General features: G+C 72.3%; 44 protein-coding genes (1 of these 44 running past the window's edge). 28 read left to right on the top strand and 16 right to left on the bottom strand.

All coding sequences use genetic code 11. The annotated features are described in order from the left end of the window. Positions 1-639, top strand: partial view of a LysR family transcriptional regulator gene (locus ACFV9H_RS25620; RefSeq protein ID WP_385402288.1) — the 3' portion only. Its footprint begins 261 nt before the window's first position; only the last 639 of its 900 coding nucleotides appear in the window; its start codon lies off the left edge, out of view; its stop codon occupies positions 637-639. Between the two features lie 164 nt (positions 640-803). Here the strand turns inward: ACFV9H_RS25620 and ACFV9H_RS25615 are convergent, their stop codons facing one another. Continuing rightward, entirely contained in the window at positions 804-1130 is a 327-nt protein-coding gene (locus ACFV9H_RS25615; protein ID WP_030027725.1) for a WhiB family transcriptional regulator, read from the bottom strand. A 379-nt stretch (positions 1131-1509) separates the two neighbouring features. On the opposite strand from ACFV9H_RS25615, the gene ACFV9H_RS25610 reads away from it, so the two are divergent. The 4 genes from ACFV9H_RS25610 (at position 1510) to ACFV9H_RS25595 (ending at position 6012) form a co-directional block, all read left to right on the top strand. Further along, positions 1510-2121: a response regulator transcription factor gene (locus ACFV9H_RS25610; protein ID WP_003948568.1), complete on the top strand. Its 612-nt coding sequence runs from the start codon at positions 1510-1512 to the stop codon at positions 2119-2121. A gap of 273 nt (positions 2122-2394) precedes the next feature. Continuing rightward, on the top strand, positions 2395-3024 hold the full coding sequence (locus ACFV9H_RS25605; protein WP_385402286.1) for a sigma-70 family RNA polymerase sigma factor: 630 nt from the start codon (positions 2395-2397) through the stop codon (positions 3022-3024). A 139-nt stretch (positions 3025-3163) separates the two neighbouring features. Then, on the top strand, positions 3164-4663 hold the full coding sequence (guaB, locus tag ACFV9H_RS25600; RefSeq protein ID WP_385402283.1) for an IMP dehydrogenase: 1500 nt from the start codon (positions 3164-3166) through the stop codon (positions 4661-4663). A 224-nt stretch (positions 4664-4887) separates the two neighbouring features. Continuing rightward, the gene (locus tag ACFV9H_RS25595; RefSeq protein ID WP_385402281.1) at positions 4888-6012 is read left to right on the top strand and encodes a GuaB3 family IMP dehydrogenase-related protein; all 1125 of its coding nucleotides are present in this window, start codon (positions 4888-4890) and stop codon (positions 6010-6012) included. A 78-nt stretch (positions 6013-6090) separates the two neighbouring features. Here ACFV9H_RS25595 and ACFV9H_RS25590 read toward each other — a convergent pair whose 3' ends face one another. Next, complete coding sequence (locus ACFV9H_RS25590) at positions 6091-6564, bottom strand: hypothetical protein (protein WP_385402278.1); 474 nt, start codon at positions 6562-6564, stop codon at positions 6091-6093. A gap of 122 nt (positions 6565-6686) precedes the next feature. After that, a complete protein-coding gene (locus ACFV9H_RS25585; protein WP_385402276.1) occupies positions 6687-7916 on the bottom strand; it encodes a nucleotide sugar dehydrogenase in 1230 nt (409 codons plus the stop codon). 237 nt (positions 7917-8153) lie between these two features. On the opposite strand from ACFV9H_RS25585, the gene ACFV9H_RS25580 reads away from it, so the two are divergent. Further along, positions 8154-9860, top strand: a complete 1707-nt coding sequence (locus tag ACFV9H_RS25580) for a glycerol-3-phosphate dehydrogenase/oxidase (RefSeq protein ID WP_385402273.1) — start codon at positions 8154-8156, stop codon at positions 9858-9860. Between the two features lie 78 nt (positions 9861-9938). Here the strand turns inward: ACFV9H_RS25580 and ACFV9H_RS25575 are convergent, their stop codons facing one another. Further along, positions 9939-10682: an RNA-guided endonuclease InsQ/TnpB family protein gene (locus ACFV9H_RS25575; RefSeq protein WP_385402270.1), complete on the bottom strand. Its 744-nt coding sequence runs from the start codon at positions 10680-10682 to the stop codon at positions 9939-9941. 695 nt (positions 10683-11377) lie between these two features. Here ACFV9H_RS25575 and ACFV9H_RS25570 point away from each other — a divergent pair. From ACFV9H_RS25570 to ACFV9H_RS25545, 6 genes are all read left to right on the top strand, one after another. Continuing rightward, positions 11378-13645 carry a protein kinase gene (locus ACFV9H_RS25570; RefSeq protein ID WP_385402267.1) on the top strand — a complete coding sequence of 756 codons (2268 nt, stop codon included), beginning with the start codon at positions 11378-11380 and terminating at the stop codon, positions 13643-13645. 78 nt (positions 13646-13723) lie between these two features. Further along, positions 13724-16594 carry a serine/threonine protein kinase gene (locus ACFV9H_RS25565; RefSeq protein ID WP_385402264.1) on the top strand — a complete coding sequence of 957 codons (2871 nt, stop codon included), beginning with the start codon at positions 13724-13726 and terminating at the stop codon, positions 16592-16594. A 128-nt stretch (positions 16595-16722) separates the two neighbouring features. Beyond that, positions 16723-18357, top strand: coding sequence for a serine/threonine-protein kinase (locus ACFV9H_RS25560; RefSeq protein WP_385402262.1), 1635 nt, complete (start codon positions 16723-16725; stop codon positions 18355-18357). A 104-nt stretch (positions 18358-18461) separates the two neighbouring features. Next, complete coding sequence (locus tag ACFV9H_RS25555) at positions 18462-20093, top strand: succinic semialdehyde dehydrogenase (protein ID WP_385402260.1); 1632 nt, start codon at positions 18462-18464, stop codon at positions 20091-20093. A gap of 28 nt (positions 20094-20121) precedes the next feature. After that, a complete protein-coding gene (locus tag ACFV9H_RS25550; protein ID WP_385402257.1) occupies positions 20122-21900 on the top strand; it encodes a GMC oxidoreductase in 1779 nt (592 codons plus the stop codon). Between the two features lie 198 nt (positions 21901-22098). Next, positions 22099-23739, top strand: a complete 1641-nt coding sequence (locus ACFV9H_RS25545) for an LPXTG cell wall anchor domain-containing protein (RefSeq protein ID WP_385402254.1) — start codon at positions 22099-22101, stop codon at positions 23737-23739. 290 nt (positions 23740-24029) lie between these two features. Here ACFV9H_RS25545 and ACFV9H_RS25540 read toward each other — a convergent pair whose 3' ends face one another. After that, the gene (locus tag ACFV9H_RS25540; RefSeq protein ID WP_385402251.1) at positions 24030-24293 is read right to left on the bottom strand and encodes a chorismate mutase; all 264 of its coding nucleotides are present in this window, start codon (positions 24291-24293) and stop codon (positions 24030-24032) included. A 297-nt stretch (positions 24294-24590) separates the two neighbouring features. On the opposite strand from ACFV9H_RS25540, the gene guaA reads away from it, so the two are divergent. The 4 genes from guaA to ACFV9H_RS25520 all read left to right on the top strand — a co-directional run bounded on the left by guaA (position 24591) and on the right by ACFV9H_RS25520 (position 28937). Continuing rightward, a complete protein-coding gene (gene guaA / locus ACFV9H_RS25535) occupies positions 24591-26177 on the top strand; it encodes a glutamine-hydrolyzing GMP synthase (protein ID WP_385402248.1) in 1587 nt (528 codons plus the stop codon). A 114-nt stretch (positions 26178-26291) separates the two neighbouring features. Beyond that, positions 26292-27053 (top strand): class II aldolase/adducin family protein, encoded by a 762-nt coding sequence (locus ACFV9H_RS25530; protein WP_385402246.1) that lies wholly within the window; start codon positions 26292-26294, stop codon positions 27051-27053. A 102-nt stretch (positions 27054-27155) separates the two neighbouring features. After that, positions 27156-28412 (top strand): hypothetical protein, encoded by a 1257-nt coding sequence (locus ACFV9H_RS25525; RefSeq protein WP_385402243.1) that lies wholly within the window; start codon positions 27156-27158, stop codon positions 28410-28412. Between the two features lie 18 nt (positions 28413-28430). Next, positions 28431-28937, top strand: coding sequence for a DoxX family protein (locus ACFV9H_RS25520; protein WP_385402240.1), 507 nt, complete (start codon positions 28431-28433; stop codon positions 28935-28937). Here ACFV9H_RS25520 and ACFV9H_RS25515 read toward each other — a convergent pair. After that, positions 28883-29107 carry a hypothetical protein gene (locus ACFV9H_RS25515; protein ID WP_385402237.1) on the bottom strand — a complete coding sequence of 75 codons (225 nt, stop codon included), beginning with the start codon at positions 29105-29107 and terminating at the stop codon, positions 28883-28885. The two genes, ACFV9H_RS25520 and ACFV9H_RS25515, sit on opposite strands and share 55 nt — an antisense overlap. Beyond that, on the bottom strand, positions 29094-30395 hold the full coding sequence (locus ACFV9H_RS25510; RefSeq protein WP_385402234.1) for a PspC domain-containing protein: 1302 nt from the start codon (positions 30393-30395) through the stop codon (positions 29094-29096). The genes ACFV9H_RS25515 and ACFV9H_RS25510 overlap by 14 nt, the downstream gene beginning before the upstream one ends. 131 nt (positions 30396-30526) lie before the next feature. Here ACFV9H_RS25510 and ACFV9H_RS25505 point away from each other — a divergent pair, with 131 nt between their 5' ends. From ACFV9H_RS25505 to ACFV9H_RS25495, 3 genes are all read left to right on the top strand, one after another. Then, a complete protein-coding gene (locus ACFV9H_RS25505; RefSeq protein WP_385402231.1) occupies positions 30527-31816 on the top strand; it encodes a PspC domain-containing protein in 1290 nt (429 codons plus the stop codon). Then, a complete protein-coding gene (locus ACFV9H_RS25500; RefSeq protein ID WP_365172463.1) occupies positions 31813-32502 on the top strand; it encodes a response regulator transcription factor in 690 nt (229 codons plus the stop codon). Before ACFV9H_RS25505 ends, ACFV9H_RS25500 begins: the two co-directional genes overlap by 4 nt. A gap of 105 nt (positions 32503-32607) precedes the next feature. Continuing rightward, a complete protein-coding gene (locus ACFV9H_RS25495; protein WP_385402228.1) occupies positions 32608-33720 on the top strand; it encodes an alpha/beta hydrolase in 1113 nt (370 codons plus the stop codon). Between the two features lie 16 nt (positions 33721-33736). Here ACFV9H_RS25495 and ACFV9H_RS25490 read toward each other — a convergent pair whose 3' ends face one another. The 3 genes from ACFV9H_RS25490 to ACFV9H_RS25480 form a co-directional block, all read right to left on the bottom strand. Then, positions 33737-34789, bottom strand: coding sequence for an NlpC/P60 family protein (locus ACFV9H_RS25490; protein ID WP_385402226.1), 1053 nt, complete (start codon positions 34787-34789; stop codon positions 33737-33739). Positions 34790-34905: 116 nt separating this feature from the next. Further along, positions 34906-35259, bottom strand: a complete 354-nt coding sequence (locus ACFV9H_RS25485) for a hypothetical protein (RefSeq protein ID WP_385402224.1) — start codon at positions 35257-35259, stop codon at positions 34906-34908. Between the two features lie 110 nt (positions 35260-35369). Further along, on the bottom strand, positions 35370-36269 hold the full coding sequence (locus tag ACFV9H_RS25480) for an alpha/beta fold hydrolase (RefSeq protein WP_385402222.1): 900 nt from the start codon (positions 36267-36269) through the stop codon (positions 35370-35372). Between the two features lie 122 nt (positions 36270-36391). On the opposite strand from ACFV9H_RS25480, the gene ACFV9H_RS25475 reads away from it, so the two are divergent. Both ACFV9H_RS25475 and pcrA read left to right on the top strand, forming a co-directional pair. After that, positions 36392-36739: an ArsR/SmtB family transcription factor gene (locus ACFV9H_RS25475; protein WP_385402220.1), complete on the top strand. Its 348-nt coding sequence runs from the start codon at positions 36392-36394 to the stop codon at positions 36737-36739. Further along, on the top strand, positions 36723-39224 hold the full coding sequence (pcrA, locus tag ACFV9H_RS25470; RefSeq protein WP_385402217.1) for a DNA helicase PcrA: 2502 nt from the start codon (positions 36723-36725) through the stop codon (positions 39222-39224). The genes ACFV9H_RS25475 and pcrA overlap by 17 nt, the downstream gene beginning before the upstream one ends. 87 nt (positions 39225-39311) lie before the next feature. Here pcrA and ACFV9H_RS25465 read toward each other — a convergent pair whose 3' ends face one another. Together ACFV9H_RS25465 and ACFV9H_RS25460 are read right to left on the bottom strand one after the other, a co-directional pair. Then, positions 39312-40925, bottom strand: coding sequence for a M23 family metallopeptidase (locus ACFV9H_RS25465; protein ID WP_385402215.1), 1614 nt, complete (start codon positions 40923-40925; stop codon positions 39312-39314). A 164-nt stretch (positions 40926-41089) separates the two neighbouring features. Further along, a complete protein-coding gene (locus ACFV9H_RS25460; RefSeq protein ID WP_385402213.1) occupies positions 41090-41878 on the bottom strand; it encodes an esterase/lipase family protein in 789 nt (262 codons plus the stop codon). A gap of 182 nt (positions 41879-42060) precedes the next feature. On the opposite strand from ACFV9H_RS25460, the gene ACFV9H_RS25455 reads away from it, so the two are divergent. Further along, positions 42061-42462 carry a cobalamin B12-binding domain-containing protein gene (locus ACFV9H_RS25455; RefSeq protein WP_385402210.1) on the top strand — a complete coding sequence of 134 codons (402 nt, stop codon included), beginning with the start codon at positions 42061-42063 and terminating at the stop codon, positions 42460-42462. Positions 42463-42691: 229 nt separating this feature from the next. Here the strand turns inward: ACFV9H_RS25455 and ACFV9H_RS25450 are convergent, their stop codons facing one another. Beyond that, complete coding sequence (locus ACFV9H_RS25450; protein WP_385402207.1) at positions 42692-44278, bottom strand: DUF5691 domain-containing protein; 1587 nt, start codon at positions 44276-44278, stop codon at positions 42692-42694. Positions 44279-44536: 258 nt separating this feature from the next. Then, positions 44537-45880: an SWIM zinc finger family protein gene (locus ACFV9H_RS25445; RefSeq protein ID WP_385402205.1), complete on the bottom strand. Its 1344-nt coding sequence runs from the start codon at positions 45878-45880 to the stop codon at positions 44537-44539. Positions 45881-46014: 134 nt separating this feature from the next. On the opposite strand from ACFV9H_RS25445, the gene ACFV9H_RS25440 reads away from it, so the two are divergent. The 5 genes from ACFV9H_RS25440 (at position 46015) to sucD (ending at position 53376) form a co-directional block, all read left to right on the top strand. Further along, the gene (locus ACFV9H_RS25440) at positions 46015-47121 is read left to right on the top strand and encodes an AAA family ATPase (protein WP_385402202.1); all 1107 of its coding nucleotides are present in this window, start codon (positions 46015-46017) and stop codon (positions 47119-47121) included. After that, positions 47118-49403 carry a DUF5682 family protein gene (locus ACFV9H_RS25435; RefSeq protein WP_385402200.1) on the top strand — a complete coding sequence of 762 codons (2286 nt, stop codon included), beginning with the start codon at positions 47118-47120 and terminating at the stop codon, positions 49401-49403. Before ACFV9H_RS25440 ends, ACFV9H_RS25435 begins: the two co-directional genes overlap by 4 nt. A 491-nt stretch (positions 49404-49894) precedes the next feature. Continuing rightward, complete coding sequence (locus tag ACFV9H_RS25430; RefSeq protein ID WP_385402308.1) at positions 49895-51007, top strand: vWA domain-containing protein; 1113 nt, start codon at positions 49895-49897, stop codon at positions 51005-51007. A gap of 278 nt (positions 51008-51285) precedes the next feature. Next, positions 51286-52464 (top strand): ADP-forming succinate--CoA ligase subunit beta, encoded by a 1179-nt coding sequence (gene sucC / locus ACFV9H_RS25425; RefSeq protein WP_385402198.1) that lies wholly within the window; start codon positions 51286-51288, stop codon positions 52462-52464. A gap of 21 nt (positions 52465-52485) precedes the next feature. After that, a complete protein-coding gene (gene sucD, locus ACFV9H_RS25420) occupies positions 52486-53376 on the top strand; it encodes a succinate--CoA ligase subunit alpha (protein ID WP_030710487.1) in 891 nt (296 codons plus the stop codon). 84 nt (positions 53377-53460) lie between these two features. Here sucD and ACFV9H_RS25415 read toward each other — a convergent pair whose 3' ends face one another. Next, entirely contained in the window at positions 53461-55188 is a 1728-nt protein-coding gene (locus ACFV9H_RS25415) for a helix-turn-helix domain-containing protein (protein ID WP_385402196.1), read from the bottom strand. A 119-nt stretch (positions 55189-55307) separates the two neighbouring features. Here ACFV9H_RS25415 and ACFV9H_RS25410 point away from each other — a divergent pair, with 119 nt between their 5' ends. Beyond that, positions 55308-56840, top strand: a complete 1533-nt coding sequence (locus tag ACFV9H_RS25410) for a DUF6350 family protein (RefSeq protein ID WP_385402194.1) — start codon at positions 55308-55310, stop codon at positions 56838-56840. Positions 56841-56994: 154 nt separating this feature from the next. Here the strand turns inward: ACFV9H_RS25410 and ACFV9H_RS25405 are convergent, their stop codons facing one another. Beyond that, the gene (locus ACFV9H_RS25405) at positions 56995-57612 is read right to left on the bottom strand and encodes a hypothetical protein (RefSeq protein ID WP_385402191.1); all 618 of its coding nucleotides are present in this window, start codon (positions 57610-57612) and stop codon (positions 56995-56997) included. Positions 57613-57671 lie beyond the last annotated feature (59 nt).

The following is a 57671-nucleotide window of genomic DNA, read 5'->3' as shown; positions in this document are numbered from 1 at the left end:
GGGCTGCGCGCGGGCCGGGTCCGCCTCGTCTCCTTCCCCAGCGGCAGCTCCACGCTGGTGCCGACCGCGCTCGCGGCGATGCGCGCCGAGCATCCGGGCACCCGGATCTCCCTGGTCGAGGCCGAGCCCCCGCGCTCGGTGGAGATGCTGCGCGAGGGCGACTGCGACCTGGCGCTGGCCTTCCGGTACGGCGGGTCGACCGGGTCGGCCGCCGAGTGGGAGGACCTCGTGGTGCGGCCGCTGCTCACCGACCGGCTCGTCGGGCTGGTTCCCGAGGGGCACCGGCTGGCCGGAGCGGAGCGGGTGGGCATGGCGGAGCTGGCGGACGAGCCCTGGATCGCGGGCTGCCCGCGCTGCCGCCGTCATCTGGTGGAGGTGTGCGAGGGCGCGGGCTTCACCCCGCGCATCGACTTCGCCACCGACGACTACCCGGCGGTGGTCGGCCTCGTCGGCGCGGGGCTGGGCGTCGCGGTGCTGCCGGAGCTCGCGGTGGAGTCCGTACGGGCCAAGGGCGTGAGCACCCTGGCCGTGGAGCCGGCCGTCGAGCGGGAGGTCGTGGCGCTGACCCTGCCCGACCTGGCCAGGGTGCCGGCCGTGGCCGCGACCCTGGCCGAGCTGGAGCGGGCCGCCACGCGCTGACCGTACGCACGGGGGTGCGGTGCGTACGGCCCAACGCGTGAGGTGCGGGCCCGGAGCGACGACACGCCCGGGCATGATCAGTCGTTCGGAGGGATTCGGAGGATCCGGGCGGGCCCGGGGGATTTCGAAGAAACGTTCCTTCGGACGCTTCGTCTCGTGTGCCGTCAGTGCGGCGCGATCGGTCCGATCGCACTCGACGCGGGGATCAGGCGATGCCGGGCGCGGCCCATCAGTTCCTCGCGCTCGTCCTCGGTGAGGCCGCCCCACACCCCGTAGGGCTCTCGGACGGCGAGTGCGTGCGCGGCGCATTCCGAACGCACCGGGCATCTCATGCAGACCTCTTTAGCCGAGGCCTCGCGCGCGCTCCTGGCCGCGCCCCGCTCACCTTCCGGGTGGAAGAAGAGGGAGCTGTCGACTCCGCGGCAGGCAGCGAGCAGCTGCCAGTCCCAGAGGTCGGCGTTCGGTCCGGGGAGGCGGGAGAAATCTGCCATTGGGAGTCCTCTTGGTGCCGGTACTGAGGCGGATACGGTCCATGTCTCCACACCTACTGTCTTAGTAGATGTAAATATGACTCATTGGGAATCTAGCCTCAGACATGCGCCAAAGGGAAGGAAAGCCGCCAAATAGGGCATAGCTCCAGATGGAGGACAGATGGCTGGTGGCGCCCGTGTCGTGATCGGTTCCTCACGTAGAGTGCCGAAGGTGTCCGTCCGACCCGTAACTCTTTCGAGTGACCATCGTTGAGAGTGCGAAGGCGGTTGAACCAAGAAGTTCCCGGACAGGTGTCCGAGGACATCGACCGCACAGGTGACGATACGTACCAGCCTGGAGGCTCAAGGTGACGCGCATCAGCAGCTGCGGAGGGCGGTCATGACTTCCGTCCTCGTCTGCGACGACTCCCCGCTTGCCCGAGAGGCGCTCCGTCGCGCGGTTGCCACCGTGCCCGGCGTCGAGCGTGTGACGACGGCTGCCAACGGCGAGGAAGTCCTCCGCCGCTGGGGTGCCGACCGCTCCGACCTGATTCTGATGGATGTCCGGATGCCCGGGCTCGGCGGTGTGGAGACGGTCCGCCGTCTGCTCTCGGCCGACCCCGGGGCCCGCATCATCATGCTGACGGTCGCCGAGGACCTGGACGGCGTGGCCCTCGCGGTCGCCGCCGGCGCCCGGGGCTATCTGCACAAGGACGCCTCGCGCGCCGAACTGCGGGCCACGGTCACCCAGGCACTCGCCGACCCGACCTGGCGACTGGCCCCGCGCCGGCTCCGCTCGGCCGAGATGGGCGCCGCGCCCACGCTCACCGCGCGCGAGATCCAGGTGCTGGAGGGCATGAGTCACGGCCGGTCCAACGCGGAGATCGGGCGCGAGCTCTTCCTCTCCGAGGACACGGTCAAGACGCACGCCCGCCGGCTGTTCAAGAAGCTCGGCGCCTCGGACCGCGCGCACGCCGTGGCGCTCGGCTTCCGCTGGGGCCTGGTGCGCTGACTCCGCCCGACGATCGTGAGCCCCGCCGTACCCGGTGCGCACCCGGGGGTTGGCGGGGCACAATCCGGGGGACGTGTCGCTTCGTGCGCGATGCCGCATCCTTGAGGGTGTGCCGCATTCTTGGAAATGTGGGGTCCCCGTCCTCGGGGACCATTCGGCCGAGCGGGAGGGGAGGGCGCAAGCATGAGTTCAGGCGCACCCGCTCATAACGCTTCGACGCACGAAACGGGCCGCGGGGCCACGGATGCCCCGGCGCCAAGGCACCATGGATTGATGCGCGACGACGAGGCCCAGGGGTCACCCGCGGCCACAGGCACCACCGGTGCCGCCAAAGGCGGCAGTGCCGGGGCCGTCAGCGCGCTCGTACGCCGGGCCGTGGAGGGCGACGAGCAGGCCACGCACGACCTGCTCGCCTTCGTGCACCCGCTCGCGATCCGCTACTGCCGCACCCGACTCTCACGTCTTCCCGGTGACGCTCGTCACTTCGTCGAGGACCTGGCGCAGGAGGTATGCGTCGCCGTCCTGATGGCGCTGCCGCGCTACCGGGACACCGGGCGGCCCTTCGAGGCCTTCGTCTTCGCCATCGCCGCGCACAAGGTCGCCGACCTCCAGCGGGCCGCCATGCGGCATCCGGGCAGCACGGCCGTGCCGTCCGACGAGATGCCGGAGCGGCCGGACGACTCGCTGGGGCCGGAGGAGCGGGCACTGCTGAGCAGTGACGCCGCGTGGGCCAAGAAGCTGCTGGCGAACCTGCCGGAGAACCAGCGGGAGCTCCTCGTGCTGCGCGTGGCCGTCGGGCTGACCGCGGAGGAGACCGGGCAGATGCTCGGCATGTCCCCCGGGGCGGTGCGAGTGGCCCAGCACCGGGCGCTCAGCCGGCTCCGCGCGCTCGCCGAGCAGTAGGCCCCGCAGGCCCCCGTGGTCCGCCGTTTCATCGTAGGAAACTATGAAAATCCTGGTTGACCTTGGTCGTGGAATGAGACGCCTCGCGATCCCGTTAGCATGGACATCCGCGCAGAGCAAGACCATTTGGGAAGGTGTCATGACCGCCGACGGAGTGCCCGACAAATTCGCCACGCTCGGACTGACCTACGACGACGTGCTGCTGCTGCCGGGCGCGTCGGACATGTCGCCTGATGCGATCGACACCTCTTCCCTCATCTCGCGCAACGTTCGCGTGAACGTTCCGCTGCTCTCCGCCGCCATGGACAAGGTCACCGAGGCCCGCATGGCCATCGCGATGGCCCGCCAGGGCGGCGTCGGCGTCCTGCACCGCAACCTCTCCATCGTCGACCAGGCCAACCAGGTCGACCTGGTCAAGCGCTCCGAGTCGGGCATGGTCACCGACCCGATCACGGTGCACCCGGACGCGACCCTGCGTGAGGCCGACCAGCTCTGCGCGAAGTTCCGCATCTCCGGCGTCCCGGTCACCGACCCGGCCGGCAAGCTGCTGGGCATCGTCACCAACCGCGACATGGCCTTCGAGTCGGACCGCAGCCGCCAGGTGCGCGAGGTCATGACCCCGATGCCGCTGGTCACGGGCAAGGTCGGCATCTCCGGCGTGGACGCCATGGAGCTGCTGCGCCGCCACAAGATCGAGAAGCTCCCGCTGGTCGACGAGGCGGGCATCCTCAAGGGCCTCATCACGGTCAAGGACTTCGTCAAGGCCGAGAAGTACCCGAACGCCGCCAAGGACAAGGACGGCCGGCTGCTCGTCGGCGCCGCCGTCGGCGTCGCCGGTGACGCGTACGAGCGCGCCCAGGCCCTGATCGAGGCGGGCGCCGACTTCATCGTCGTCGACACCGCCCACGGCCACTCCCGCCTGGTCGGCGACATGGTCGCCAAGATCAAGTCGAACTCCACGGTGGACGTCATCGGCGGCAACGTCGCCACCCGCGACGGCGCCCAGGCGCTGATCGACGCCGGCTGCGACGGCATCAAGGTCGGTGTCGGCCCCGGCTCCATCTGCACCACCCGCGTCGTCGCCGGCATCGGCGTCCCGCAGGTCACCGCGATCTACGAGGCCTCGCTCGCCGCCAAGGCGGCCGGCGTCCCGGTCATCGGCGACGGCGGCCTGCAGTACTCCGGCGACATCGCGAAGGCCCTGGTCGCGGGCGCCGACACGGTGATGCTCGGCTCGCTGCTCGCGGGCTGCGAGGAGTCCCCGGGCGAGCTGCTCTTCATCAACGGCAAGCAGTTCAAGTCGTACCGCGGCATGGGCTCGCTCGGCGCGATGCAGTCCCGCGGCGAGCAGAAGTCCTTCTCCAAGGACCGCTACTTCCAGGAGGGCGTGGGCGGCGACGACAAGCTCATCCCCGAGGGCATCGAGGGTCAGGTGCCGTACCGCGGCCCGCTCTCGGCGGTCGTGCACCAGCTGGTCGGCGGCCTGCGCCAGTCGATGTTCTACGTCGGCGGCCGCACGGTCCCCGAGCTGCAGGAGCGTGGCCGCTTCGTCCGGATCACCTCGGCGGGCCTCAAGGAGAGCCACCCGCACGACATCCAGATGACGGTGGAAGCGCCGAACTACTCCCGTAAGGGGTAGCAGGGTTGGTGCCGAGGGGCGGGCCGGGATGACCGGGCCCGCCCTTCGGCCGTTCCGGCGTCCGTGGGTGACCGGCGCTGCGCGCCGAGCCGGGGCTCCGCCCCAGACCCCGCGCCTCAAACGCCGGCGGGGCTGGCTCGGTGTCCGTACGGCGGTCATCGGAACGCGGGGCCCCGGGGTTCGGGGATACTGGACGGGCAGACCCAGAGGAAAGGCCACCACACGTGACTGAGATCGAGATCGGGCGCGGCAAGCGCGGCCGCAGGGCGTACGCGTTCGACGACATCGCCATCGTCCCGAGCCGGCGTACCCGGGACCCGAAGGAGGTCTCGATCGCCTGGCAGATCGACGCGTACCGCTTCGAGCTCCCCTTCCTGGCCGCCCCCATGGACTCGGTCGTCTCCCCGCAGACCGCGATCCGCATCGGCGAGCTCGGCGGTCTCGGCGTGCTGAACCTCGAAGGCCTGTGGACCCGGTACGAGGACCCGCAGCCGCTGCTCGACGAGATCGCGGAGCTGGACGAGGAGACCGCCACGCGCCGTCTCCAGGAGATCTACTCCGCCCCGATCCAGGCGGACCTGATCCGGCAGCGCATCAAGGAGGTGCGCGACTCTGGCGTCGTGACCGCCGCCGCGCTCTCCCCGCAGCGCACCGCCGAGTTCTCCAAGGCCGTCGTCGACGCCGGCGTGGACATCTTCGTGATCCGCGGCACCACGGTCTCCGCCGAGCACGTCTCGGGCGCCGCCGAGCCGCTGAACCTCAAGCAGTTCATCTACGAGCTCGACGTCCCGGTCATCGTGGGCGGCTGCGCCACCTACACCGCGGCCCTGCACCTGATGCGCACCGGCGCCGCGGGCGTGCTGGTCGGCTTCGGCGGCGGCGCCGCGCACACCACGCGCAACGTGCTCGGCATCCAGGTCCCGATGGCCACCGCCGTCGCGGACGTGGCCGCGGCCCGCCGCGACTACATGGACGAGTCCGGCGGCCGCTACGTGCACGTCATCGCCGACGGCGGCGTGGGCTGGTCGGGCGACATCCCGAAGGCCGTCGCCTGCGGCGCCGACGCCGTGATGATGGGCTCCCCGCTGGCCCGCGCCACCGACGCGCCCGGCAAGGGCAACCACTGGGGCATGGAGGCCGTCCACGAGGACGTGCCGCGCGGCAAGAAGGTCAACCTCGGCACGGTCGGCACCACCGAGGAGATCCTCACCGGCCCGTCGCACTCCCCGGACGGCTCGATGAACATCTTCGGCGCGCTGCGCCGCTCGATGGCCACGACCGGCTACAGCGAGCTCAAGGAGTTCCAGCGGGTCGAGGTCACGGTCGCGGACTCGCAGCACAGCCGCTGATCGTTCTTCCGTACGTACGCCGGAGGGCCGGCACCCCAGGCGGGGTGCCGGCCCTCCGGCGTACGGGGTGGTGCAGGGTCAGTCGCTGACCTTCTTGGCCGCACCGAACGCGACGAAGCCGCCGATGGCGAGGAAGAGGAAGGACATCGCGTCCACGCTCTCCTTCCAGATGTCGTTCAGCCCGCCGACGCCGGCCTTGCTGAGGACCTCGCCCACGCCGACGTTGCCGAAATCGGCGAGCGCGAGGGCGATGAAGGTGAGCTGGCCGAGGTAGACGGCACCGAGCGACAGCGCGGCGGCGATCAGGGGCAGGATCGGGTTGCGGCCGCCGACCTTGCCGGCGGCGAGGCCGACGAGCAGGCCGACGCCGGCCGCGGCGTAGCCGATCTCGCGGTCGATGGCGTTCATGATGTAGCCGTACGCGCCGGCCGCGACCAGGGCCGCGACGACCGCGGCGACGATGCCGAGACCGACGTTGCCGGTGCGGGCGGCCGGGGCGGCGGGCGCCTCGGTGAAGGAGTCGGGCGCGGGCGGCTGGAAGTTCTGGCTCATGGAGATCCCCCCCAGGGAATCGTGGGCACACGTGTCCTGGGGGACGTATGTGCGAGATAAGCAAGTGACGCCGCAGGCTAGCAGGCGGTCGTGACATCCGTGAGGGGGAATTTCCCGGGCGTTCAGAGCCGGTGCGCGGCGCCCGCCGGGCTGGCTCCGCGGGTGTCGAGGAGCAACTGGGCCTTCACCGCGAGACCTTGTAGGTCGTAGGTGCGGTGGTGCTGGAGCAGGATCGTCAGATCGGCGTTGGCCGCGGCCTCGTACAACGATTCGGCTCGGGGGACGGGCTGGTCCCGCACCCGCCAGCCCGCGATGTACGGGTCGTGGTAGCTGATCAGCGCTCCCAGGTCGAGGAGGCGGCTGGCGATCTCGCGCGCCGGGGAGCCCTCCTGGTCGGCGAGGTCGGGCTTGTAGGTGACGCCCAGGAGGAGGACGCGGGCGCCGCGCGCGGACTTGCCGTGCTCGTTCAGCAGGGTGGCGGAGCGCTGGATGACGTACTGCGGCATCCGGTTGTTGATCTCCTGCGCCAGGCCGACCATGCGCAGGGGGTGGCCCGGGGTGCGGGTGGTGTGGGGGAGGTAGTTGGGGTCGAGGGGGACGCCGTGGCCGCCGACGCCGGGGCCGGGGCGGAACGCCTGGAACCCGTACGGCTTGGTCTCGGCGCAGCGGATGACGTCCCACAGGTCGACGCCGAGGTCGTGGCAGAGCACTGCCATCTCGTTCATGAGGGCGATGTTGACGTGCCGGTAGTTGGTCTCCAGTAGCTGTACGGTCTCGGCCTCGCGCAGGCCGCGGGCGCGGACCACCTTCTCGGTGAGGCGGGCGTAGAAGGCGTGCGCGGACTCGGTGCAGGCGGGGGTGAGGCCGCCGATCACCTTCGGGGTGTTGGAGATGCCGTGGGTGCGGTTGCCGGGGTCGAGCCGGCTGGGGGAGTAGGCCAGGTGGAAGTCCCGGCCCGCGCGCAGTCCGGAGCCCTCTTCGAGGATGGGGCGGAGGTAGTCCTCGGTGACGCCCGGGTGGGCGGCCGATTCGAGGATGACCGTGGTGTGCGGGCGCAGGCGGGCGGCGAGTGCGCGGCCGGCCTCGCCGACGGCGGAGAGGTCGAGGGCGCGGTCGGCGCCGAGGTGGGTGGGGGCGCAGATGATGGCGGTGCGCACCCGGCCGAGCTCGGCGGGGTTGGTGGTGACCCGGAAGCCCGCCGCCGACATGCGGCGGATCTCGGCGGCGGTGAGGGTGGAGTCCGTGACCGGACCGCTGTCGTAGCCGACCGTCTCGATTCCGGCGGCGACGGCCGCCTGGGCGAGGGGGAGGCCGAGATGGCCGAGTCCGATGACGGCGAGGTCTGCGGGCATGGGGGTGCCGTCCCTTCCCTGACACGAGGGGGATGCGCGCGCAAGCCCTGTGGACGGGAAGGCCACGCAGGGAGCTGGCGCAATGTCAGACTAGGCGTATATATGACAGATATGTCGCATTCTGGGGTGAAGGTCACCGTTGTGTTGTCCACAGGCGGTGGCTGATGTGGGTGCGGCCGGTCAGAATCGTGACAACGGGGATGTGAGCGGGATCACCCGCACCAACGGGAGGCAGCCGTGAGGACAGCGACACTGGGGCCGGAACAGCGTGCCGAGGCGCTCGCCCGGATGGCCGAACGGGAACTGGACGTCCTGGTCGTGGGCGCGGGCGTGGTCGGCGCCGGCACCGCGCTCGACGCCGTGACCCGGGGTCTGTCGACCGGGCTGGTGGAGGCGCGCGACTGGGCCTCCGGCACCTCCAGCCGGTCCAGCAAGCTGATCCACGGCGGCCTGCGCTACCTGGAGATGCTCGACTTCGCCCTCGTACGGGAGGCCCTGAAGGAGCGTGGTCTGCTGCTCGGGCGCCTCGCCCCGCACCTGGTGAAGCCGGTGCCGTTCCTGTACCCCTTGCAGCACAAGGGCTGGGAGCGGTTCTACGCGGGCTCGGGCGTCGCGCTCTACGACGCGATGTCCGTCTCCAGCGGCCACGGGCGTGGCCTGCCCGTGCACCGGCACCTCTCGCGCAAGCGGGCCCTGCGGGTGGCGCCGGCGCTGCGCAAGGACGCGCTGGTGGGGGCCCTGCAGTACTACGACGCCCAGATGGACGACGCGCGGTACGTCGCCACGCTGGTGCGCACGGCCGCGGCGTACGGGGCGCACTGCGCCAACCGGGCGAGAGTGGTCGGCTTCCTGCGCGAGGGCGAACGGGTGGTCGGCGCGCGGGTACGTGACGTCGAGGGCGGTGGCGAGTACGAGATCCGCGCCAAGCAGGTGGTGAACGCGACGGGTGTGTGGACGGACGACACCCAGGCGCTGATCGGGGAACGGGGGCAGTTCCACGTCCGGGCCTCCAAGGGCATCCACCTGGTCGTGCCGAAGGACCGGATCCACTCGAGCACCGGACTGATCCTGCGGACCGAGAAGTCGGTGCTGTTCGTCATCCCGTGGGGCCGGCACTGGATCATCGGGACCACGGACACCGACTGGGACCTGGACAAGGCGCACCCGGCGGCGTCCAGCGCGGACATCGACTACCTGCTGGAACACGTGAACTCGGTGCTGGCCGTGCCGCTCACGCGCGATGACGTGCAGGGCGTGTACGCGGGCCTGCGGCCACTGCTGGCCGGGGAGTCGGACGCGACGAGCAAGCTGTCGCGCGAGCACACGGTGGCGCACCCGGTGCCGGGCCTGGTGGTGGTCGCGGGCGGCAAGTACACGACGTACCGGGTCATGGCCAAGGACGCCGTCGACGAGGCGGTGCACGGGCTGGACCAGCGGGTCGCGGAGTGCGTGACCGAGGACGTGCCGCTGGTGGGGGCCGAGGGGTACCACGCGCTGTGGAACGGGCGGGCGCGGATCGCGGCCGGGGCGGGACTCCATGTGGTGCGGGTCGAGCACCTGTTGAACCGCTTCGGGTCGCTGACGGAGGAGCTGCTCGACCTGATCGCCGCCGACCCGGGGCTGGCCGAGCCGGTGACCGGGGCGGAGGACTACCTGCGCGCGGAGATCGTGTACGCGGCCTCGCACGAGGGGGCGCGGCACCTGGACGACGTACTGACGCGACGGACGCGGATCTCGATCGAGACCTTCGACCGGGGGACGCGGTCCGCACGGGAGTGCGCGGAGTTGATGGCGCCGGTGCTGGGGTGGGACAAGCAGCAGATCGAGAAGGAAGTGGAGCACTACGAGAAGCGGGTCCAGGCGGAGCGGGAATCGCAGCGCCAGCCGGACGACCAGACGGCGGACGCAACGCGGCTCGGGGCTCCCGACATCGTTCCGTTTTGACATCCTCCCCTTCGTGAACGAAGGGGATTCCTACCTCACGCTGCCTGGCGGACCGGCGGTCCGTCAGGTCTTCCACGATCAGCGGCAGCCGGGGTGAGACCAGCCCGGACGTGGGGGCACCTCCCAGCGGTAGCTGGGGGACATCACGTGTGCGGAGTTTTTGTCCCTGGGGGAGGCGGTTCCGCACGCGGAGCACGTGTAGGTACGTTCCGACAGCGGTAGTGCGTGCTTGGCTCTCGCTCCGCACTGTCCGCAGTCCATGGTTGTGTGCGCCGGGTGCACGAGCCGCAGGTCGCGGCCGTGCTTGCGCGCCATGTTGATCAACTCATGCTTGACGGTGGAGATCGCGGCATCGGTGGCCTTGCGGGCCATGGTTGACTTCGCAAGGAACTTGGGGCGGAAGTCCTCCACGGCGAGCCGGTCGAAGTCCGTCACCACCCGTTTGGCCCACTTGCGGGCGGTGTCCTGGCGCTGACGAGCGATCTTCTCGGCCGCCCTCTTCCCATACTCGGGGTGACGGAGGTCGTGTGCGTTGCTGGTCGTGGTCGCGGTTTCCTTGACTCCCCAGTCGACACCGATCACCGCACCTGTCTCGGGCAGCGGCTGTACGCTTGTCTGGACGACAAATGACGCGTACCAGTGGCCGAGGCTGTCCCGGTAGATGCGCACGCTGGACGGGTCGGCGGGCACGGGCCGCGACCACACCACCGTCAGCGAGATCCCGCCCGCCAGGTGCAGACGCCCGTCCTTGATGCGGAATCCGCGCCGGGTGTAGTTGAGCGTGGGTTCCGCGCCGCTGCACCGGCAACCGTGCCCTGCCACCCATGTTCCGCGCGCCAGACGGTCAGCATCCTGCACAGCAAGGCCGGCCCGCACTTCTCGCCCGCCTTGTACGCCACCTTGGACTCGGCAACGCACCGATTCCATACCCAGCGGCACCGGTCCCACTCGGACAACAAGGCCGAGCAACCAGCTGAAGACACGCGCAGCCGGAAGGTGTACCGGGCGTGCCCGGCTCCCCCGACTACCGCCATTGCCGTCATGACGCCAACCTAGGCGCCTGGGCCCTGCTTCTTCCCGGAACCCGGACAACCCACACGAACGGGTGACCGATGACCGCACTGAGCAGCGGTCCATCGGCCTCAAGTGCCTTTCATCTGCCGGAGGCCACCCTGACCATCGCCCTTTGCGGCGCGCGCCTTCCCGGGCTGAGAACAGAGTTGCCCAGTCAAGGGGGGAACCGCGGACCCGGGGCGCCCGTCCGTTGCGGAGTGAGGAAGAATGAGGTTTCTGCCGGGGCGGGTTACCGCGGACCCCGGCGGCTGCCGGGGCAGTCGGGGCAGGCTGCAGGAACGCAGAGGGGACGCATGTCGAAGCCGGAGCACACCAAGTCGCCTGCCGGGTCGCCTGCGGCGGGCCCGGAGGGTGGGCACTCGCCTGAGGTGGAGGCGAAGGCCGATGCTACGGCTGCGCCCGCCAGTGGGACGGAACGCGAGGACGCGAAGGCGGCTGACGGCGTGAAGGCTGCGCCGAGCCTGAGCAAGGCCGTGGCCGGGGCTGAGCCCGAGGACGCGAAGCCGGGTGACGGCGTGAAGGCTGCGCCGAGCCTGAGCAAGGCCGCGCCCGCGGCGGAGCCCGAGGACGCGAAGCCGGCGGCTAAGGCCGGGGACGCTCCTGTCGTGGATGCGAAGCCTGCTGACGGGGTGAAGCCTGCGGCCGCGCCGAGTCTGGGCAAGGCGGCGGCCGAGGCGGAGCCTGCTGACGGGGTGAAGCCCGCGGGCGCGCCGAGTCTGGGCAAGGGCAAGGTCGGGGAAACGGTCAACCCCGTCGTCGAGAAGGCCGATGCCCTGGCGGCGGCCGTCAAGGCGGCGGCCGCGAAGGCGGCCGGGACCGGGGAGGACGAAGGGCGGCTGCTGGCCGGGCGCTACCGGCTCGGGGCCGTGCTCGGCAAGGGCGGGATGGGCACCGTCTGGCGCGCCCAGGACGAGACCCTGGGACGGACCGTCGCCGTCAAGGAACTCCGGTTCGGCACGGGCGTCGACGAGGACGAGAAGCGCCGCCTCATCACCCGCACCCTGCGCGAGGCCAAGGCCATTGCCCGGATCCGGAGCGGCGGCGCCGTCACCGTCTACGACGTCGTCGACGAAGACGGCCGGCCGTGGATCGTCATGGAGCTCATCGAGGGGCCCTCGCTCGCCGAGTTCGTACGGGAGAACGGCCCGTTGACACCCCGCCGCGCCGCCGAGGTCGGCCTCGCGGTGCTCGACGTACTCCGCGCCGCCCACGGGCAGGGCATCCTGCACCGGGACGTCAAGCCGTCCAACGTGCTCATCGCCGCCAACGGCCGTGTCGTCCTGACCGACTTCGGCATCGCGCAGGTGGAGGGCGACCCCTCCGTCACCTCCACCGGCATGCTCGTCGGCGCCCCCTCCTACATCTCCCCCGAGCGCGCCCGAGGCCAGAAGCCCGGTCCGCCCGCCGACATGTGGTCGCTCGGCGGTCTGCTGTACGCCTCCGTCGAGGGCGTGCCCCCGTACGACAAGGGCTCCGCGCTCGCCACGCTCACCGCCGTGATGACCGAGCCGGTGGACCCGCCGAAGAACGCGGGTCCGTTGGCCGAGGTCATCTACGGCCTGCTGGTCAAGGACCCCGCGCGGCGCCTCGACGACGACCGCGCGCGGGCCATGCTGACCGCCGTCGTCAACGCGCCGGAGCCGGTGGCGCCGCCGGTCGTGGCCCCGACCGCGGAGGAGACCCGGCAGATATCGCTGGCCGACGCCAAGGAGGCCGCGGACAAGGCGGACGCCGAGAAGGCGGAGAAGGCGGCCGAGAAGGCGGCGAAGAAGGAGCGCGAGCGGCGGGAGCGCGAGCAGCGCGAACGCGCCCGTGCCGCGCTGAAGTCGGCCCGCAAGGAAGCCGCGGCGGCCGCCGCGGCCGCGGCCGTGCCGACCGCCTCGGCGGCCGAAGCACCGGCCCCCGCCAAGCCCGCGCCCGTGGCCGCGCCGCTCACCGACGTGCTGCCGCGCCGCACGATGCTGATGGCGGCGGCCGCCGTGCTGGTGGTGCTGGCGGCGGTCGGTTCGCTGATCGCCTACGCGGTCGGCGGCGACGACAACGGCGGCAAGGAGCAGGGCAAGAACGGCGGCAAGGCCACCCCGGCCGTCTCCGGCAACCCGACCCCGGGCCCGGGCGGGACCGCGAAGAACACCCCGCAGAACGCCTCGCCGAACACGCCCCAGAACTCGCCGTCCTCCTCCCCGAAGGCAGGCGAGCCGGGCACCAACAGCCAGGGACAGGGCGCCTCGCCCGGTGGCGGGGGCGGCGGACTCCCGTCGGGCTACGCCACGGTGACGGACCCGGGGTTCCACTTCTCCATGGCCATGCCCCAGGGCTTCCACCTGACGGGCACAGCGGGTGAGAAGTCGGGCGGCATATACAGCCGCGACGGCGGCTTCCCGCGGATCCAGGTCGACTACAACAACAGCCCCGGCGACGACGCGCGCAAGGCCTGGATGGAACTGGCTCCGGCCGTGCAGGGCAGCAGCAAGGGCTACCGCCTGCTCGGGATCAGCCAGACGAGCTACCGGAACTATCCGACCGTCGCGGACTGGGAGTTCGAGCGGGAGCAGAACGGCATCAAGGTCCGCGTGCTCAACCGGGGCTTCAAGATGGACGCGACGCACGGCTACGCCATCATGATCAGCTGCGCGGCCGACCAGTGGGACGGCCCGGAGTGCGCGCAGATGCGTGCGACGGCGTTCGAGACCTTCCAGCCGCTCGGCTGACCTCGGGACGCGGGCGGCCCCGGCGACGTATCGTGTCAGCGGGGCCACGGGGGACCCGGCGCACTCGGGGGAGGCGATGTGGAGGAGTACGCGGGCCGGATCCTGGCCCACCGGTACCGCCTGCCGTTGCCGCCGTCGGACTACGCCGAGTACGAACTCATCGAGACCCGGGCCTTCGACACGCGCAGCGGACAGGAAGTCCTCGTACGGCAGGTGCCGTTGCCGGAGGTCGTGGACGCCGAGCTGATGGACGGGCCGCAGCCGGAGGCCGTCCCGGCCGGTGATCTGCCGGCGGTGCGGCGCGCGATCGAGGCGGCGCAGGCGGCCGCCGCGATTCCGGACCACCCCCGGCTGGACCAGGTCTTCGACGTGTTCGCGGAGGGCGGGTCGCTGTGGATAGTGAGCGAACTCGTCCCGGCGAGGCCGCTGGCCGCGCTGATCGCCGATGAACCGCTGAGCCCCTACCGGGCGGCGGAGGTGGCGTCGGACGTACTGACCGCGCTGCGGGTGCTGCACGCGCACGGGTGGACGCACCGGAACATCACCGTCCGGACGGTCCTGGTGTGCGACGACGGCCGGGTGGTCCTGACCGGCCTGGCCGCGGGCGCGGCGGAAGAGGCGCTGTGCGGGTACGACCCCGTCCCGGCCGTGGCCTCCGGCGGTGATGCGGATGCCGGTGGCGGTGGCGGTGTGGCGGGCTTGCGTCCGGGGACCGGGGGCTTCGGAGGCGAGGCGTGGGGCGGTGGCCCTGCCGGTGCCCCCGGCGGTGGTGCGGTGGGTCCGGGACCCGGGCCTGTCGCCTCCGGCGGTGGTGCGGTGGGTCAGGGGCCCGTCGCCTCCGGGGTGGAGCCGTGGAGCGCGGCCGCTGCCTTCGGAGATGGCTCGGGGTACGGGTACCGGACGGAGGCCGAGGAGGCCGGACCGGACGCGGGTACGGAGTCCGCGCAGGCGCGGTACGCGCCGTTGGTGGCTCCCGGGTACGACACCGGGCCGCGGCACACCGATCACATCGCCCCGGGGCGTTCGGAGGACCGGCCCGACCTCCAGGCCGCGGCTCGGGCCGGGGCCATCGCCGCGTACCGGGCCGGATCGCGGGCGGCCGCCGCCAGGGTCGCAGAGCAGAGCAGGGCGGAGGCCGCGGGTGGCCCCGCGCCGGAGCCTGAGCCGAGGCCCGAGGGGTCGAACCTCCCGCAGGGGTACTCGTACCCGTACGGCGGCCCCGAGGCCGGCTCCACCGCCCCCTGGCACGGCGCCACCCCCCGCCGCCAGGCCCTCCCCCCGGCCAGAACGCCGCAGGCCGAGCCGGCGCGGCCGGGGTTGCCCGGGCAGCCCGGCGGGGCGCGGGCGGGGTCTGGGCAGGGGCCGCAGGCCGAACCGCAGCCGCAGTCGCAGCAGTCCAGTTGGCCGCAGGCCGACCCGGCGCGGGCCGGGTTGCCCGCGCAGCTTGCTCTGCCGCAGGGGTACCGCCAGGCCGATGCGCCCGGCCCGGCGCAGCTGCGGCCTGGGGGCGCCACCGTGCCGCAGGGGCCCGGCCCCGGGTACGGCGGTGTCGGCCGGCAGGGCTACGGGCCGGGGGAGGCCGGCCCGTCGCAGTCCGCGTCGGCGCAGGCGCCCGGTCCCGGCGGTGCCGGGTACGGCGGGGCGCAGCCCGGGGGTGGCAACGGCGCACGCGTGCCGCAGGCCGGTCCGGGCGGTGCCGGGGACGGCGGGCCGCAGCCGCAGGCGCGCGGCGCGGCTGGTTGGGGTGGGCCTCGGAGCGGGTTGGACGCCGAGCGGGCGCGGCAGACGCGGATGGCCGTCGTCGGGGCGGTTACCGAGCGGTGGGCTCCCGAGCAGGCCCGGAGCGTGTCCGGGCCGTGGCAGCTGGCCGCTCCCATCGGCCCCGCCACGGACCTCTGGGCGCTCGGCGCGCTGCTGTTCCGCGCGGTGCAGGGGCACGCCCCGTACCCCGAGGACAGTGTGGCCGAGCTCGTCGAGCTGGTCTGCGCCGAGCCGCCCGCCTTCGCGGAGGAGTGCGGTGCGCTGCGCCCGATCGTGGAGTCGTTGCTGCGCCAGGACCCCACCGAGCGCCCCGACTTCGAGGAGCTGCGCGGCTGGCTGCGCTCGCTCGTACGGTCGGCTCCCGAGCCGGAGGCCGGGTTCGCCATGCTCCCGATGGCGGAGCCGGATCCCGCGCGCCTGCCCGTCGTACGCCGCCGCGGCGAACTGCACGGCCGGCACCGCAACCCCACCGCCGCCCGCAAGTCCCGCACGCCCCGTTCCCTCGGCCGGACGCTGCTCGTCGGCATCCTCGTGCTGCTCGCCGGGGCCGTGGCGTACGCGATGCTGTTCATGCCCCGGGCGGGTGAACCCGGCACCCCGGGGCAGCCCGACACCGCGTCAACCCCCCCGAAGCAGAGCCAGAACCAGGGCCAGGGTCCCTCCCAGGTGCCCAGCGGGACCCCCGAGTCCAAGCCCGCGCCCCAGACGACCGCGCCCGCCGCCCCGCAGGCGACGGCCCCGCCCGGCTACACCACGCAGCAGGACCCCGAGCACTTCGAGATCGCCGTCCCCGACGGTTGGGAGCGCCGGAGCGTGAACGAGGCCGGCCAGGTGCGTTACGTCAGCGGGCAGTTCGTGCTGACCGTCGTCCCCGGCCGGGACAAGGTCGAGGGCAATCCCGACCCCGCGGCGTACCAGAAGGACAAGGAGCAGGAGCTGACCCCGTACCGCACCTCCACCTGGTCCTCGGTCGGCGACGTGAAGACGACCAAGGTCGGCCAGCAGCTCCGCGCCACCGGCCGCTACACGTGGATCGACGGCACGGGCCGGAACGTCTTCGCCCGCAATTTCGTCGTGGCACTCGCCGGCAGCTACCACGTCGTCATGGTCACGGGACCGGAGGACGAACAGGGCAAGGTCACCGAGGTCTTCGAGAAGGCCACGGCGAGTTACAAGTCCGGTGGGTGAGACCGTACTGACGACGGATCAGTACGGCGATTGCGTCACAGTGCTGCCATTCGGGGCCCGCGCGGTTCCGGCGGTACCCGTGGGCTCCGTAATCTGGCGGCCTGAAGCGTGGAGAGCGGCGGGGTTTCGTGGAACAGCAGACAGGTGGGGGCGCCGTGCTCGCGGGCCGGTACCGGCTCGTGGTGCCCATCGGCCGGGGCGGCATGGGCAAGGTGTGGCGCGCGCAGGACGAGCTGCTGCACCGGACCGTCGCCGTCAAGGAACTGACGGCGGGTCTGTACGTCTCCCAGGCCGACCGGGACGTCATGCACGCCCGTACGCAGAAGGAGGCCCGGGCCGCGGCCCGGATCCAGCATCCGTCGGTCGTCACCGTCCACGACGTGCTGGAGCACGACGACCGGCCGTGGATCGTCATGGAGTACATCGACGGCCCCTCCCTCGCGGACGCGGCCAAGGAGGCCGGGCGGATCGAGCCCCGCGAGGCGGCCCGGATCGGCCTGCACGTGCTGGGCGCGCTGCGCGCCGCGCACGCGGTCGGCGTACTGCACCGGGACGTGAAGCCGGGCAACGTGCTGCTGGCCAAGGACGGCCGGGTGCTGCTCACGGACTTCGGCATCGCCGCGATCGAGGGCGACTCCTCCATCACGCGCACCGGTGAGATCGTCGGCTCCATCGACTACCTGGCCCCCGAGCGGGTCACCGGCGGGACCCCCGGCACGGCCTCCGACCTGTGGTCGCTGGGCGCCACCCTCTACACGGCGGTCGAGGCCCGTTCGCCGTTCCGCCGTACGTCACCCATCTCCAGCCTCCAGGCCGTGGTGAACGACGAGCCGCCCGCGCTGCGCCAGGCCGGGGCCCTGGGGTCGGTCATCACGGCCCTGCTGCGGAAGGATCCGGCGGACCGGCCCTCGGTCGAAGAGGCCGAACGGATGCTGCTGGAGGCGATGGAGGGCCGGGAGCCGAAGGCGGCGCAGGCGTTCGTGCCCACGCGCGCGGTGACCTCGGAGGAGCTCGCGACGGCCCGGGAGCGGACCGAGGATCCGGTCGCGCCCGCCGGCGTCGCGCAGACGGCCGCGCTGCCGGAACAGCCGGAGCAGGCGTCCTCGTCGCCCGGCGGGTCGGCGAACGGTTGGATCAAGCGGGCCGCGGCGATCGCCCTGGTGGCGGCGCTGCTCGGCGGCGGTGGTGTGTTCGGGCTGCTGAAGTACACCGGTGACTCCGGGAAGGGCGGCGGCGCGGACAAGAACGCGAGCGCCCCGGACGGGCGGAACGGCGATGCCGCCACAGGGGTCGAGGCCGATGTCGTACCGGCCGGGTGGACCGAGGTCACCGACCCGGCGGGCTTCACCCTGTTCGTGCCGGAGGGCTGGCACCGCCAGATGGACGGCAACCAGATCGACTACACCCCCGACAACGGCAAGCACCTGCTGCGGATCGCGGTCGACCCGAGTCCGGACTACGAGAACCCGTACATGCACGTGATCGACCTGGAGAGGCAGGTGCAGAGACGGACGGACTACAAGCGGCAGATCCTGAAGCCGAACACCTTCCGGGAGACCACCCAGGCCGCGATCTGGGACTTCACGTGGACCGAGAAGCAGAACAACCCCGGGCCGCGCCGGGCCATCGAGCAGATGTACATCGCCCCGAACGGCGCCGAGTACGCGGTGTACATGTCGAGCCCGGTCGTCGACTGGAACACGACCCGGCAGCAGTTCGACACGGTCCTCAGCGGCTGGGAGGCGCCCGCCGGGAAGCCCTGATTCCGCCATCCCGCAGGGAATCCGCCAGCAATCACTGGCGGAAATGACAAAATCCGGTTACCCACGGGTACCCAAAGGCTCGCTGGCGCAATACGCTCACCGCCATGACGGACTCGCAGGCCCCCGCCGCCCCCCTCCGGACCGCACCGCAGCCCACCAATCCGGTAGCCCCGGCTCCGGCCGGCGCGCGGACCGCCGCCGACGTGGTCACCCCCGACCTCGTCGCCCGGCTGACCCGCGGAGTGATCGGCTCCGGCCGCACCGCCAACCACACCCCCTTCACCGGGGACCGGTTGGCGGAGCTCCCCGAGGCCACCCCCGAGGACGTGGCGACGGCCTTCGAACGGGCCCGCGCCGCCCAGCCCGCCTGGGCCGCCGTCCCCGTGCGCAAGCGGGCCGCGGTGCTGCTGCGCTTCCACGACCTGGTGCTTGCCCGGCAGGCCGAGGTGCTCGACCTGATCCAGCTGGAAACCGGCAAGGCCCGCCTGCACGCCCACGAGGAGGTCCAGGCGGTCGCCGTCGCCGCCCGCCACTACGGCCGCAAGGCCCCCTCGTACCTGCGGCCCAAGGGCCACACGGGCGCCATGCCCACCCTCACCAAGGTCACCGAGCTGCGCCAGCCGCGCGGGGTCGTCGGCCAGATCGCCCCCTGGAACTACCCCCTGGAACTGTCGGTCGGCGACGCCCTGCCCGCCTTCGTGGCCGGCAACGCGCTGGTCATGAAGCCCGACACCGAGACCGCGCTGACCGCCCTGTGGGCCCGCGACCTGCTGATCGAGGCCGGGCTGCCCGCCGAGGTCTTCCAGATAGTCCTCGGCGAGGGCCCCGTCGTCGGCCCCGAGGTGGTCCGGCACGCGGACTACGTCTCCTTCACCGGCTCCACGCGTACCGGCCGCGAGGTCGCCCGGGGCGCGGCCGACCGCCTCGTCGGGGTCTCCCTCGAACTCGGCGGCAAGAACGCCATGCTCGTCCTGCACGACGCCGACATCGAGAAGGCCGCCGCGGGCGCCGTCCGCGCCTGCTTCTCCTCCGCCGGCCAGCTGTGCATCTCCATCGAGCGGCTCTACGTCCACGCCTCGATCGCCGACGCCTTCGTCGAGCGGTTCGCCGCCCGCACCAAGGCCATGCGGCTGGGCAGCTCCCTCGCCTACGGCGCCGACATGGGCTCCCTGGTCGGCGAGCGCCAGCTGGAAACCGTGACGCGGCACGTGGACGAGGCCGTAGCCAAGGGCGCCACCCTCGTCGCCGGCGGCACCGCCCGCCCCGACATCGGCCCCCTCTTCTACGAGCCGACCATCCTCGACGGAGTCGAGGCACCGATGGCGGTCTGCGGCGAGGAGACCTTCGGCCCGGTCGTCTCCATCTACCGCTTCACCGACGAGGACGCCGCCATCGCGGAGGCCAACTCCACCGCCTACGGCCTCAACTCCAGCGTCTGGACCAAGGACTCCCGCCGCGGCCACGCCGTCGCCGCCCGCCTGCGCACCGGCACCGTCAACATCAACGAGGGCTACGCCCCCGCCTACGGCAGCGCCCAGGCGCCCATGGGCGGCATGAAGGACTCCGGCCTCGGCCGCCGCCACGGCTCCGAGGGCATCCTCAAGTACACCGAGGCCCAGACCGTCGCCCACCAGCGACTGCTCCCCATGGCGCCCTCGCTGGGCATGGACGACGAGAAGTACGCGGCGTTCATGACCCGCAGCCTCAAGGTCATGAAGGCGCTGCGACTCCGTTGATCCTCCGACTCCGCTAAGGGGCAGCACCGTGTCTGAGTCGTACGACTACGACGTCATCGTCATCGGATCGGGCTTCGGGGGGTCGGTCTCGGCACTGCGCCTCACCGAGAAGGGCTACCGCGTCGGCGTCCTGGAGGCAGGGCGCCGCTTCACCCGCGAGAGCCTGCCCAAGAACAGCTGGGACCTGCGCAACTACCTGTGGGCCCCGGCCCTCGGGCTGTACGGGATCCAGCGCATCCACCTGCTCGGCAACGTGATGGTGCTCGCGGGCGCCGGCGTGGGCGGCGGCTCGCTCAACTACGCCAACACCCTCTACGTGCCGCCCACGCCCTTCTTCGAGGACCGGCAGTGGTCGTCCATCACGGACTGGCGCGACGAACTCGCCCCGTACTACGACCAGGCCAAGCGGATGCTGGGCGTGCGCCTGAACCCGACGATGACCCCCTCCGACGTCCACCTCAAGGCGGCCGCCGAGAAGATGGGCGTCGGGGACTCCTTCCACATGGCGCCGGTCGGCGTCTTCTTCGGAGACGGAGACGACGCCGAAGGACAGCCGAAGGTCCGCCCCGGGGACGAGGTCGCCGACCCGTACTTCGGCGGCGTCGGCCCCGCCCGCAAGGCCTGCACCGAATGCGGCGAGTGCATGACCGGCTGCCGGCACGGCGCGAAGAACACCCTGAACGAGAACTACCTGCACCTCGCCGAACGCGCCGGCGCCGTCATCCACCCCATGACGACGGTCACCGCGCTCTCCGACCACCCCGACGGCGGCTACCGCGTCCGCACCGTCCCCACCGACGGGCGGCGCAAGGGCAAGCCGAAGGTCCTGCGCGCCCGCTACGTCGTCGTCGCGGCGGGCACCTACGGCACGCAGACCCTGCTGCACACGATGAAGGACCGCGGGGAGCTGCCGCGCCTCTCGGAGCGGCTCGGCGACCTGACCCGGACCAACTCCGAGGGCCTGGTCGGCGCGCAGACCGACGACCGCCGCTACCGCAGGCGCCACGGCAAAGAGGGGCGGGCCGACTTCACCCGCGGCGTGGCGATCACCTCCTCCGTGCACCCCAACGCCGACACGCACATCGAGCCCGTCCGCTACGGCAAGGGCTCCAACGCCATGGGGTTCATGACGGTCCTCCAGGTCCCCTACGGCCCGCACCGGGTCCGCGCCTGGTTCGCCCGCACAGCCAAGCACCCCGTGCAGCTGCTGCGCTCCCTCTCCAACCGGCGCTGGTCGGAGCGGACCATCATCGGCCTGGTCATGCAGTCGCTGGACAACTCCCTGACGACCTACCGCAAGCCCGGCGGCATCGGGAAGGGCCTGCTCACCGCCCGCCAGGGCCACGGCGCCCCGAACCCGGTGCAGATAGCGGAGGCCACGCAGGCCGCGACCCTGCTCGCCGAGGAGATCAACGGCTTCCCGGGCAGCAACATCGGCGAGCTGATGGGGACCCCGCTGACCGCGCACTTCCTCGGCGGCTGCCCGATCGGCGCCTCCCCCGAGGAGGGCGTGGTGGACCCGTACCACCGGCTCTACGGGCACCCGGGCATCTCCGTGGTGGACGGCGCGGCCGTCTCCGCGAACCTCGGGGTCAACCCGTCGCTGACGATCACGGCGCAGGCGGAGCGGGCGATGTCGTACTGGCCGAACAACGGCGAGCGGGACCCGCGCCCCGAACAGGGCGCGGCCTACGTACGCCTCGCCGCGGTGGAACCGGTCCGCCCGGCGGTCCCGAAGGAGGCCTTCGGGGCGTTGCGGCTGCCGTTCCTCGCGATCCCGGAAGTGCCGCCGAAGCGGGACAACTGAGACGGACCTCCGGGACGGGCCGTCCGAGAATGGCCGGGTCGGTACCGCGCTCCCCCTCCGAGCGCGGTACCGACCGCGGTACATGAGTGACAGGTGGTCAGCGCGGATGGTTGTACCGGAATCCGTCATGCCGGGCTGTGGCGTCCGTCACGTGGCGAAGCGCGCAACTGCGGGCCCGGTCCGGCAGTCAAGTGGGGCATGAGAAAGCGCATCTCCCTGCTGGCGGCGTGCGGTCTGGTGGCCGTGGGTCTGGCCGCCACCCCCGCGAACGCCGCGGATCCCGTCTTCAGGCTCACCAGCCCGGCGGAGATCGGCCTGCGCCCACACCCCGGGCAGAGCGGCAAGCCGCAGAAGACCACCGTCGAGTTCCGCGTCGAGAACAACACCGGGAAGGTCTTCGACCGGCCGAGCACCTTCACGATCGACCTGAGCACGCTCAAGGGCGTCGCCGACGCCGTGATCGCCCCGGACCAGGCCAACGACTGCAAGATCGTCGCCGCGGCGGTGACCTGCAAGGACTGGGCGATCTGGACGCACGGCAGCAACGTCGTCACCCTGGACCTCACCGCCGCCAAGGACAGTGAGGTCGGCAAGGTCGTCGACCTGACGATGACCGGCACGGCCGAGGGCGCGACCTTCAAGCCGACCACCACCAAGGTCAAGGTCGGCGGCCCCGACCTGGTCATGGAGAAGACCCCCCTCAAGGCGAAGCTGACCCCGGGCGAGACCCAGCCGCTGCCGATCGTCTTCGGCAACGAGGGCACCGAGTCCGTCAACGGCGTCGCACTCGAAATCAGGACCACCCACGGCATCGGGCTGGTCGAGCGGTACGACAACTGCTCGTACAGCGAGCTCGACAGCACGGACCAGCCGTGGAACGTGGGCTGGTCCACCGCGGTCTGCATCCTCGAAGGCGAGTACGAGCCGGGCACCGTCTACGAGGTGAAGGGCGAGGCGCTGACCCTCAAGGCGGCCCCGCACGCCTTCATCGACGGGATGACCTACGCGGTCCACGCGGCCGGCGACCAGCCGAAGACCACGGAGAAGCTGGTCAAGCCCGCCACGGGCAAGAAGCTGGCCGTCGCGGAGCGGGCACCCAAGTCCGCCGGGCTGCGGTCCGCGGAGATCGACCCCTGGAACAACCAGCAGGAATTCGACTTCCAGACGAAGAACACCGCCGACTTCGTGGCGGGCGCCGTGTCCCTCAAGGGCAAGGCGGGCGAGACGGTGAAGACCTCCTTCGGCTTCGAGAACAAGGGCCCCGCGTGGGTCGCCTACCTGCGCTCGGGTGAGGACGTCGCCCTCACGGACATCGTGATCCCGCAGGGCGCGAAGGTCACGAAGGCTCCGGAGCAGTGCCGGGGCGTCAACGCCGACGGCGGCCACCGCGAGGAGACCCTGGGCGCCCCGCGCTACTTCTGCTCGACGACCCACGTCGTGGGCGAGAAGCAGAAGTTCGCCTACCCGTTCGAGCTGAAGATCGAGAAGGTAGTGGCCGACGCCACCGGCTCCGTCTCGGTCGGCCAGTGGGCTCCCGGGGGCAGCAAGCCGCAGGACTTCGACCCGAACCATGCCAACAACAAGGCCGCCTTCGTGATCAACGGCAAGGACTCCGGCGGCACGCAGACCCCGGGCCCGACCACCACCGGCAGCCCGACGCCGACGGCCCCCGCGACCACGACGGCCACGCCGAGCACGACCACGGGCGCTCGGCCGAACGGCGGCCTCGCCGACACCGGCAGCAACGCCGGCCCGCTCCTGATCGGCGGCGCGGTGCTCGTGCTGTCCGGTGGCGTGCTGTTCCTGACGTTCCGCCGCCGGCCCGCCGGGCGCGCGTGACGACGTGACGTCGTAGGCAGACACAAGAACGGCCGGTCCGGGGCGTCCCCCGGGCCGGCCGTCTTTTCTGGGGTGACCGGGCTGCTGTCCCCTGCCGTCCGGTCACGCGAAGGAGCGAGGTCCCACGACGCGCGCTCCACCGAGCACCCGTCTCATCGCTCCAGCGGAGCCACGCGTGGTGTTGCGGTCCCGCACCTGGCTGGCACGGACAACCTCACCAACGAAGTGCCCCGGCGGCCGTCACGGTCCGGACGAGTGACGAACAGGCGTCAGGCGTCTGGCGTCAGGCGTCACACGCGGCCCCGGCACAGTTCCAGCAGGGTCATGGCCAGGGCCGTGCCGGGCTTTCCGAGGGCATCGCTCCAATGCGACAGCACCTCCATCTCGCGCGACAGGTGCACCCGCCGCCCGCCGGAGGTGATCCGGGCCTCCTGGATCACCGTCGAGACCGCCATCCGCTCCTGGATCAGCCCGATGATCCGGTCGTCGATGGCGTCGATGCGGGTACGGGAGTCGGCGATCAGCTGCTCGGGGGTGGTGGTGATCGTGGTCATGGTCTTCTCTCCTGTCGGGTGGGGCCCTCGGGACCGGAGAAGCGCAGAGCGCCCCGGTCCTGTCGGACCGGGGCGCTCTGGGAAGTCAGCGGCTCAAGCGAGCATCACGATGACCCATGGCGACCGGACCGGCCGGTGCCATAGGTAAAGAGGAAGCTCAGCTGCTTGCGCATGAACGGGATTATTGCCTCCCGTCCCGCTCCGGGCCAAGCAGGTTCGGATGGTGAGACGAATGGGGACCCACGTCCCCCGTTAGAATCGACAAAACAACCACCTCTTCCGCCGGAAGGCCGCCCCGTGCCAGAAGCACCCTCCGCCGCCCACGACAGCGCCCCGGACACGGTTCTCGTCGTCGACTTCGGCGCCCAGTACGCCCAGCTCATCGCCCGCCGCGTCCGCGAGGCACGGGTCTACAGCGAGATCGTGCCGAGCTCGATGCCCGTTGACGAGATGCTGGCCAAGAACCCCAAGGCGATCATCCTCTCCGGCGGCCCGTCCTCCGTGTACGAAGAGGGTGCCCCGCAGCTCGACCGCTCGCTGTTCGAGGCCGGGGTCCCCGTCTTCGGCATGTGCTACGGCTTCCAGCTGATGGCGACCACCCTCGGCGGGCAGGTCGACAACACCGGTGCCCGCGAGTACGGCCGCACCCCGCTGGCCGTCTCCAAGGCCGGCTCCACCCTGTTCGAGGGCACCCCCGAGAACCAGTCGGTGTGGATGTCCCACGGCGACGCCTGCTCCGCCGCCCCCGAGGGCTTCACCGTCACCGCGTCGACGAACGTCGTCCCGGTCGCGGCCTTCGAGAACGACGAGAAGAAGCTGTACGGCGTGCAGTACCACCCCGAGGTGATGCACTCCACGCACGGCCAGCAGGTCCTGGAGCACTTCCTCTACCGCGGCGCCGGCCTGGAGCCCACCTGGACCACCGGCAACATCGTCGAGGAGCAGGTCGCGGCCATCCGCGAGCAGGTCGGCGACAAGCGCGCCATCTGCGGCCTCTCCGGCGGCGTGGACTCCGCGGTCGCCGCGGCCCTCGTGCAGAAGGCCATCGGCTCGCAGCTGACCTGCGTCTACGTCGACCACGGCCTGATGCGCAAGGGCGAGACCGAGCAGGTCGAGAAGGACTTCGTCGCCGCCACCGGCGTGCAGCTGAAGGTCGTCGACGCGCAGGAACGCTTCCTGAACGCGCTCGCCGGCGTCTCCGACCCGGAGACCAAGCGGAAGATCATCGGCCGCGAGTTCATCCGCGTCTTCGAGCAGGCCCAGCTGGAGATCCTCCAGGAGGAAGGCCCCGCGGTCGCGTTCCTCGTACAGGGCACCCTGTACCCGGACGTCGTCGAGTCCGGCGGTGGCACCGGCACCGCGAACATCAAGTCCCACCACAACGTGGGCGGCCTCCCCGACGACATCGAGTTCGAGCTCGTCGAGCCGCTGCGCCAGCTGTTCAAGGACGAGGTCCGGATGGTCGGCCAGGAGCTCGGCCTGCCGGAGGAGATCGTCCAGCGCCAGCCCTTCCCGGGCCCCGGCCTCGGCATCCGCATCGTCGGCGAGGTCACCAAGGAGCGCCTGGACCTGCTCCGCGAGGCCGACGCCATCGCCCGCCACGAGCTCACCGCCGCCGGTCTCGACCGCGAGATCTGGCAGTGCCCGGTCGTGCTGCTGGCCGACGTCCGCAGCGTCGGCGTGCAGGGCGACGGCCGTACCTACGGCCACCCGATCGTGCTGCGCCCAGTCTCCTCCGAGGACGCGATGACCGCGGACTGGACGCGCATGCCGTACGAGGTGCTCGCCCGGATCTCCACCCGCATCACCAACGAGGTGCCGGAGGTCAACCGCGTGGTCCTCGACTGCACGAGCAAGCCCCCGGGCACCATCGAGTGGGAGTAGTCCCCACCCGGACGCGTACGAGGCCGCCGCTCCCTCCGGAGCGGCGGCCTCGCCGTTTCTCTGGCCACTTGGCGGGCGCGCCGGTACCTTGCGCCGCGAACCGAAGGAGGGGCCATGCCCGATCAGCCCGTACCCGTGCCCGTGGAGCGGCTCGGCTTCGAGATGCCGCCCGTGCACGACACCGTCGAGTCGGCCCGCGCCCACCGCAAGCAGCGGCTGGCGGAGGCGCTGCGGCTGCTGGCGCGGCTCGGGTACGAGGACGGGGTGGGCGGGCAGATCACCGCGCGGGACCCCGCGTTCGAGGACTGCTACTGGGTGAACCCCTTCGGGCGGGCCTTCGCCACCCTCACCGTCGACGACCTGCTGCTGGTCGACGGGGACGGGCGGGTCCTCCAGGGCGGGCGCCGGGTCAACGAGCTGGCCTTCGCCGTGCACGCCGCCGTCCACCGGGCGCGCCCCGGCGCGGTGGCGGTCGTGCGCGCGCAGGCCCCGTACGGCAGGGCGCTCGCGGCGCTGGGCGAACTGCTGGCCCCGATCACCCAGGAGGCCTGTGCCTTCTACGAGGACCACGCGCTGCTGGACGAGTTCACCGGGGCGGACGATCCCGGCCGGATCGCGCACGCGCTGGGCCCGTACAAGGCGCTGGTCCTGCGCAACCGCGGGCTGCTGACGGTCGGGGACTCGGTGGACGCGGCGGCCTGGTGGTTCATCGCGGCGGAGCGGGCGGCGCAGGTGCAGCTGATCGCCCGCGCGGCCGGGAAACCGGTGGCCGTCGACCACCGCGCGGCGGTCGCCACGCGGGAGCGGTTCGGGTCCGATCTGGCCGCGTGGGTGAGCTACCAACCCCTCCGCGAAGAGGTGGCGTCAACATCATGAACGGTTAATCACCTGCTCTGACATCGTGCGCAATCCGGAGCACTGCCGCAGTGGTGCACAATTCGCTGGCATTGCACCGTAGTTCAGAGAGGCGGCACGCACGTGGCTGTCCAAGAGATGTCCCGGGGTACTCATACGGCCGCCTGCGGCTGCGAGGAGTGCGCCCGGGAGGGGCACCGGCGCGCGGTCGCCGCGTTCCTGGAGAAGCGCGACGAGTTCGCCTCCGGGCAGGGGGTGCCGGCCGCCGTCGCGCACTCCCTCGGCGCCTCCCGCCAGTGGGTCTCCGACGAGCTGACCCTGTCGGCCCGCACGGTCGCCGACCGGGGCCGGGAGGCCGGGAACTCCTGGCTGTACCTGTTCTCCCGGCGGGCCGTCCTCGCCGTGTGGATCGCCGCCGGGGTCCTGCTGCTGGTCCAGGTCGGCACCGCACTCGGCACCGGCTGGTCCACCGCGCGCACCGCCGGTCTGCTGGCCGCCCTGGTGCTGGCCGGGCTGCTCACGGTCGCGGCACGCGCCCAGTCGGTGCGCGGCGGGCTGCTGGCACCGCTGGTCGGAGAGGACAACCGGCTGTCCACCTCGAAGGCGGCGGCGAGCGCCTGGGTCGTGCTGACGGCCTTCGCGACGCTGCTTCCCGCGCTGCGGCTGGCGGCCTCCTCGCCGGGCCCCGAGCGCCAGGCCCTGTACGCGGGTCTCGCGCTGGACCGGGCGCTGCCGCTGCTGGCCGTGGTCTCGCTGACCTCGGGCGTGGCGGTGCTGGTGCGCCGGGTGGTGTCCGTACGGATCATGGGGCAGCGGCTCCAGAAGCTGCCCGCCGACCGGCCGCGCGGGGTGGACCTGCTGACGGACGACGCGGGGCGCGGCAGTTTCCCGGACGCGCAGTACGTGCTGGTCTCCACGGTGGTGCTGGCCTACGCGGCGGTGTCGCTGGCCCGTTTCCCCGAGCGGCTCCCGCAGCTGCCGTGGGCGCTGGCCCTGCTGGTGGCGCTGTCGGCCGCGGTGTACCTGGCGGCGAAGTACGCGGAGGGCAGCCGCCCGCTCGTACTGTCGGTGGTCCGCAGACGGGAGCCCGGGGACCTGGACGCCGCCGTCCGCCCCGGGGACGACATCGAGATCCGGGGCGTGGGCTTCGTACCGCCCGGGGCGCAGACGCCGGAGATGCTGGCCCGGCTGGTGGTGCGGATCGGGACGGTCCACGTGCACGTGCCGCTGGTCCCGGTGGCGGGCGGGTTCACCAACCCCTCCGACGCGGTGCTCACGGTGCCGGTTCCGGCGGAAGTGGAGCCCGGACGGATCGAGATCCAGGTGGTCACGGCCGCCGGGGTGGAATCCAACCGATGCAGCATCGACGTTGCCGAGTGATCGGGGTACACATGACGCGTGACCCTAACCCGAACTGACGTCCCGTCCGAGACGGAAGGGCTGCGCGCCCTGGCCGCCCGCCTCGCCCTGCTGCCCCTGAGGATCTTCCTCGGCGTGACCTTCGTCTACGCGGGGCTGGACAAGCTGACCGACTCGGCCTTCCTGTCCGCCACCGGCTCCGGCTCCATCGGCGAGATCATGAGCGGGGTGCGCGACACCTCCGCGATCCCGGCCCTGGTGGACCTGTCCCTGAAGGCCCCCGTCGGTTTCGCCGTGGCCATCGCCATCGGCGAGCTGCTGGTCGGCCTCGGCGTGCTGGCCGGCCTGCTGACGCGGCTCGCGGCCGTCGGCGGAGCGCTGATCTCGCTCAGCCTGTGGCTCACCGTCTCGTGGGCGGTGACCCCGTACTACTACGGCAACGACCTGATCTACATGATGGCCTGGACCCCGCTGATCCTCGCCGGGGCGCCCTATCTGTCGCTGGACTCGGTGATCCGGTCGCGGCGGTCCCTGCGCACGGCGTAGGTCACCATCCCCACCAGGGCGGCGAGGCAGAGCCCGCCCAGGGCCATGGGGATGACCAGGAACCACGGGACGTCGGCCTCGCCCGCCGCGTCGAGCAGGTACACCACCCCGGCGGTGAGCAGCACGATCCCCGCGAGGAACCGTCCCGGCTGGAACTCATGACGCGGCACGGGCCACCTCCACCTGTCCCACACCCGCGTTCAGGTGCAGCTCGATCGTCCCGCCGGCCTCGGTGCCGGCGGCGGGCGGCAGCGTCGCCGCCTGCGTTTCGCCGCCGCTCTTGATGCGTACGTCCTGGCTGGTCTCCCCGGGCATGTGGATGTCGCCCAGCTTGACCGAGACATCGGCCTGCGCCGTGACCTCCCGGGGCACGATCACCTTGAGCCGCCCCGCGTCGATGGAGGCGCGGACGGAAACGGTGGCGCCCTTCGGGACGTCCAGCCGGCTCAGGTCCAACGTGGCGAGCCCGGTGCCCGCCTCGTACACGGGCCGTACGTCGGCCACCGCGGCCGGCCGCCACTCGACCCGCTTCCAGTCGGTGCCGATCTCGCGCGGCAGCGCCGAGGCCACCGCCAGCAGCCCCGCGGTGAGCAGCGCCAGCAGGATCGTGCCGAATCCGGTGCGGCCCTTGACCGAGCTGACCGCGAGGCCCAACCCGAAGACGGCCAGCGCCGCGGCGAGCCCGATCTGCAGGGCGTGGCCGAGGGTGCTGCCCTCCCACACGGCGGCGGTCCCGATGATCCCGGCCAGCACGGCCAGGAGGAAGACCCGACCGCCGATCCCGCCGCGCGGGCGGGCCGGTGCGTGGGCCGGGTCCGCGGGCGCCCGCGGAGTCGGGGTGCGCGGCGTCGCGTCCTCGGTGTCCGCGGGCCCCCACAGGTACCCGGTGGACCCGACGGGGCCGGTCGTGCCGTCCTTGACCAGCGGGTCCCGCCACCAGGACGGGCCGCCGGGGGCGGGCGGCGCCTTCGTCTCCGGCGGGGCCGGCGAGTGCGCGGTGGGAGCCTCGGCCTCGGGGGTCTGGCTCTGCCGGCGCCGCCGCGACCAGTGCGAGGCCCCGCCCAGCGCCAGGATGACCAGCACCGAGAAGACCGCCAGCCCGCCGTTGTCCAGCATCGACAGGAACAGCGCGCAGCCCACCAGGGCCGCGAACACCGCCGCCAGCGTGGCACCCTCGACCCGGCCCGTCAGCAGCCGCTTCGCCTCGCTGTCCTCCTCGCCCTCCTGCGGGAGCAGCAGCCACGCGAAGCCGTAGAAGATCAGGCCGACGCCGCCGGTGACGGTGAGGACGCCGAGGACGATGCGGAAGACCACCGGGTCGATGTCGAAGTACCGGCCGAGGCCCCCGCACACGCCCGCCACGACCTTGTCGCGCTTGCTGCGGCGAAGGGGCGGCCGGGCATCGGGAGGCTGCGTGGCTCCTGGGTCCACCGGCGGGGCGTCGTGTACTTCGGTCATGGGTCCATGGTGACGGGCCGCGGCGGCCCCGGGCATCCGGCCCAACCCTGGCGCAACCCTGATATCCCCCCGGCCGGAATGGGGGGATGCCCTGATGTCGGGCCACCCGCGCGCGTGTGACCCTTGGAAACATGCCCGTAGCAGCCGCTCCCCATCACGTGCCCGACACCGACGAGGCGCCGCCGCGCAAGCTCTACCGCAGCGCGGACGGCCGGATGCTCGGCGGGGTCGCACGTGGTCTCGCCGGCCACCTCGGCCTGCCCGTGATCTGGGTCCGGCTCGCCTTCCTCGGCCTGTTCATGTTCGGGGACGGCCTCGGAGTGCTGCTCTACGGCGCGTTCTGGGTCTTCGTACCGCTCGGCATCGGCGGCCGCACCGAGAACCGCTCCTTCTTCGAGACCCTCGCCGACGGCAGCCGCCACCTGCGCAGACCCGACAAGGGGCAGGTCCTCGCGCTGATCGCGCTGTTCGTCGGCGTGTGGATCTTCATCGCCAAGCTCCAGATAGGCGGCTCCTCCGGCCGCTACGTATGGCCGACGCTGCTCGTCGGCGCGGGCGTGGTCCTCGTATGGCGGCAGGCCGACAACGCCCGCCGCGCCCACTGGGGCGCCGCCGACGGCCGCCGCGGCCGGCTGTTCCAGGTCGCCCGGGCGCTCGCCGGGGTCGCCCTCGTCTGCGTGGGCCTGACCGTCTTCATCGTCGTACGGGGCTCCGCCGCGCAGCTCGGCAACGTACTCACCGCCACCCTCGCCGTCCTCGTCGGCGTCGCCCTGCTCGCCGGGCCCTGGCTGATCCGGATGACCCAGGACCTTTCCGAGGAGCGCCTGATGCGCATCCGCGCCCAGGAGCGCGCCGAGGTCGCGGCCCACGTCCACGACTCCGTCCTGCACACCCTCACCCTGATCCAGCGCAACGCCGAGGACGTGGGAGAAGTACGCCGCCTCGCGCGGGCGCAGGAGCGGGAGCTGCGGAACTGGCTGTACAAGCCCGAGGGCACCGGCAAGGACGAGGCCGAGGAACCCGCCACCCTCGCGGACGCCGTGAAGAAGGCCGCCGCCGAGGTCGAGGACCACCACGGGGTGCCCATCGAGGTCGTCGTCGTCGGCGACTGCCCCCTCGACGAGAGGCTGGCGGCACAGATCCAGGCCGCGCGCGAGGCGATGGTCAACGCCGCCAAGTACGGTGGCGAAGGCGGGCCGGTACAGGTGTACGCCGAGGTGGAGGAAGAGAAGGTGTTCGTGTCCGTACGGGACCGGGGACCGGGCTTCGACATCGACGCGGTACCGGACGACCGCATGGGCGTACGAGAATCGATCCTCGGCCGGATGCAGCGCAACGGCGGGACCGCACGACTGCGGTCCGCGCCCGACGGCGGCACGGAAGTCGAGCTGGAGATGGAGAGGGCGGCGAAAGCGGCATGACCGAGGACAGCGCTGAGAAGGAGACCCGCAGGGTCCGGGTCGTGCTCGTCGACGACCACAGGATGTTCCGCGCGGGCGTACAGGCCGAGATCGGCGAGACCGACCGGACCGGGGTCGAGGTCGTCGGCGAGGCGGCCGACGTCGACCAGGCCGTCACCGTCATCACCGCCACCCGCCCCGAGGTGGTCCTGCTCGACGTGCACCTGCCCGGCGGCGGCGGGGTGGAGGTGCTGCGGCGCTGCGCTCCGCTGATGGCGGCGGCCGAGAACCCGGTCAGATTCCTCGCGCTGTCGGTGTCCGACGCGGCCGAGGACGTCATCGGGGTCATCCGGGGCGGCGCCCGCGGATACGTCACCAAGACCATCACCGGCACCGAGCTGGTGAACTCGGTCTTCCGGGTGCAGGACGGGGACGCGGTGTTCTCGCCGCGGCTGGCCGGCTTCGTGCTCGACGCCTTCGCCTCGACGGACGCCCCGCCGGTCGACGAGGACCTGGACCGCCTCACGCAGCGCGAACGCGAGGTGCTGCGGCTGATCGCGCGCGGGTACGCGTACAAGGAGATCGCCAAGCAGCTCTTCATCTCGGTGAAGACGGTCGAATCGCACGTCTCGGCGGTGCTCAGGAAGCTCCAGCTCTCCAACCGCCACGAACTGACCCGCTGGGCGACGGCGCGCCGGCTGGTCTGACGCGCGGCGTGCTCCTGGTGTGCTCCCGGTGTGATCCCGGTGTGATCCACACCGCAGGTCGAACGGGCAACCGGCTCGCCTCACGCCGCACTCTTGGGTGGCGTGATGAGCCTGACGGGGACACCCTTCTTCGTGACGGCGATCGCGCTCACCGCGATCGCCGTCATCCTGCCGCTGGCCTTGTGGAGCAAGGTGCGCGGCCCCGCCGCCGTACGGGTGGGCACCCGCGCGCTGATGGTGGTGTTCGCGCAGGTCACCGCCGTCGCCGTGGTGTTCGTCGCCGTCAACCGGGCCGAGCACTTCTACGCCTCCTGGGGTGACCTCTTCGGCACCGGGAAGTACGTCACCGCCGCCCCCGACCTCGGCCCGGACGGGCTCGGCGGGAAGAAGGCCGACGAGGTCGAGAAGGCGCCGAAGGTGATCCAGGAGTTCCATCCGGTCGACGGCCTCGGCGGGCGGGTCAAGAAGACCGAACTCGACGGCAAGATATCCGGGGTCAAGGGCGACGTCATGGTGTGGCTGCCGCCCCAGTACGACGACCCGGCCTACAAGGACAAGAAGTTCCCGGTCGTCGAGCTGATCCCGGGCATCCCGGGGACCGGCAAGTCCTGGTTCCAGGGGCTCAAGGCGCACGAGGTGCTCGAACCCCTGATGAAGAGCGGCAAGGTGAAGCCGTTCATCCTCGTCTCGCCCCGCGCCATGCTGCTCGGCAACGGCGACACCGGCTGCGCCAACATCCCCGGCAAGGTCAACGCCGACAGCTGGTTCAGCGTCGACGTCCGCAAGATGGTCGTCGACAACTTCCGGGCCTCGGAGGACTCCCGCACCTGGGGCGTGGCCGGCTACTCGGCGGGCGCGTACTGCGCCGCGAAGCTGGCGATCGCCCACCCCGACCGCTATGCCGCGGCCGTCTCCCTCTCCGGCTACAACGACCCCGGCCAGGAGCCCTCCTCGCTGGTCGCGCAGGACCCGGAGCTGCGCCGCACGCACAACCTGAAGGCAGTACTGCAGGCCGCGCCCACGCCCCCGGCGGTCTCCCTGTGGATGTCGGGCGCCGAACACGACGGCTACCTGTCCGGCACGGACCTCAAGGCCCTGGCGAAGGACCCGACCACGGTGCACGCGGAGAAGGTGGTCGGCGGCCACAACCTCGAAGCCTGGTCCAAGCAGTTGCCGCAGACCTTCGGCTGGCTGAGCGGCGTGGTCAAGGCGCCCTGACCGGTTTCCGCGAGGGCTACGCGGGGCGGGAGGCGCCCGCCCAGGGCATCGAGTCGATCGGGGCGACGCGGACCGTGGACCCGGGGCGCGGGGCGTGGATCATCTGGCCGTTGCCGATGTAGAGCCCGACATGGGTCACCCCGGAGTAGAAGAACACCAGGTCACCGGGGGCAAGTTGGTCGCGGGAGACGCGCTGCCCGGCGTTGATCTGGGTGTAGGTGGTGCGGGGCAGGGACACCCCCGCCGAGCGCCAGGCCGCCTGGGTCAGGCCCGAGCAGTCGAAGGAGCCGGGGCCCGTCGCGCCCCACACGTACGGCTTCCCGATCGCCCCGTGCGCGAAGGCCACCGCGCGGGCCGCACGGGAGCCGTCGGACGGCGGCGGGGGCGGCGCCGGGGTCGTGGAGCGCGGCCTCGCGGGGGAGCTCCCGGCCGACTGGGCCTCGTACGCGGCACGCTGCTCGGCGGTGAGCCTGGCGAGCAGGCGCTTGGCGGCGTCGAGCTTGCCCTCGATCGCCGCCTTGTGCTCGGCGAGTTCGTCCTGCCGGGCGCGGAGGTCGGCGAGCCGGCCGGCGGCCTGCTCCCGCAGCTCGCCGACCTCGTCGAGGCGGCGGCGCACGGTGTTGATCCCGGCGGCGTTGCGGTCCTGGGCGCGGGTGATGAAGGCGGCCTGGGTCAGGTACTCCTGCGGGTCGGCCGCCAGTGCGAGTTGTACGGCGGTGCCGAGCGAGCCGCTGCGGTACTGGCCGGCGGCGAGCGAACCGAGCGCGCTGCGGGCGGTGTTGAGCTGGTCGGTCTTGCGAGCGGTCTCCTCGCGCAGGACGGTCAGCTCGCGCTCGGCCTCGTCGGCCTTCTCCTTCGCCCCGTTGTACCGCTCGGTCGCCGCCTCGGCCTCCTCGTAGAGCCGGTCCACCTCCGACTTGATCTGGGAGGGCGTGGGCTGGGGGTCGGCCTGGGAGGTGCCTTCGAAGGCGGTGGCGGTGGCAGCGCCCGCGAGCGCGAGGGTGGCGGCGGTCGTCCGTACCGTGCCGCCGGAGAGCGGGCGCTGCCTGGGCTTTCGATGACTGGCCACGAGGGCCTCACGTCCTTCCCCTGTCGGCTGGGTCTTGGGGGAGGACGCTAAACCTGAAAGTAACGGGCGGATGACGAGATGACCTGAACTGACCGGATGTGGCGGATCGTTTCCCGTCAGTGCCAGAGAACGGCGATAAAGATGTTGATCACGGTCAGCCCGCCGACCGCGCCGAACACCGCCTTGTCCACCCGCTCCTCGTCGCGCTTGACGTAGACGAGGGCGAGGATCACGAAGAGGACCGCGAGCTTCACGCCGATCTTGACGTGGTTGAGGGAGTTGCCGTCCATCTCGCGGAAGCCGACCAGGAGCACGCCGGTGACGAGCATCGTGAGCGCGCCGTGCAGCATCGCCGGCACGAAGCGGGCGGTGCCCGCGCCCATCGCCTTCATCTGGGTGAGGAAGCCGCCGAGGAGCGAGGCGATGCCGATGATGTGGAGGCCGACGAAGACGTTGATGAGGACAGTCATGGCGTCGAGCGTACGGGGTGGCCATCAGCGGATTTCGGTCAGGCGGGCGAATGCGACGACGTTGCCGTCGTGGCTCGGCTTCGCCCTTGGGCACGCGGCGGGGGGCCGGTTCAGCCGAGGAATTTCGTCAACTCGGTGACGACGGCCTCCGGCTGCTCCTCCGGGAGGTAGTGGCCGCTGTCGTCGACGCGCACGACGCGCGTGTCGGTGCCGAGCGCGGGGAGCGCCTCGACGAGCGATTCGTAGTTGCTGTACGCGCCGCCGAGCGCGAGCAGCGGGGTGGCCACCGGGGCGTAGGTCGCGAGGTCGGCGATGTCCTGACCGAAGGCGCGGTAGCAGGCGTTGCCGGCCCGGATCGCGTCCGGAGAGTCGTACGCGCGGGCGTACACGGCACGGGAGTGGGCGCCGATGGTGGCCGGGTCCGTGGCCGCCTGCCCGAACAGCCAGTCCAGCAGGAGGTGGTAGCGGCCCGCGAGGAGCTGCTCGGGGAGGCCCTGCACCTGGTTGAAGGCGAACCACCACAGGTGGAAGATGCCGTCCCGGGGGAGCAGGGGCATCCCGTTCCAGGACTCCTCGGGGTGCGAGACGTCCAGGAGGGCGACCCGGCCCGTGGCCTCGGGGTGGTTGGCGGCGAAGGCGTAGGCGACCATCGCGCCGATGTCGTGGCCCGCGATGTGGGCCCGCTCCAGGCCGAGGTGGGTGAGCAGGGCGCGGATGTCGGCGGCCATCGTCTTCTTGTCGTAGCCGCCCTCCGGCTTGGCGGAGCCGCCCATGCCGCGCAGGTCGACCGCGATCACCCGGTACCGACGGGCGAGGGCGGGCATCACCTTGTGGAACTGCCACCAGGTCTGCGGCCAGCCGCCGAGCAGGAGCAGGGGTTCGCCGCTGCCGCCTTCCACATAGTGCAGGCGGGTGCCGTTGACCTCGGCGTGCCGGCTGGTGAAGCCGCCTTCGAGGGAGGCGGCGAGGGAGGCGTCGTCGAGCGGGGCGTCGAGCCGGGTTTCGGGCATGGGGTGTCCTCACGTGGATGCGGCCGATCGACCGTACGAAGATCTCGTACGGTCGATCGGAACTGTACGAGATCTTCGAACAGTCTGGCAATGTCCGTACGGGATCTGCGTACAGTTGGTGCATGGCTGCCGCTGCTGAGCTGACCCACCCCGCCACCGACCGCATCCAGCTGGTCGAGGTCCTGGCGGCGCTCGGGCATCCCGTCCGGCTGGAGATCGTCCGCAAGCTCGCCTCCGGCGAGGAGGCGTTCTGCGGCGAGGTGGTGCCCGACCTGCCCCGGTCGAGCGTCACGCACCACCTCAAGACGCTCCGCGAGAGCGGCGTGATCTGCCAGCGGCCCCGCGGTCGCAAGCTCTACCTCGCCCTGCGCCGCGAAGACCTGGACCAGTGCTTTCCCGGGCTGCTGGAACTCGTGCTCGGCTGTCACTCCCGCCCCCTAGACTCGGAATGCGATGAGCAGCCTCTTTGACGACAGCTTCCTGGCCGACCTCACCCCCTCCGACGAGGTCCCGCCGCCACCCGAGGACCACGCCGCCCCCGAGCCGGGCGCCGACGATCTCTTCGGGGGCCAGTTCGACGTGCCCATGACCGGGGACGCGTACTACCGCAACGGCGCGCCCAAGCCCGTCATCGACCCGGCGACGCTCCTGGACGGGCTGAACGAGCAGCAGCGCGCGGCCGTGGTCCACGCCGGCTCCCCGCTGCTCATCGTGGCCGGCGCCGGCTCCGGCAAGACCCGCGTGCTGACGCACCGCATCGGCCACCTGCTGTCCGCGCGGAACGTCCACCCCGGCCAGATCCTGGCGATCACCTTCACCAACAAGGCCGCCGGCGAGATGAAGGAACGCGTCGAGGGCCTGGTCGGCCCGCGCGCCAACGCCATGTGGGTCTCCACCTTCCACAGCGCGTGCGTCCGCATCCTGCGCCGCGAGTCCAAGCGGCTCGGCTTCACCTCGTCGTTCTCGATCTACGACGCCGCCGACTCGAAGCGCCTGATGGCGCTCGTCTGCCGCGACCTGGACCTGGACCCGAAGAAGTTCCCGCCGAAGTCCTTCAACGCCAAGATCTCGAACCTCAAGAACGAGCTCATCGACGAGGACGCCTTCGCGGGCCAGGCCGCCGACGGCTTCGAGAAGACCCTCGCCCAGGCGTACGCGATGTACCAGGGGCGGCTGCGCGAGGCCAACGCCCTCGACTTCGACGACATCATCATGACCACGGTCCACCTGCTCCAGGCGTTCCCGGACGTCGCCGAGCACTACCGGCGCCGCTTCCGCCACGTCCTCGTCGACGAGTACCAGGACACCAACCACGCCCAGTACACGCTCGTGCGCGAGCTGGTCGGCACCGGCTACCCGGACCTGCCCCCGGCCGAGCTGTGCGTCGTGGGTGACGCCGACCAGTCGATCTACGCCTTCCGCGGCGCGACCATCCGCAACATCCTCCAGTTCGAGGAGGACTACAAGGACGCGACGACGATCCTGCTCGAGCAGAACTACCGCTCCACGCAGACGATCCTCTCCGCCGCCAACGCGGTCATCGAGCGCAACGAGAACCGCCGCGCGAAGAACCTGTGGACCCAGGCCGGCACCGGCGCCGTCATCACCGGCTACGTCGCGGACACCGAGCACGACGAGGCCCAGTTCGTCGCCGACGAGATCGACCGGCTGACGGACGCCGGCGACGCCAAGGCGGGCGACGTCGCGATCTTCTACCGGACCAACGCCCAGTCGCGCGTGTTCGAGGAGATCTTCATCCGCGTCGGACTGCCCTACAAGGTCGTCGGCGGCGTCCGGTTCTACGAGCGCAAGGAGGTCCGCGACGTCCTCGCGTACCTGCGCGTCCTCGCGAACCCCGAGGACAACGTCCCGCTGCGCCGCATCCTGAACGTGCCCAAGCGCGGCATCGGCGAACGAGCCGAGGCGATGGTCGACGCGCTCGCGATGCGCGAGAAGATCACCTTCCCGCAGGCGCTGCGGCGCGTGGACGAGGCCTTCGGCATGGCCGCGCGCTCGACGAACGCGGTGAAGCGGTTCAACGTGCTGATGGAGGAACTGCGGACCATCGTCGACTCCGGCGCGGGCCCGGCGGTGGTGCTGGAGGCGGTACTGGAGCGCACCGGATACCTCGCCGAGCTCCAGGCCTCGACCGACCCGCAGGACGAGACGCGCATCGAGAACCTGCAGGAACTCGCGGCCGTGGCGCTGGAGTTCGAGCAGGCCCGGGAAGCGGCGGCCGCCGAGGCGGCCGAGAACGGCACCCCGGCCCCCGGCCCGGGCACCCTCGCCGAGTTCCTGGAGCAGGTCGCGCTCGTCGCCGACTCCGACCAGATCCCGGACGAGGACACCGAGGGCACGGGCGTCATCACACTGATGACCCTGCACACGGCGAAGGGCCTGGAGTTCCCGGTGGTCTTCCTGACCGGCATGGAGGACGGGGTCTTCCCGCACATGCGGGCGCTGGGCCAGACCAAGGAGCTGGAGGAGGAGCGCCGGCTCGCCTACGTCGGCATCACACGGGCCCGCGAGCGGCTGTACCTGACCCGGTCGAGCATGCGCAGTGCGTGGGGCACGCCCTCGTACAACCCTCCGTCACGGTTCCTGGAGGAGATCCCGGCGCAGTACCTGCAGTGGAAGCGCACGGGCGCCGCGCAGAAGCCGGCCGGTCCGATGCGGAGCATGGGCGGCGGCAAGGCCTCGTTCGGCACCTCGCCGGAGTCGTTCCTGTCCTCGTCGCGTACGAAGTCGGGCCCGTCGGGATTCGCGACGCGTCGGGCCGCCGACAAGCCGGTCATCGCCCTGGCGGTCGGGGACCGGGTCACGCACGACCAGTTCGGGCTCGGCACCGTCATGGAGGTCAAGGGCGCGGGCTCGGACGCACAGGCCACGATCGACTTCGGGGACGACAAGCCGAAGCGGCTGCTGCTGCGCTACGCACCGGTGCAGAAGCTGTAGTCGCAGCCGCTTGTTCCGGCGGGTTTCCCAGCCGGTTCGCCGGCGGGTTCTCTCGCCGGTCCTCCAGCCGGTTCTCCGGCGGATTCTCTAGCGGGGGTCCAGGCCGTGGCTGCGGAGCCACGACAGGGGGTCGATCGCGCTGCCGCCGCCGGGCCGTACCTCGAAGTGGAGGTGCGGGCCGGTGGAGTTGCCGGAGTTGCCGGAGTACGCGATGACGTCGCCCGCCTTGACCTTGCCGCCGCGGATCTTGGTGCTGCTCAGGTGGCAGTACCAGGTCTCGGTGCCGTCGGGGGCCGTCACTATCGCCATGTTCCCGTAGGCGCTGTTGTACTGCGTGCGCACGGTGCCGTCCGTGGCGGCCATGACCGGGGTTCCGTAGGAGACCGGGAAGTCGATGCCGGTGTGCACGGACATCCACATGCCGCCGGCCTGCCCGAAGCTGGCGCTGAGGCCGTGCTGCGAGACGGGGATCGCGAACTTGGGGCGGGCCGCCTCCTTGGCCGCCTCCTCCTCCGCCTTCTTCTTCTTTTCCTCTTCCTGACGCTCGCGCAGGTCGATGCGCTCCTGCGTGCGGCTCGCGCGGTCCGCGAAGTCGCCCGCGTCGGCGCTGAGCGCCGTCAGCTGGGTGTCGAGCTTGGTGTTCGCCGCGACCGGCTTCACCGAGGCCGGATCGGGCGCGGCCATCGTGGTGGTGCCCTCGGAGGACTTCTCCGCGCCGGTGAGCCCGCCGACGGAGGCGGCCGCGACGCCCGCGACGCCCATCACGCAGGCGGAGGGCACGGCCACGGTCAGCAGGGCGGAACGCTTCGCCGGGGTGCGGCGACGGCTGTTGCCCGCCTTGGAGTTGCCCGCCTTGGAGTTGCCCTTCGCACCGCCCTTGAGGGCGGCGCGGCGCGCGGAGCGCGGGGCGGAGGTCACCGGCATCGCCTGGGTCGGGAGGTCGTGGACCTCGGGGACCTCGGGCAGTTCGTCGAGCGCCAGGTCGAAGTCGCCTTCGACCTCGACGGGCTCGAAGAGGGAGGTCTCGACGTAGCTCTGGGACTCGGCGACGGGGTCGACGGGAACCTCGTAGGCATAGCCGACGGTGGTCGCTTCGTACGCGTACTCCTGGTGCTCCTGCACCTGCGCCTGCACCTGCTGCGCGGGCTGGTGCTCGGCGGAGTAATCGGAGTAGTCGGTGTAGGCGGAGTAGTCCGTGCCCGAGTAGTCGGTGCCGGAGTGGTCGGTGCCGGAATAGTCCGTGCCGGCCGTGTTCCAGGCGGTGGCGTCGTAGGCGCCGGTCTCGGTGCCGTAGCCCGGCATCGCCCAATGCCCGGTCTGCTCGGCCGAGGTGTCGTAGCCGAAGGAAGGCGTCGACTGGTACGCGGAGTAGTCCGTGCTCGGCGTGTTCCAGGCGTTCGCGTCCCACTGCCCAGTGCTGTCCGCGGGGGTGCTCTGCGAAGGGATCGTGGACAGGTAACCCTCTTGGGAGGTCCACGCCGTGGTGTCGTACGCGCCGGTCTCATAGGAGCCATATGACGCGTAGTTGACCCCCTGGCCCTGCGTTTCATAGGAAACGTAGGTCGAGTCGCCAGCGAAAGTGGTGGTGCCGAGGCCGTCGTACCCGAGATCCGGGTACTGGCCCGACGAGGGGCGGTCGTTCACCAACTTCTCTTTCGCCTCGGCAGTGGGGGCCTGGGTGGCCGGGAACTCGAAGTTCACCGGAGGAGAGCAGTGGCGTGACTGTACCCGGCGGTTACTCGCATCGACAATCTTCGGCGGGTTTCCGGATCGCCGGAACCGGGCATTCGGCCGCCTTTCGGTCGCCGAAAGACGCACCCTTGGCCTTGAGTTCGAAATTCGTTCGACTCCGGGCCGTCTGGCGGCTAGGCGACCGACGCGGTTCCCGACCCCTCGACCACCGCCGTGACGGGTCCGTCGAGGGCCCGCCGGACCGCGGCGATCACGGTGGGGTGCGCGGGCAGCGCGAGGTGCCCGATGCCGGTGACCTGCACGTTCTCCACGCGTAGATCCGGATGCTCGATCCTGGCCGCCCCCACCGGGGCCATCAGCGCGTCGAACTCGCTCCAGAACGCCACGCATCGAGTGGCGCAGCCGGGCGCGGGCAGCGCCAGCTCCGCCAGTACCTCGGAGTCCGGTCGCATCTGCCGGACCAGTGGGTGCGCGTCCATGAAGGGGGCGACCACCGTGCCGGAATGCGGGGTGCCGAGCGTGACGAGCGTGCGGACGCGGGCGTCACCGCCGAGGCGCTGGACGTAGTACCGGCCGACCAGCCCGCCCAGGCTGTGCCCGACGAGGTCCACCCGGTCCTGCCCGGTGCGCGCGCACAGTTCCTCGACGCGCCGGGCGAGATGGCCGGCGGTGACGCGCAGGTCGCGGGTGAAGGGCGAGTAGTTGTACGCCTCCACGTGCCGCCGGCCGCCCGCCCCGAGGGCGCGGCGCAGCAGGACGAAAACGGAGCGGTTGTCGGTGAACCCGTGGAGGAGGAGTACGGGCGGCCGTGCCGAAGGCGGGCCGGGGACGACCCTCTCCTGGCAGACTCCGGTGGGATAGAGGAGGAGGTGCCCGCCGAGCACGACCACCTCGAGCGCGCCCGCCCGTAACGCGGCACCGGTCGTGGGTATCGACGACATCGCGAGAATGGACAGCCCCATCGCGGCCTCCCCTGGCCTCCCCTGAGCCTCTGGGACCGCGGCCGGTAGCGCCACCGTGCCGCGCGGCTGTCGGCACGGTGGCGCAATGCCGTCCCACGTGTGATTTCCCCCATGTGGTTGACCGTGAAACGGTGGCGTGCGCGATGCTGTACTTAACGTTCGTTCACTCGGGAGGCAGTGCGATGGGTGTGACCGGTCCGATCCGTGTGGTGGTGGCCAAGCCGGGTCTCGACGGCCACGACCGCGGGGCCAAAGTGATCGCGCGGGCGCTGCGGGACGCGGGCATGGAGGTCATCTACACGGGCCTGCACCAGACCCCCGAGCAGATCGTGGACACCGCCATTCAGGAGGACGCCGACGCGATCGGCCTCTCGATCCTCTCCGGCGCCCACAACACGCTGTTCGTCCGCGTCCTCGAACTGCTCAAGGAGCGCGACGCGGAGGACATCAAGGTCTTCGGCGGCGGCATCATCCCCGAGGACGACATCGCCCCCCTGAAGGCGAAGGGCGTGGCCGAGATCTTCACCCCGGGCGCGACGACGACCGCCATCGTGGACTGGGTCCGCGCGAACGTCCGCCAGTAGCTCCGCCGGCAGCCGGGTGCTCCGCCGCCGGGGCTCTGCCCGAGACCCGGGCGCGCCGCCGCTGTCGGGGGCGCTGCCCCCGAACCCTCCCCCCCCGGACGGAGTCTGGGGGAGGGTCTGGGGCGGAGCCCCAGGGTGCTTCAGCCCGTCCGGCGTTTGAGGACCGGGTCCGGGCGGAGCCCGGGAAGGCTCCGCGCAGCGGCTCACCGGCCCCACCCCCCGGGAGGGATCAGGCGGGCGGAGCCAGTTCCATGAGCATGGCTTCGCGTAGCCGAAGCGTGGCGACCAGCCGCTGGAAGGCCTCGGCCCAATACGCGGCAGCCCCCGGCACCGCGTCCTGCGGATCCTCCGCCGCCGCGGTCAGCGCTTCCAACCGCCCGGCCTCCGCAGGATCGAGGCAGCGCTCCGCCAGCCCCATCACCCCGCTGAAGCTCCACGGGTAGCTGCCCGCTTCGCGCGCTATGTCCAGCGCGTCCACGACCGCCCGACCCAGCGCCCCCGCCCACGGCACCACGCACACCCCGAGCAACTGGAACGCCTCCGAGAGCCCGTGGGCGCGTACGAACTCCGCGACCCACTCCGCCCGCTCCCCGTCCGGCAGGATCGACAGCAGCTTGGCCCGCTCCGCCAGCGACGCCGTGCCCGGGCCCGCCGCGGGTGGCGCGGACGCCGGGCCGAGCAGCGCCCGCGACCACTCCGCGTCGCGCTGGCGCACCGCCGCCCGGCACCACGCCGCGTGCAGTTCCTCCGTCCAGCCCTCGCCCTCGGCGATCGGCAGGGCCACTATCTCCGCCGGGCCGAGGCCCCGGAACCGCTCCCGCCAGCAGGACAGCGGGGCCGCCTCCACCAGCTGGCCGAGCCACCACGCCCGCTCCCCGCGCCCGGCGGGCGGCCGCTTGACCACCCCGTCGCGGAGCATCCCCCCATCGCACTCGACCGGCGGGGTCACCCCCTCCGGGCCCACGCAGGCCAGCGCGCGCTCCGCCATCCGCCCCGCCAGGGCCGAGCGCGGCAGCGCCGACAGGAGTTCGGCGGCCGTCGCGCGGACGTTGCGGCTGCGGTCGCCGAGCGCCGCCTCCAGGAACGGCTCGTCCTCGTCCGACAGCCCCATCCTCAGCGAATCGAGGAACATCAGCCGGTCCTCGGCCCGTTCGGTACTCCAGGTCGTCATCAGCAACCGCGGCGCGGCCGCCGCCTCATGGGCCCGTACGGCGCCCAGCAGGGCCACCCGCTCCGCGAACAGCCCCTCCTGCCAAAGCCGTTCCACCCCCGCCCGGTCGGTCACGTCCGGGAGCTCCCCGGCGCCGCTCGCACCGCCGCGCAGGGCGAACCGCCAGTCCGGATTCAGTCGGGCCAGCCACAGCCCCCGCACCCCGGCCAGGGCCAAGGCGTGCGGCCGCAGGTCCGTACGCGCCCGGGCCGCGTCCAGCAGTGCGGGGAGCAGCGAGGCCGGTGAGCGGTAGCCGTGCCGCCGGGCGGCGGCGAGCCACTGGGGCAGCAGCTCCGTCAGATCCGGGGCGGCCCCCCGCCGCCCGCCCCCGCCGGCCGCACTCGAACGGCCCGCCAGTAGCTGTGCGAGCCGCCGCCGGGCCGCCTGCGGCGGTGCCGGACGCGGGTCCCGGGGCGCGGGCTCCGGGCGCGGACCCGCCTCGGCGGGCCGCAGCCCGGCCCGGCGCCGTACGGCGTGCACGGCCGCCGAGTCCAGCAACGCCTCCGGCGAGCCGGTCGGGCCCCCGCCCCCGCGCCGGTCGGTGCCCAGCAGCGCGGCGCCGACCAGCTCTTCCCAGTCCCCGTATCCCTCGTCGCCCTTGTCCATCGAGCCCCTCCCTCTTTCCGCTCCGTGTCCTGCGCCCCGGTCCCGCCCCCTCCGCGGGACCGGAGCCGTCCATGCCCCGTCAGACCTGTCCGACCCGTTCGACTGCGTTCAACTGGCGTGGTTGTCGTTCATGCAAGCCCCCCGGCTTCTCGTCACCACACGTCGGCGCCCCCGCGCCGCCGCGTACTTCCCGCCGTCCTCGCGAGAGGACACAGGACCCCCCAGGCCCCCAGCGTTTTCTCTTTTTTCCCGGCCTGATCAGGCCAGGGCCACCGGCTCCGGCGAGCCGGGCTGCCAGGCCGTCAGCGGGGTGAACCCCCGGTGACCGCATTCGCCGAACACCGTCACCGGGCCCCCGCCCGACAACGCGGCCAGCTGCCACAGGCCCCCCCGGGAGCGGCTGCCCGCCCCGGTGAGGGGCACCGGCAGCGCGGAGATGCCCTCCGCGTCCGCCAGTTGCCAGCCGAGCTCCCCCGGTATGGGGACCACCGGGCCCAGCACCACCGGCCAGGACTCCAGCCACGGGTCATCCCGCAGCGCGGCCCCGTACGCCTCGAGCGCCGCACCCGTGCTCACCCCGGCCGGAATCTCCGTGCACGGCACGGGTGCCGCGAACTTCTCGCCGAGGTCAGCCCGCAGCCCCGCCGACCCGGGCCGGAAACGGATCTCCGCCTCCAGCACCAGCCCCACCGGCAGCGACAGCCCCGGTGGCCGCCCGGGCGGCCCGAAGTCCAGCACCAGCGCCGGCCGCCCGCCCGCCAGCCCGCGCAGCCATATCCGGCGGGTGGTGAGCCGGCCGTCCGGTGACGCCGAGTCGTATTGGGCCAGCACCAGCCAGCGGTCCCGTACGGCCTCCCCCTCCCCGGAGGCCGGCAGTCCCACCCGGCTGCGCACCGTCGCGGCCAGCTGATCGGGCAGCCCGGCCACACCGAGCCAGGCCCGGTCCAGCAGGTGCAGCAGCGCCGCCTCCTCCAGCATCCGGGCGGGCCAGCCGGGGCCGCAACTGGGTATCGTCCCCAACTCCCTTACGCGCCCCGCCAGTCCGGGAGCCTGGGCGTCCACCATCCGGGCCGCGGTCTCCTCCCACGCCGCGTAACCGGCCTGCTCCTGGCCTGCGAGGCCGCCGCGCAGCAGATCGGCCAGCCGCTGCTCCAGCTCGGTGACGCCCGCGCCGATGCGCGACGCCCGCCGCTCGGCCCGCTTCCGCGCCGCCTCCGCGTCCACCGGACCGCCCGCCCCGGCGGCCGGCCGCGCGGCCTTCGCCGCCCGGTCCGCCAGCCACTGCGCGGCCCAGTCCGGCGCCTCCCCGGGCTCGCCCACCCCCTCGGCGGACCAGAGCAGCAGCAGTCCCAGCGCGTGCTTGCACGGGAACTTCCGGCTCGGGCAGGAGCACTTGTACGCCGGTCCCGTCAGGTCCACGACCGTCCGGTACGGCGTGCTGCCGCTGCCCTTGCACAACCCCCACACAGAACCGGAAGCGGAACCTCCGATCTGCGACCACGGCCCCGCCCCGCCGAGTCTGCTTCCCGCCTTGCGTGAGGCATCGTCAGGAGCCAGAGCCAGTACCTGTTCCGCTGTCCAGCGGACCCCCTGCTCAGTCATGTGAACAACCGTAGAGACCCCCACTGACAATCGCTCTGACCTGCAACAACGCTGTGAACAGGGCCCGTTGTCAGTGGCGTGGTGCACCGTGGATTCAGCAGTCGGGAGCGGCTGCCGAGCATTGGAGGGGGACCATGACCAAGCACGAGAACGGCACGGGCGCCGAGGCGCTGCGACCGCACGCCGAAGACGCCTTCGCACACGAACTGAAAGCCCTGGCGGCCGTCGACGACCGGCCCCGCCCGACCCGCTGGAAGCTCTCCCCGTGGGCCGTCGCCACCTACCTGCAGGGCGGCACGCTCGAGGACGGCACGGTCATCACGCCCAAGTACGTGGGACCGCGCCGCATCGTCGAGGTCGCCGTCACCACCCTCGCGACCGACCGCGCCCTGCTCCTGCTCGGAGTCCCCGGCACCGCCAAGACCTGGGTGTCCGAACACCTCGCGGCCGCCGTCAGCGGGGACTCCACCCTCCTCGTCCAGGGCACCGCCGGCACTCCCGAGGAGGCCATCCGGTACGGCTGGAACTACGCCCGGCTCCTGGCCCACGGCCCCAGCCGCGAGGCCCTCGTCCCCAGCCCCGTCATGCGGGCCATGGCCGAGGGCATGACCGCCCGCGTCGAAGAGCTCACCCGCATCCCCGCCGACGTCCAGGACACCCTCATCACCGTCCTGTCCGAGAAGACCCTCCCGATACCGGAGCTCGGCGAAGAGGTGCAGGCCGTGCGCGGGTTCAACCTCATCGCCACCGCCAACGACCGAGACCGCGGGGTCAACGAGCTCTCCAGCGCACTGCGCCGCCGCTTCAACACCGTGGTCCTGCCGCTGCCCGCCACGGCCGACGCAGAGGTGGACATCGTCGCCCGCCGCGTCGACCAGATGGGCCGCGCGCTCGACCTGCCGGCCGCGCCCGAGGGCCTGGAGGAGATCCGCCGCGTCGTCACCGTCTTCCGCGAGCTGCGCGACGGCGTCACCGACGACGGCCGAACCAAGGTGAAGTCCCCGAGCGGCACCCTGTCCACCGCCGAGGCCATCTCCGTCGTCACCGGCGGCCTGGCCCTCGCCGCCCATTTCGGGGACGGCGTGCTGCGCCCCTCCGACGTGGCCGCGGGGATCCTCGGCGCCGTCGTCCGCGACCCGGCCGCCGACAAGGTCGTCTGGCAGGAGTACCTGGAGGCCGTGGTCCGCGAGCGCGATGGCTGGAAGGACTTCTACCGCGCCTGCCGGGAGGTGACGGTATGAGTCCGAGCCCCAAGGGCCCCCTGCTCCTGGGCGTACGGCACCACGGGCCCGGGTCGGCCCGCGCGGTGCGGGCCGCCCTGGAGATCGCCCGCCCTGCGGCCGTCCTGATCGAGGGCCCGCCCGAGGGGGACGAGCTGGTCGCGCTCGCCGCCGACCCGGGCATGCGGCCGCCCGTGGCGCTGCTCGCGCACGCCGCGGACGACCCCGGCAGGGCCGCGTTCTGGCCGCTGGCCGAGTTCTCCCCGGAATGGGTCGCCATCCGCTGGGCGCAGCAGGCGGGCGTACCGGTGCGGTTCATGGACCTGCCGGCCGCGCACTCGCTCGCCGCGGGGGAGAAGGAAACGGAAGGACAGGAGGAAGAGGCGGCCGATTCCGTCCGGGTGGACCCCCTCGCCGTGCTGGCCGAGACCGCCGGGTACGACGACCCCGAGCGCTGGTGGGAGGACGTGGTCGAACACCGGGGGACCAAGGAGACCGACGCACTGGGCGCGTTCGAGGCGCTCGGCGAGGCCATGGGAGCCCTGCGGGAGGCGTACGGCGACGGCGGCCACGCCCGGGACCTCGTGCGCGAGGCGTACATGCGTCAGCGGATGCGGGCCGCCCGCCGGGAGTTCGGCGACGAGTACGCCGTGGTGTGCGGGGCCTGGCACGTCCCGGCACTGCGGGCGAAGACCACCGTGGCAGCGGACAAGGCGCTGCTCGCCGGCCTGCCCAAGGTCAAGGTGGAGACCACCTGGGTGCCCTGGACGCACCGCAGGCTCGCCCGGGCCGGCGGGTACGGGGCGGGCATCACCTCGCCCGGCTGGTACGCCCACCTCTTCTCGGCCTACGACCGGCCCGTCGAGCGGTGGCTGACCAAGGTCGCAGGCCTGCTGCGGGAGGAGGACCGGCAGGTCTCCTCGGCACACGTGATCGAGGCGGTCCGGCTGGCCGAAACCCTCGCCGCGATGCGCGGGAGACCGCTGCCCGGCCTCACGGAGACGCTGGAGGCCGTCCGGGCGGTGATGTGCGACGGCTCCGACGTACCGCTCGCGCTCGTCGAGGACCGCCTGGTGGTCGGCGACGTGCTCGGCGAGGTCCCCGACGGGGCTCCCGTCGTACCGCTGCAGCGCGACCTGACCCGGCAGCAGCGCTCGCTGCGGCTCAAGGCCGAGGCGTACGACCGCGAGTTGGAGCTGGACCTCCGCAAGGACACCGACGCCGCGAAGTCGCTGCTGTTGCACAGGCTGCGGCTGCTCGGGATCGAGTGGGGCAGGCCGACGGCCTCCCGGGGCAGCACCGGGACCTTCCGGGAGACCTGGCGGCTGCGCTGGGAGCCGGAGCTGTCGGTGCGGGTGGCCGAGGCCGGCATCTGGGGCACCACCGTCCTGGCGGCGGCGACCGCCAAGGTCGAGGCCGAAGCGGCCGCGGCGGAGGAGCTCGGCGAGGTCACGGCGCTGGCCGAGCAGTGCCTGTCGGCCGGGCTGTCCGAGGCGCTGCCCGCGGTGCTGCGGGCCCTCGCCGACCGGGCCGCGCTGGACACCGACGTGGCGCGGCTCGCCAAGGCCCTGCCGGCACTGGCCCGTTCGCTTCGGTACGGGGACGTCCGGGGGACCGACGCGGCGGCCCTCGCCACTGTGGCGACCGGCCTCGCCGAGCGGATATGCGTGGCCCTCCCGTCGGCCTGCGCGGCCGGGCTGGACGCCGACGCGGCGGCGGAGCTGCGGGGCCACGTGGACGGGGTGCACGGCGCGGTCGGGCTGCTGGCGGACGCGGAGGAGGGACTGCGCGAGCGCTGGTTCGCCGTGCTGCGGACGCTGGCAGGCCGGGACACCGTGCCCGGCCTGATCCGCGGCCGGGCGGCCCGGCTGCTGCTCGACGACGGGCGGCTGCCGGCCGAGGAGACGGCCCGGCTGATGGGCCTCGCACTGTCCCCGGCGGCCGATCCCGCCGACGCGGCGGGCTGGATCGAGGGCTTCGCGGGCGGGAGTTCGGGCGGCGGCACGCTGCTCGTCCACGACGAACGGCTGCTGGGCCTGATCGACGGCTGGCTGGTGGGGGTTCCGGAGCGGGCGTTCACCGACGTACTGCCCTTGCTGCGGCGCACGTTCGGGGCGTACGAGCCGGGGGTGAAGCGGACGCTGGGCGAGCTGGTCCGCCGGGGCCCTGGCGGGCGGCCGGGCTCGGGGGTCGCCTCGGGTGCGGGCCGCGAGGGCTTCGCCCCCGAGCTGGACCCGGTCCGGGCCGACGCGGTGGTGGACCTGGTCCGCATGCTGCTCGCCGGGGCGGCTCCCGCGGGCTGAGTGCGGCGCCCGCCGCCGCTGGGGCTCCGCCCCAGACCCCGCGCCTCAAACGCCGGCGAGGCTGAACCGCCTCAAACGCCGGCGAGGCTGAACCGCCTCAAACGCCGGCGAGGCTGAAAGGTCGCCTCAAACGCCGGCGAGGCTGAAAGGTCGCCTCAAACGCCGGCGAGGCTGAAAGGTCGGCTCAACGCCGGTGGGGCTGAAAGGTCGCCTCAACGCCGGCGGGGCTGAAAGACCGCCTCGACACCGGCGGGGCTGAAAGACCGCCTCAAACGCCGGTGGGGCTGAAAGGGCGCCCGGGGACCGAAGACGCCGACGGCGAAGGTCGGCACACATGACGAGTGCAGGGGGACGGACAGATGACCAGTACGGAGAACTCGGCGGCGCGGAGTGCCGGTCCGCGAGGCGCAACCGCCGCGAGCCGGGCGGCCGACACCGGCCGGGGAGGGGCCACGAGCACCGCCGGAGGCGAACGGTTGCGGCGGTGGCGGATGGTGCTCGGTGGGGGAGAGGCCGACGGGACCGGGTGTGCGTTGGGCGGGCGGGACGCGGCCATGGACGCCGCGCTCGGCGCGCTGTACGGCGGAGGGGGGAGTGCGGGGTCACGCAAGGGCTCCGGCGAGCGGTCGGCCGGGCTCGGCGGGTCCGCGCCGAACGTGGCCCGCTGGCTCGGGGACATCCGTACGTACTTCCCCAGCTCCGTGGTCCAGGTCATGCAGCGCGACGCGATCGAGCGGCTCGGCCTGTCCGCCCTGCTGCTGGAGCCGGAGATGCTGGAGGCCGTGGAGCCCGATGTCCATCTGGTCGGCACCCTGCTCTCCCTGAACAAGGCGATGCCCGAGACCACGAAGGAGACGGCGCGGGCCGTGGTCCGCAAGGTCGTCGAGCAGTTGGAGAAGAAGCTCGCGACCCGGACCCGGGCCACGCTCACCGGTGCGCTGGACCGGTCCGCCCGGATCAGCAGGCCCCGGCACCACGACATCGACTGGGACCGCACGATTCGGGCCAACCTCAAGAACTACCTGCCGGAGTACCGCACGGTCGTCCCCGAACGGCTGATCGGCTACGGCCGGGCGGCCCAGTCGGTGAAGAAGGAGGTGATCCTCTGCATCGACCAGTCGGGTTCGATGGCCGCGTCCGTCGTCTACGCCTCGGTCTTCGGCGCCGTGCTGGCCTCGATGCGGTCGATCGCCACCCGGTTGGTCGTCTTCGACACCGCCGTCGTGGACCTGACCGATCAGCTCGACGACCCCGTGGACGTCCTCTTCGGCACCCAGCTGGGCGGCGGCACCGACATCAACCGCGCCCTCGCCTACTGCCAGTCGAAGATCACCCGTCCCGCCGACACCGTCGTCGTCCTCATCAGTGATCTGTACGAGGGCGGCATACGCAACGAGATGCTCAAGCGGGTCGCCGCGATGAAGGGAGCCGGGGTCGAGTTCGTCACCCTCCTCGCGCTGTCCGACGAAGGCGCCCCGGCCTACGACCGCGAGCACGCCGCAGCCCTTGCGGCACTTGGGGCGCCGGCCTTCGCCTGCACCCCCGACCTGTTCCCCGAGGTGATGGCGGCGGCGCTGGAGAAGCGGCCCCTCCCCGTGCCCTGACGAGTGCGGACCGCGCCACCCTGTGAATCGGTAGAACGCACGAACTTCCAGCTCAACCGTGAGGCGATCTGTGACAGGTATCACCGCTCAGGTGTGATCTGCGATTTAGGGACCTACGTCCCACGGGGATAACCTGCGGGACGGACATGCCGCGTCCACGGTCACCGTGTGCGCCTTCCTTGTGACAGCGCAGTCACGTTGCCCTCCGCGGCACGCCCACGCAGATAGCAGACAACCGCGAATCACTGCGAATCTTTGAAGACAAGGGACGGACGCGCGTGGACCTGTTCGAGTACCAGGCGAGGGACCTCTTCGCCAAGCACGGTGTACCGGTGCTGGCCGGTGAAGTCATCGACACGCCTGAGGCGGCTCGCGAGGCCACCGAGCGGCTGGGCGGCAAGTCGGTCGTCAAGGCGCAGGTGAAGGTCGGCGGCCGCGGCAAGGCCGGCGGCGTGAAGCTTGCCGCCACCCCGGACGAGGCCGTCGCTCGCGCGACGGACATCCTCGGCATGGACATCAAGGGCCACACGGTCCACAAGGTGATGATCGCCGAGACCGCGCCGGAGATCCTGGAGGAGTACTACGTCTCCTACCTCCTCGACCGGACCAACCGCACCTTCCTGGCCATGGCCTCGGTCGCGGGCGGCATGGACATCGAGCAGGTCGCCGAGGAGACCCCGGAGAAGCTCGCCAAGGTCCCGGTGAACGCCAACGAGGGCGTGACCATCGAGAAGGCCCGCGAGATCGTGGCCCTGGCGCAGTTCCCGGCCGAGGTAGCCGAGAAGGTCGCCGAGGTCCTCGTGACCCTGTGGAAGACCTTCATCGCCGAGGACGCGCTCCTCGTCGAGGTCAACCCGCTCGCGAAGGTCGCCAACGGCGACGTCATCGCCCTCGACGGCAAGGTCTCGCTCGACGAGAACGCCGAGTTCCGCCAGCCGGGCCACGAGGAGTTCGTGGACCACGCGGCCGCGAACCCGCTCGAGGCCGCCGCCAAGGCGAAGAACCTCAACTACGTGAAGCTCGACGGTGAGGTCGGCATCATCGGCAACGGCGCGGGTCTCGTCATGAGCACCCTCGACGTCGTCGCGTACGCCGGCGAGAACCACGGCGGCGTCAAGCCCGCCAACTTCCTGGACATCGGCGGTGGCGCCTCCGCCGCCGTCATGGCCAACGGTCTCGAGATCATCCTCGGCGACCCGGACGTCAAGTCCGTCTTCGTCAACGTCTTCGGTGGCATCACCGCGTGTGACGAGGTCGCCAACGGCATCGTCCAGGCGCTCCAGCTGCTGAAGGACAAGGGCGAAGAGGTCACCAAGCCCCTCGTCGTCCGTCTCGACGGCAACAACGCCGAGCTGGGTCGCAAGATCCTCTCGGACGCCAACCACCCGCTGGTCCAGCGCGTGGACACCATGGACGGCGCGGCCGACAAGGCCGCCGAGCTCGCGGCTGCGAAGTAAGGGCAGAGGTCACAGACTCACATGGCTATCTTCCTCAACAAGGACAGCAAGGTCATCGTCCAGGGCATGACCGGTGCCACGGGCATGAAGCACACCAAGCTGATGCTGGCTGACGGCACCAACATCGTCGGCGGCGTGAACCCGCGCAAGGCCGGCACCACCGTCGACTTCGACGGCACCGAGGTCCCGGTCTTCGGCTCGGTCGCCGAGGCGATGGAGAAGACGGGCGCCAACGTCTCCGTCCTCTTCGTCCCGCCGGCCTTCGCCAAGGCCGCCGTCGTCGAGGCCATCGACGCCGAGATCCCGCTGGCCGTCGTCATCACCGAGGGCATCGCGGTGCACGACTCCGCCGCCTTCTGGGCGTACGCGACCGCCAAGGGCAACAAGACGCGGATCATCGGCCCGAACTGCCCGGGTCTGATCACCCCCGGCCAGTCCAACGCCGGCATCATCCCGGGCGACATCACCAAGCCCGGCAAGATCGGTCTCGTGTCCAAGTCCGGCACGCTGACCTACCAGATGATGTACGAGCTGCGCGACATCGGCTTCACCTCCGCCGTCGGCATCGGTGGCGACCCGGTCATCGGCACCACGCACATCGACGCCCTGGAGGCCTTCGAGGCCGACCCGGAGACCGAGCTGATCGTCATGATCGGTGAGATCGGCGGCGACGCCGAGGAGCGTGCGGCGGACTTCATCGCGAAGAACGTCACCAAGCCGGTCGTCGGCTACGTCGCGGGCTTCACCGCCCCCGAGGGCAAGACCATGGGCCACGCCGGCGCCATCGTCTCCGGTTCTTCTGGCACCGCACAGGCCAAGAAGGAAGCCCTCGAGGCCGCGGGCGTGAAGGTCGGCAAGACGCCGACCGAGACCGCCAAGCTGGCGCGCGAGATCCTGAACGCCGCTCAGTAGGCAGTCCGCGTACGGATGTACGCGTGCACGGGCGTGGCCCGCACCCCTCGGGAGGTGCGGGCCACGCCCTTTTTCATACGCTCCTCATTCGACCTTCGGGACGATCCTGGCCGGACCGGCCGCCGGGTCGGAGCGCAGCTTGTCGTGGAGAGCCCTGCTCTCCTCGGTGAGCCGCTGGGGCCCGCTGTGCGGGGGCACGCCGGAGACGTTCGCCCCGGGGGCGTTCGGCGGGTCGTACTTGGTCGGTGCGGTCGCCGCCGTGTACGCGGTGGCCACGGCGATCACAGCGGTCAGGCCGATCACGGTCCGCGTCCACAGCCGGGTGCGCCGCTCGCCGGCCTCCCGTACGACGGCCGCCGGGCGCGGTTCGAGGGCGACGGCCGGATGCAGCGCGGTGAACTTGTCGCGCAGCAGCGCCGACTGCTTCTCGGGCGCCACGTCGGCCAGCTCAGGGATGCGTGCGGCGAGCGTGGCGTGCGCGTGGAGCAGCCGGTTTCCGGCGGTGGGGGTGCTGGCCTCCGTCTCGGCGGCGGTGTCGGGGAGGTCGAGGCCCACGCCGTCGTACAGCAGCACGGTGCGGCGGTGATTGGTGGGCAGCGCGAGCATCGCGTCGAGGAGGATCCGGTCGGCGGGCTCGGCGGGGGGCTTGTCGGGATGGCGGTGGGCGCGGCGGAACTGGTGCCAGGGGGAGAGCGCGTACTCGTACGCGGCCGCGCGCACCCAGCCCACCGGGTCCGGGTCGGTCGCCACCTCGGGCCAGCGCTCCCAGGCCTGCTGGAAGGCCCGCTCCACGGCCTCCAGAGCGAGGGCGCGGCGGCCGGTGAGCAGGTAGGTCTGCCGGGTCAGGGCGGAGGCGGCGTGGGCGTGGAGGGCGTCGAAGTCCTCGACCGGCAGCCGTTTCGCCTGCGGCGTCGCCTGGTCGGGCTCGGCGGTGGGCTCTGCCCGCGGCGTCTCTTCGGTGGTCGCCCCGGTGGTCCCGGCGGACCCGGGCGCTTCTGCCGGCTCCGGCCGCTGGTCGGGCTGAGCGGTGGTGGTCCGGCCGGCCGCTGCCGAGGCCGTGGCGGCGTCTGCCTGCGGCGCTTCTGCGGTGGACCCCGGCGCCTCTGCCGCCGCGGGTGCCTCCCGCAGGCTGCGCTCGGCGGTTCCGGGCGACGGTGCCGTCGCCTGGTCGGGCTCGGTCGTTCCGTACGGCTCGCGGGTGGGCCCGGGTGAGCCGGGGTGTTCGCCGGCGCTGACCGGCGTCGGGGGCTTGGCGTCGTGCCGAACCGCACCGGCGGTGGCCTTGGTGGCGGCCTTGGGCCGGGTCCCGGCCGCAGTGCCCCGTACCGGCTCCGCACCGGCGAAGGCCCGTGCGGACCCGGTTGCTCCGGCAGGGTCGGGCGACCCCGCGGGCGTCTGCTCGACGGGCGCCGGGGTACGGGCGGCTGAGTCGGTGTCAGCGGCCCCCGCCCGGGCGGCGGGCCGGGGCGCGGCTTCGGTCGGCGCGACCGCCTCCGACCCCGCAGGGGTGGCCTCGGGCGTCGTGGCGGGCTCGTCCGCTTCCAGCCCCGCGGGGACGTTCGCGCGCGCGGCGGTGGGCTCGGCCGGGGCCTGGAGGCGGGTCAGAAAGCGGGCGTACAGCTCCAGTTTGCGCCCGCGCGGGGCCGTTCGGCCGGTTTCCCAGGAGCGGACCGTGGTCGGGGTGACGCCCACGGCCGCCGCGACCTCATCGTGCGTCAGATCCGCCGCTTCGCGCAGTCTGCGGCGCTCCTTCGGGGACGGGAGGCTCCGCTCCGCGTCCGATGCGGAGGTCGTCTCGACGCTTTGTGTCATGCCACACTCCCCGCGACCCGACAGCCCTGGGCGAAAAAGTACATAAACGTATATTGAGCGACACCACGGGCATTCGCCTGTTACCCGCTCATAGCGCGTGTCGTTGGCACCATGGCGGGGTGACCCAAGTGACCGAACGCGGGACCCCGTTGCCGGCGGCACCGCGAGCCGGCCGGCGGCGCCGTTCGCCGGCCGCCGCCGCATGCGTGATGGGCGGCGCCCTGGCGGCCGGGCTCGGGCTCGGCTTCCTCGCCGTGCTCGTCATCGTCCTGTGGATCAGCTCCCCGTACCCCGACAGTGGCCCCGGCGGAGCCCTGCACCTCGCCGCCGGTCTGTGGCTGCTCGCGCACGGCACGGAGCTGGTGCGGTACGAGACCCTGTCCGGCGTGCCCGCACCCGTCGGGGTGACCCCGCTGCTGCTCGTCGCCCTGCCCGCACTGCTGATGCGGCGGGCCGCCCGGCTGGGGATCGGCTCCGAGGAGGGCGACGAGGAGGTGCTGCCCGGCAGCGCCGTCTTCTCGGCCGTGCTCTGCGGATACCTCACGGTCGGGGCCCTCGCCACGGTGTACGCGGCCGGGGGGCCGATGCCGGCCGACCCGCTCAGCGCGGCCTGGCACGTACCGCTGGTCGCCGTGGTCGCCGCCGCCGGCGGGGTGTGGGCGGCCCGGGGGCGTCAGCTCGGGCCGCTGCCGTCCTGGGTGCCCGGGGGCGTACGGAAGGCAGTCGCACGCCCCCGTTACGCGCTGGCGCTCCGTGCCGGGGCGGGTGGGGCCCTCGTACTCCTGGGCGGCGGCGCGCTCCTCGTCGGCGGCTCGCTCGCGTGGCACGGGGCGGAGGCGCAGGCGTCGTTCCTGGCGCTGACCGGGGTGTGGTCGGGCCGGTTCGCGGTGCTGCTGCTGGCGGTGGCGCTGATCCCGAACGCCATGGTCTGGGGGGCGGCCTACGCCCTCGGGCCCGGTTTCGCCCTCGGCGCCGGCGCGAGCGCCACCCCGCTCGGCTTCTCCGGATCGCCCTCGCTGCCGCGCTTCCCGCTGCTCGCCGCGCTGCCGCCCGAAGGGCCCGGCACCCCCCTGACCTGGGCGGCCGCCGGAGTGCCGGTGGTGGCCGGGGTGGCGGTGGGCTGGTTCGCGGTACGCCGGGCGCGGGAGGTCTCGTACGGGGAGACCGCGCTCACCGCCGCGCTGGGCGCGCTGGTGTGCGGGCTGGCCATGGCCGGGCTGGCGGCGGCCTCGGCGGGTCCGATGGGGTCGGGGCGGCTCGCGGAGTTCGGGCCGGTGTGGTGGGCGGTGGGGGCGGCGGCCTTCGCGTGGACCCTGCCGGGGGTGGTGGTGGCGGTGGCGGTGCATGCGTGGCGGAACCGGCCGGTGGCCGTGGCGGCTGACGCCTGGCACGACAGTGGGGTGCGGGAGCTTCGCTGGGAGGCGCTGAGGGCGGCCGCCGGTGGGCTGATCCCGGACATCTCGACGCCGTTGCCGGCCCCCGCCTCGGCCCCACCGGTCGCGGAGCCGGCGCCTGCCGCTGCCCCGGTGCGGGTGCTGACCGTTGTGCCCGCGGTCGGGCCGGACCTCACCGTGCCGCCGGCTGCGCCGCCGCCGTTGGTGCCGCCGGTGGTTGGTGCCCGGGTGCTGGCCCGCCGCAAGCCGTCGGCGTAGCCCGCCCCTGTCTGCGGCGCCGCTGCCGGGGGCGCTGCCCCCGGACCCCCGCGCCTCAAACGCCGGCGAGGCTGGATCTGCTTCGGGCGGCAGGGGCGAAAACCAGCCCCCCCGGCGTTTGAGGAGCGGGGTACGGGGCGGTCGTCAGGGGGTGTTACTGGCGGACCTTCAGGATGTCGCCCACGAAGTTCTTCGGGAGCAGGGTGTTGCACTGGAGTTCCGCGGACTGGGTCAGGGCGTCGTCGCGGCAGACGTAGAAGTCCTTGTAGACCAGCTGCAGCGCGTACGAGCTCATCGCCAGCAGGATCGCCAGCGAAGCCGTGACCAGCCCGCTCACCGCCGCCGTGCGCTGGGGGCGGGCCGCCGGGCCCAGGGCTGCCAGGCCGCCTTGGGGCTGGACCTGGGGCTGGTCCGGGTCGGCCGCGGGGGCCGGGCGGCCGCGCAGGGCGCTGATGCCCCAGTACACGGCCAGCGCGCCGAGCAGCAGGCCCACCGAGGGGATGCCGAAGATGCCGAAGAAGAAGCCCCACATGCCGGCCAGCAGCGCGTAACGGGCCCGCCGCTGGATCGGGTCCGTCGGGTCCCAGCGGGCCGGTCCGCCGCCCTGGCCGTCCGCGTTCCGCTGCTCCTCCTCGGGCCCCGGTCCGCCGTCGGCGCCCGCCCGCGGCTGCCACGGCTGGTCGGGCCGGCCCTCCGGCGGAGCGGCGAACGGGTTGTCGTCGGTGGAGGGGGTGGTGGGGGTGGAGGAGTCGGGCTGGCGGCGGTCCGGCATCGGGTGCGTTTCTTCCCCTGTGTCATGGACGTCAGCGCGACGTCGAGGCGTGTACGCCA

Source organism: Streptomyces sp. NPDC059874, from assembly GCF_042731135.1.
Lineage (GTDB): Bacteria > Actinomycetota > Actinomycetes > Streptomycetales > Streptomycetaceae > Streptomyces.
Note: the sequence above shows the minus strand (reverse complement) of the source record. Positions and strands in the feature narration are given on the sequence as shown.

Bases quoted from the DNA above. Each gene is read 5' to 3' on its own strand.
- sucD (WP_030710487.1), top strand. From the start codon at position 52,486: ATGGCTATCTTCCTCAACAAGGACAGCAAGGTCATCGTCCAGGGCATG.
- ACFV9H_RS25435 (WP_385402200.1), top strand. From the start codon at position 47,118: ATGAGTCCGAGCCCCAAGGGCCCCCTGCTCCTGGGCGTACGGCACCAC.
- ACFV9H_RS25460 (WP_385402213.1), bottom strand. From the start codon at position 41,878: ATGGGGCTGTCCATTCTCGCGATGTCGTCGATACCCACGACCGGTGCC.
- ACFV9H_RS25405 (WP_385402191.1), bottom strand. From the start codon at position 57,612: ATGCCGGACCGCCGCCAGCCCGACTCCTCCACCCCCACCACCCCCTCC.
- ACFV9H_RS25445 (WP_385402205.1), bottom strand. From the start codon at position 45,880: ATGACTGAGCAGGGGGTCCGCTGGACAGCGGAACAGGTACTGGCTCTG.
- ACFV9H_RS25430 (WP_385402308.1), top strand. From the start codon at position 49,895: ATGGTGCTCGGTGGGGGAGAGGCCGACGGGACCGGGTGTGCGTTGGGC.
- ACFV9H_RS25485 (WP_385402224.1), bottom strand. From the start codon at position 35,259: ATGACTGTCCTCATCAACGTCTTCGTCGGCCTCCACATCATCGGCATC.
- ACFV9H_RS25585 (WP_385402276.1), bottom strand. From the start codon at position 7,916: ATGCCCGCAGACCTCGCCGTCATCGGACTCGGCCATCTCGGCCTCCCC.
- pcrA (WP_385402217.1), top strand. From the start codon at position 36,723: ATGAGCAGCCTCTTTGACGACAGCTTCCTGGCCGACCTCACCCCCTCC.
- ACFV9H_RS25495 (WP_385402228.1), top strand. From the start codon at position 32,608: ATGAGCCTGACGGGGACACCCTTCTTCGTGACGGCGATCGCGCTCACC.
- ACFV9H_RS25440 (WP_385402202.1), top strand. From the start codon at position 46,015: ATGACCAAGCACGAGAACGGCACGGGCGCCGAGGCGCTGCGACCGCAC.
- ACFV9H_RS25480 (WP_385402222.1), bottom strand. From the start codon at position 36,269: ATGCCCGAAACCCGGCTCGACGCCCCGCTCGACGACGCCTCCCTCGCC.
- ACFV9H_RS25505 (WP_385402231.1), top strand. From the start codon at position 30,527: ATGCCCGTAGCAGCCGCTCCCCATCACGTGCCCGACACCGACGAGGCG.
- ACFV9H_RS25475 (WP_385402220.1), top strand. From the start codon at position 36,392: ATGGCTGCCGCTGCTGAGCTGACCCACCCCGCCACCGACCGCATCCAG.
- ACFV9H_RS25555 (WP_385402260.1), top strand. From the start codon at position 18,462: ATGACGGACTCGCAGGCCCCCGCCGCCCCCCTCCGGACCGCACCGCAG.
- ACFV9H_RS25590 (WP_385402278.1), bottom strand. From the start codon at position 6,564: ATGAGCCAGAACTTCCAGCCGCCCGCGCCCGACTCCTTCACCGAGGCG.
- ACFV9H_RS25530 (WP_385402246.1), top strand. From the start codon at position 26,292: ATGCCCGATCAGCCCGTACCCGTGCCCGTGGAGCGGCTCGGCTTCGAG.
- guaB (WP_385402283.1), top strand. From the start codon at position 3,164: ATGACCGCCGACGGAGTGCCCGACAAATTCGCCACGCTCGGACTGACC.
- ACFV9H_RS25455 (WP_385402210.1), top strand. From the start codon at position 42,061: ATGGGTGTGACCGGTCCGATCCGTGTGGTGGTGGCCAAGCCGGGTCTC.
- ACFV9H_RS25615 (WP_030027725.1), bottom strand. From the start codon at position 1,130: ATGGCAGATTTCTCCCGCCTCCCCGGACCGAACGCCGACCTCTGGGAC.
- ACFV9H_RS25415 (WP_385402196.1), bottom strand. From the start codon at position 55,188: ATGACACAAAGCGTCGAGACGACCTCCGCATCGGACGCGGAGCGGAGC.
- ACFV9H_RS25500 (WP_365172463.1), top strand. From the start codon at position 31,813: ATGACCGAGGACAGCGCTGAGAAGGAGACCCGCAGGGTCCGGGTCGTG.
- ACFV9H_RS25545 (WP_385402254.1), top strand. From the start codon at position 22,099: ATGAGAAAGCGCATCTCCCTGCTGGCGGCGTGCGGTCTGGTGGCCGTG.
- ACFV9H_RS25605 (WP_385402286.1), top strand. From the start codon at position 2,395: ATGCGCGACGACGAGGCCCAGGGGTCACCCGCGGCCACAGGCACCACC.
- ACFV9H_RS25610 (WP_003948568.1), top strand. From the start codon at position 1,510: ATGACTTCCGTCCTCGTCTGCGACGACTCCCCGCTTGCCCGAGAGGCG.
- ACFV9H_RS25450 (WP_385402207.1), bottom strand. From the start codon at position 44,278: ATGGACAAGGGCGACGAGGGATACGGGGACTGGGAAGAGCTGGTCGGC.
- ACFV9H_RS25540 (WP_385402251.1), bottom strand. From the start codon at position 24,293: ATGACCACGATCACCACCACCCCCGAGCAGCTGATCGCCGACTCCCGT.
- ACFV9H_RS25510 (WP_385402234.1), bottom strand. From the start codon at position 30,395: ATGACCGAAGTACACGACGCCCCGCCGGTGGACCCAGGAGCCACGCAG.